The 56,294-nt window shown below is 67.2% G+C and carries 54 protein-coding genes (1 of these 54 running past the window's edge); 26 read left to right on the forward strand and 28 right to left on the reverse strand.

Annotation, left to right across the window (positions count from 1 at the left end; translation table 11 throughout):
- Positions 1 to 599: 599 nt before the first annotated feature.
- The 7 genes from rodA to Q0053_RS00750 form a co-directional block, all read right to left on the reverse strand.
- Entirely contained in the window at positions 600 to 1,757 is a 1,158-nt protein-coding gene (gene rodA / locus Q0053_RS00720) for a rod shape-determining protein RodA (protein ID WP_298094637.1), read from the reverse strand.
- Positions 1,754 to 3,835, reverse strand: a complete 2,082-nt coding sequence (gene mrdA / locus Q0053_RS00725) for a penicillin-binding protein 2 (RefSeq protein ID WP_298094640.1) — start codon at positions 3,833 to 3,835, stop codon at positions 1,754 to 1,756. The genes rodA and mrdA overlap by 4 nt, the downstream gene beginning before the upstream one ends.
- 67 nt (positions 3,836 to 3,902) lie before the next feature.
- Positions 3,903 to 4,421 carry a hypothetical protein gene (locus tag Q0053_RS00730; protein ID WP_298094642.1) on the reverse strand — a complete coding sequence of 173 codons (519 nt, stop codon included), beginning with the start codon at positions 4,419 to 4,421 and terminating at the stop codon, positions 3,903 to 3,905.
- Positions 4,418 to 5,512 (reverse strand): rod shape-determining protein MreC, encoded by a 1,095-nt coding sequence (mreC, locus tag Q0053_RS00735; protein WP_298094645.1) that lies wholly within the window; start codon positions 5,510 to 5,512, stop codon positions 4,418 to 4,420. The genes Q0053_RS00730 and mreC overlap by 4 nt, the downstream gene beginning before the upstream one ends.
- 139 nt (positions 5,513 to 5,651) lie before the next feature.
- A complete protein-coding gene (locus Q0053_RS00740; protein ID WP_284222611.1) occupies positions 5,652 to 6,692 on the reverse strand; it encodes a rod shape-determining protein in 1,041 nt (346 codons plus the stop codon).
- Positions 6,693 to 6,950: 258 nt separating this feature from the next.
- A complete protein-coding gene (locus Q0053_RS00745; protein WP_298094648.1) occupies positions 6,951 to 7,568 on the reverse strand; it encodes a glutathione S-transferase C-terminal domain-containing protein in 618 nt (205 codons plus the stop codon).
- A 74-nt stretch (positions 7,569 to 7,642) separates the two neighbouring features.
- Positions 7,643 to 8,359 (reverse strand): VTT domain-containing protein, encoded by a 717-nt coding sequence (locus tag Q0053_RS00750; protein ID WP_298094651.1) that lies wholly within the window; start codon positions 8,357 to 8,359, stop codon positions 7,643 to 7,645.
- A 98-nt stretch (positions 8,360 to 8,457) separates the two neighbouring features.
- On the opposite strand from Q0053_RS00750, the gene Q0053_RS00755 reads away from it, so the two are divergent.
- On the forward strand, positions 8,458 to 9,663 hold the full coding sequence (locus tag Q0053_RS00755; RefSeq protein ID WP_298094654.1) for a pyridoxal phosphate-dependent aminotransferase: 1,206 nt from the start codon (positions 8,458 to 8,460) through the stop codon (positions 9,661 to 9,663).
- Here the strand turns inward: Q0053_RS00755 and Q0053_RS00760 are convergent, their stop codons facing one another.
- On the reverse strand, positions 9,664 to 10,605 hold the full coding sequence (locus Q0053_RS00760) for a polyprenyl synthetase family protein (protein WP_298095063.1): 942 nt from the start codon (positions 10,603 to 10,605) through the stop codon (positions 9,664 to 9,666).
- Positions 10,606 to 10,797: 192 nt separating this feature from the next.
- On the opposite strand from Q0053_RS00760, the gene Q0053_RS00765 reads away from it, so the two are divergent.
- From Q0053_RS00765 to Q0053_RS00790, 6 genes are all read left to right on the forward strand, one after another.
- Entirely contained in the window at positions 10,798 to 11,556 is a 759-nt protein-coding gene (locus Q0053_RS00765) for a methyltransferase (RefSeq protein WP_298094657.1), read from the forward strand.
- A gap of 178 nt (positions 11,557 to 11,734) precedes the next feature.
- Entirely contained in the window at positions 11,735 to 12,346 is a 612-nt protein-coding gene (locus Q0053_RS00770) for a TIGR02466 family protein (RefSeq protein WP_298094660.1), read from the forward strand.
- 113 nt (positions 12,347 to 12,459) lie between these two features.
- Positions 12,460 to 14,127 carry an energy-dependent translational throttle protein EttA gene (gene ettA, locus Q0053_RS00775; protein ID WP_298094663.1) on the forward strand — a complete coding sequence of 556 codons (1,668 nt, stop codon included), beginning with the start codon at positions 12,460 to 12,462 and terminating at the stop codon, positions 14,125 to 14,127.
- Positions 14,128 to 14,151: 24 nt separating this feature from the next.
- A complete protein-coding gene (locus Q0053_RS00780; RefSeq protein WP_298094666.1) occupies positions 14,152 to 14,379 on the forward strand; it encodes a DUF433 domain-containing protein in 228 nt (75 codons plus the stop codon).
- The gene (locus tag Q0053_RS00785; protein ID WP_298094669.1) at positions 14,376 to 14,708 is read left to right on the forward strand and encodes a DUF5615 family PIN-like protein; all 333 of its coding nucleotides are present in this window, start codon (positions 14,376 to 14,378) and stop codon (positions 14,706 to 14,708) included. Before Q0053_RS00780 ends, Q0053_RS00785 begins: the two co-directional genes overlap by 4 nt.
- Positions 14,705 to 15,631: a 2-hydroxyacid dehydrogenase gene (locus Q0053_RS00790; RefSeq protein WP_298094672.1), complete on the forward strand. Its 927-nt coding sequence runs from the start codon at positions 14,705 to 14,707 to the stop codon at positions 15,629 to 15,631. Before Q0053_RS00785 ends, Q0053_RS00790 begins: the two co-directional genes overlap by 4 nt.
- Before the next feature lie 14 nt (positions 15,632 to 15,645).
- Here the strand turns inward: Q0053_RS00790 and Q0053_RS00795 are convergent, their stop codons facing one another.
- Complete coding sequence (locus Q0053_RS00795; protein ID WP_298094675.1) at positions 15,646 to 16,491, reverse strand: hypothetical protein; 846 nt, start codon at positions 16,489 to 16,491, stop codon at positions 15,646 to 15,648.
- A 110-nt stretch (positions 16,492 to 16,601) separates the two neighbouring features.
- Here Q0053_RS00795 and Q0053_RS00800 point away from each other — a divergent pair, with 110 nt between their 5' ends.
- From Q0053_RS00800 to metH, 4 genes are all read left to right on the forward strand, one after another.
- On the forward strand, positions 16,602 to 17,564 hold the full coding sequence (locus Q0053_RS00800; protein WP_298094677.1) for a metalloregulator ArsR/SmtB family transcription factor: 963 nt from the start codon (positions 16,602 to 16,604) through the stop codon (positions 17,562 to 17,564).
- The gene (gene metF, locus Q0053_RS00805; protein ID WP_298094680.1) at positions 17,561 to 18,607 is read left to right on the forward strand and encodes a methylenetetrahydrofolate reductase [NAD(P)H]; all 1,047 of its coding nucleotides are present in this window, start codon (positions 17,561 to 17,563) and stop codon (positions 18,605 to 18,607) included. Before Q0053_RS00800 ends, metF begins: the two co-directional genes overlap by 4 nt.
- Positions 18,604 to 19,671, forward strand: a complete 1,068-nt coding sequence (locus Q0053_RS00810; RefSeq protein ID WP_298094683.1) for a homocysteine S-methyltransferase family protein — start codon at positions 18,604 to 18,606, stop codon at positions 19,669 to 19,671. Before metF ends, Q0053_RS00810 begins: the two co-directional genes overlap by 4 nt.
- Before the next feature lie 211 nt (positions 19,672 to 19,882).
- The gene (metH, locus tag Q0053_RS00815; RefSeq protein ID WP_298094684.1) at positions 19,883 to 22,549 is read left to right on the forward strand and encodes a methionine synthase; all 2,667 of its coding nucleotides are present in this window, start codon (positions 19,883 to 19,885) and stop codon (positions 22,547 to 22,549) included.
- 34 nt (positions 22,550 to 22,583) lie between these two features.
- On the opposite strand, the gene Q0053_RS00820 is transcribed toward metH, so the two are convergent.
- Positions 22,584 to 23,117: a hypothetical protein gene (locus Q0053_RS00820; protein ID WP_298094689.1), complete on the reverse strand. Its 534-nt coding sequence runs from the start codon at positions 23,115 to 23,117 to the stop codon at positions 22,584 to 22,586.
- 144 nt (positions 23,118 to 23,261) lie between these two features.
- Positions 23,262 to 26,228, reverse strand: coding sequence for a TonB-dependent siderophore receptor (locus Q0053_RS00825; protein ID WP_298094691.1), 2,967 nt, complete (start codon positions 26,226 to 26,228; stop codon positions 23,262 to 23,264).
- Positions 26,229 to 26,520: 292 nt separating this feature from the next.
- Between Q0053_RS00825 and Q0053_RS00830 the strand changes: the two genes are divergently transcribed.
- Positions 26,521 to 27,036, forward strand: coding sequence for a hypothetical protein (locus Q0053_RS00830; RefSeq protein ID WP_298094695.1), 516 nt, complete (start codon positions 26,521 to 26,523; stop codon positions 27,034 to 27,036).
- 2 nt (positions 27,037 to 27,038) lie between these two features.
- Entirely contained in the window at positions 27,039 to 27,437 is a 399-nt protein-coding gene (locus Q0053_RS00835) for a TIGR01244 family sulfur transferase (protein ID WP_298094698.1), read from the forward strand.
- A 21-nt stretch (positions 27,438 to 27,458) separates the two neighbouring features.
- On the opposite strand, the gene Q0053_RS00840 is transcribed toward Q0053_RS00835, so the two are convergent.
- Complete coding sequence (locus tag Q0053_RS00840) at positions 27,459 to 27,605, reverse strand: hypothetical protein (RefSeq protein ID WP_298094701.1); 147 nt, start codon at positions 27,603 to 27,605, stop codon at positions 27,459 to 27,461.
- A 57-nt stretch (positions 27,606 to 27,662) separates the two neighbouring features.
- On the opposite strand from Q0053_RS00840, the gene Q0053_RS00845 reads away from it, so the two are divergent.
- Entirely contained in the window at positions 27,663 to 28,562 is a 900-nt protein-coding gene (locus tag Q0053_RS00845; RefSeq protein ID WP_298094704.1) for an MBL fold metallo-hydrolase, read from the forward strand.
- A gap of 3 nt (positions 28,563 to 28,565) precedes the next feature.
- On the opposite strand, the gene Q0053_RS00850 is transcribed toward Q0053_RS00845, so the two are convergent.
- Both Q0053_RS00850 and Q0053_RS00855 read right to left on the reverse strand, forming a co-directional pair.
- Entirely contained in the window at positions 28,566 to 29,255 is a 690-nt protein-coding gene (locus tag Q0053_RS00850; RefSeq protein WP_298094707.1) for a DUF1499 domain-containing protein, read from the reverse strand.
- Positions 29,256 to 29,259: 4 nt separating this feature from the next.
- Positions 29,260 to 30,894, reverse strand: a complete 1,635-nt coding sequence (locus Q0053_RS00855) for a long-chain-fatty-acid--CoA ligase (RefSeq protein ID WP_298094710.1) — start codon at positions 30,892 to 30,894, stop codon at positions 29,260 to 29,262.
- Between the two features lie 145 nt (positions 30,895 to 31,039).
- On the opposite strand from Q0053_RS00855, the gene udk reads away from it, so the two are divergent.
- A complete protein-coding gene (gene udk / locus Q0053_RS00860; RefSeq protein WP_298094713.1) occupies positions 31,040 to 31,687 on the forward strand; it encodes a uridine kinase in 648 nt (215 codons plus the stop codon).
- Between the two features lie 84 nt (positions 31,688 to 31,771).
- Positions 31,772 to 32,398 carry a TetR/AcrR family transcriptional regulator gene (locus Q0053_RS00865; protein ID WP_298094716.1) on the forward strand — a complete coding sequence of 209 codons (627 nt, stop codon included), beginning with the start codon at positions 31,772 to 31,774 and terminating at the stop codon, positions 32,396 to 32,398.
- A gap of 16 nt (positions 32,399 to 32,414) precedes the next feature.
- Here Q0053_RS00865 and pdxH read toward each other — a convergent pair whose 3' ends face one another.
- Positions 32,415 to 33,089, reverse strand: a complete 675-nt coding sequence (gene pdxH / locus Q0053_RS00870) for a pyridoxamine 5'-phosphate oxidase (RefSeq protein ID WP_298094719.1) — start codon at positions 33,087 to 33,089, stop codon at positions 32,415 to 32,417.
- 87 nt (positions 33,090 to 33,176) lie between these two features.
- Here pdxH and Q0053_RS00875 point away from each other — a divergent pair, with 87 nt between their 5' ends.
- From Q0053_RS00875 to Q0053_RS00895, 5 genes are all read left to right on the forward strand, one after another.
- Positions 33,177 to 33,902 (forward strand): DnaJ C-terminal domain-containing protein, encoded by a 726-nt coding sequence (locus tag Q0053_RS00875; RefSeq protein WP_298094721.1) that lies wholly within the window; start codon positions 33,177 to 33,179, stop codon positions 33,900 to 33,902.
- 8 nt (positions 33,903 to 33,910) lie between these two features.
- Positions 33,911 to 34,996 carry a chorismate synthase gene (aroC, locus tag Q0053_RS00880; protein ID WP_298094723.1) on the forward strand — a complete coding sequence of 362 codons (1,086 nt, stop codon included), beginning with the start codon at positions 33,911 to 33,913 and terminating at the stop codon, positions 34,994 to 34,996.
- 25 nt (positions 34,997 to 35,021) lie between these two features.
- Positions 35,022 to 35,279 carry a BrnT family toxin gene (locus Q0053_RS00885; RefSeq protein ID WP_298094726.1) on the forward strand — a complete coding sequence of 86 codons (258 nt, stop codon included), beginning with the start codon at positions 35,022 to 35,024 and terminating at the stop codon, positions 35,277 to 35,279.
- Positions 35,269 to 35,529 (forward strand): BrnA antitoxin family protein, encoded by a 261-nt coding sequence (locus Q0053_RS00890; protein ID WP_298094728.1) that lies wholly within the window; start codon positions 35,269 to 35,271, stop codon positions 35,527 to 35,529. Before Q0053_RS00885 ends, Q0053_RS00890 begins: the two co-directional genes overlap by 11 nt.
- Before the next feature lie 78 nt (positions 35,530 to 35,607).
- On the forward strand, positions 35,608 to 36,303 hold the full coding sequence (locus Q0053_RS00895) for a pirin family protein (protein WP_298094731.1): 696 nt from the start codon (positions 35,608 to 35,610) through the stop codon (positions 36,301 to 36,303).
- Between the two features lie 203 nt (positions 36,304 to 36,506).
- Here the strand turns inward: Q0053_RS00895 and lon are convergent, their stop codons facing one another.
- Both lon and clpX read right to left on the reverse strand, forming a co-directional pair.
- The gene (gene lon, locus Q0053_RS00900) at positions 36,507 to 38,915 is read right to left on the reverse strand and encodes an endopeptidase La (protein ID WP_298094734.1); all 2,409 of its coding nucleotides are present in this window, start codon (positions 38,913 to 38,915) and stop codon (positions 36,507 to 36,509) included.
- A gap of 252 nt (positions 38,916 to 39,167) precedes the next feature.
- Positions 39,168 to 40,442 carry an ATP-dependent Clp protease ATP-binding subunit ClpX gene (gene clpX, locus Q0053_RS00905; protein ID WP_298094737.1) on the reverse strand — a complete coding sequence of 425 codons (1,275 nt, stop codon included), beginning with the start codon at positions 40,440 to 40,442 and terminating at the stop codon, positions 39,168 to 39,170.
- Between the two features lie 189 nt (positions 40,443 to 40,631).
- Between clpX and Q0053_RS00910 the strand changes: the two genes are divergently transcribed.
- Positions 40,632 to 41,273, forward strand: coding sequence for an HAD-IB family hydrolase (locus tag Q0053_RS00910; protein WP_298094740.1), 642 nt, complete (start codon positions 40,632 to 40,634; stop codon positions 41,271 to 41,273).
- A gap of 9 nt (positions 41,274 to 41,282) precedes the next feature.
- Here Q0053_RS00910 and Q0053_RS00915 read toward each other — a convergent pair whose 3' ends face one another.
- The 6 genes from Q0053_RS00915 to tig form a co-directional block, all read right to left on the reverse strand.
- Complete coding sequence (locus Q0053_RS00915) at positions 41,283 to 41,600, reverse strand: hypothetical protein (RefSeq protein WP_298094743.1); 318 nt, start codon at positions 41,598 to 41,600, stop codon at positions 41,283 to 41,285.
- A 524-nt stretch (positions 41,601 to 42,124) separates the two neighbouring features.
- Positions 42,125 to 42,766: an ATP-dependent Clp protease proteolytic subunit gene (locus tag Q0053_RS00920; RefSeq protein ID WP_298095067.1), complete on the reverse strand. Its 642-nt coding sequence runs from the start codon at positions 42,764 to 42,766 to the stop codon at positions 42,125 to 42,127.
- A 114-nt stretch (positions 42,767 to 42,880) separates the two neighbouring features.
- Positions 42,881 to 43,870 carry a hypothetical protein gene (locus Q0053_RS00925; protein ID WP_298094746.1) on the reverse strand — a complete coding sequence of 330 codons (990 nt, stop codon included), beginning with the start codon at positions 43,868 to 43,870 and terminating at the stop codon, positions 42,881 to 42,883.
- Between the two features lie 134 nt (positions 43,871 to 44,004).
- On the reverse strand, positions 44,005 to 44,898 hold the full coding sequence (locus tag Q0053_RS00930; RefSeq protein WP_298094749.1) for a hypothetical protein: 894 nt from the start codon (positions 44,896 to 44,898) through the stop codon (positions 44,005 to 44,007).
- Between the two features lie 109 nt (positions 44,899 to 45,007).
- Positions 45,008 to 45,976 (reverse strand): hypothetical protein, encoded by a 969-nt coding sequence (locus Q0053_RS00935; RefSeq protein ID WP_298094751.1) that lies wholly within the window; start codon positions 45,974 to 45,976, stop codon positions 45,008 to 45,010.
- A 139-nt stretch (positions 45,977 to 46,115) separates the two neighbouring features.
- On the reverse strand, positions 46,116 to 47,459 hold the full coding sequence (gene tig, locus Q0053_RS00940; protein ID WP_298094754.1) for a trigger factor: 1,344 nt from the start codon (positions 47,457 to 47,459) through the stop codon (positions 46,116 to 46,118).
- 206 nt (positions 47,460 to 47,665) lie between these two features.
- Here tig and Q0053_RS00945 point away from each other — a divergent pair, with 206 nt between their 5' ends.
- Positions 47,666 to 48,367 carry an MBL fold metallo-hydrolase gene (locus tag Q0053_RS00945; RefSeq protein ID WP_298094757.1) on the forward strand — a complete coding sequence of 234 codons (702 nt, stop codon included), beginning with the start codon at positions 47,666 to 47,668 and terminating at the stop codon, positions 48,365 to 48,367.
- 217 nt (positions 48,368 to 48,584) lie between these two features.
- On the forward strand, positions 48,585 to 48,809 hold the full coding sequence (locus Q0053_RS00950) for a general stress protein (RefSeq protein ID WP_298094760.1): 225 nt from the start codon (positions 48,585 to 48,587) through the stop codon (positions 48,807 to 48,809).
- 56 nt (positions 48,810 to 48,865) lie between these two features.
- On the opposite strand, the gene egtB is transcribed toward Q0053_RS00950, so the two are convergent.
- The 3 genes from egtB to Q0053_RS00965 form a co-directional block, all read right to left on the reverse strand.
- A complete protein-coding gene (egtB, locus tag Q0053_RS00955) occupies positions 48,866 to 51,025 on the reverse strand; it encodes an ergothioneine biosynthesis protein EgtB (RefSeq protein ID WP_298094764.1) in 2,160 nt (719 codons plus the stop codon).
- A gap of 99 nt (positions 51,026 to 51,124) precedes the next feature.
- Positions 51,125 to 52,138: a low specificity L-threonine aldolase gene (locus Q0053_RS00960; RefSeq protein WP_298094769.1), complete on the reverse strand. Its 1,014-nt coding sequence runs from the start codon at positions 52,136 to 52,138 to the stop codon at positions 51,125 to 51,127.
- A gap of 3 nt (positions 52,139 to 52,141) precedes the next feature.
- Entirely contained in the window at positions 52,142 to 53,119 is a 978-nt protein-coding gene (locus Q0053_RS00965) for a mechanosensitive ion channel domain-containing protein (RefSeq protein ID WP_298094772.1), read from the reverse strand.
- A 104-nt stretch (positions 53,120 to 53,223) separates the two neighbouring features.
- On the opposite strand from Q0053_RS00965, the gene Q0053_RS00970 reads away from it, so the two are divergent.
- Positions 53,224 to 53,829, forward strand: coding sequence for a hypothetical protein (locus Q0053_RS00970; RefSeq protein WP_298094774.1), 606 nt, complete (start codon positions 53,224 to 53,226; stop codon positions 53,827 to 53,829).
- Positions 53,830 to 53,915: 86 nt separating this feature from the next.
- Here Q0053_RS00970 and Q0053_RS00975 read toward each other — a convergent pair whose 3' ends face one another.
- A complete protein-coding gene (locus tag Q0053_RS00975; protein WP_298094778.1) occupies positions 53,916 to 55,748 on the reverse strand; it encodes a response regulator in 1,833 nt (610 codons plus the stop codon).
- 98 nt (positions 55,749 to 55,846) lie between these two features.
- Positions 55,847 to 56,155 carry a BolA family transcriptional regulator gene (locus tag Q0053_RS00980; RefSeq protein ID WP_298094781.1) on the reverse strand — a complete coding sequence of 103 codons (309 nt, stop codon included), beginning with the start codon at positions 56,153 to 56,155 and terminating at the stop codon, positions 55,847 to 55,849.
- Positions 56,156 to 56,200: 45 nt separating this feature from the next.
- On the opposite strand from Q0053_RS00980, the gene Q0053_RS00985 reads away from it, so the two are divergent.
- Positions 56,201 to 56,294, forward strand: the 5' end (the start) of a protein-coding gene (locus Q0053_RS00985; RefSeq protein ID WP_298094784.1) for a J domain-containing protein. 578 nt of this gene lie beyond the right edge of the window; 94 of the gene's 672 nt are visible here — the first part of the coding sequence; it begins with the start codon at positions 56,201 to 56,203; the stop codon falls past the right edge of the window.

A 56,294-nucleotide genomic window follows, 5' to 3' on the forward strand; every position in this document is an offset into this window, starting at 1 on the left:
CAGCGGTCCGCGCGGGAAGCGCGCGGCGAGCAAACAGGAGCCATCCATCGACCCCTGCGAGGACCCCCGGAGTATCCGTCCCCCGGGCTTCATCGCTCGACCACAGCCCGCCGACATCGGGGCGCTGGATCCGACGCCCTCCCCACCGACGGGATGGCCAGGAGTCTGACACGGGGTCCAGCGCGGATGGTTCGTGACGCTGTTTATTCTGAAAGGCGAGCGGAGTCAGGGGGTTGGCGGCGGGGGATATGCTGACAATCGGCGGATTGTGAGCATCCCGTCTCCTCCCTGTTCGCGCAGCGAATGGGGAGGGGGACCATCCGAAGGATGGTGGAGGGGTAGAAAGGACCGTGCGGTCGGCGCCCCTCCACCACGCTACGCGTGGTCCCCCTCCCCGCGAAGCGGGGAGGAGACGTGCGGTCGGCGCCCCTCCACCACGCTACGCGTGGTCCCCCTCCCCGCGAAGCGGGGAGGAGACGGGGGGCGCGCCCCTCCACCCTCCTTCGCCTCTACGAGGCTTCGGACGGTCCCCCTCCCCATCGCAGATGGGGAGGGGACGGGGGGTACCGGCTGGAAAATGCAGCCGGTCCGGCCAGCCCCTAGAACAACCCCTGCCCTTTCGGCAGTTCGGCATAGCGATGCACCCGCGTCGACAGGATCAGGCCGAAGCCGATCATCACGGTCATCATGGACGATCCGCCGTAGGACAGGAGCGGCATCGGGACCCCGACCACCGGCGCCAGGCCCATGACCATGGCCCCGTTGATGAGCACGAACAGGGCGAAGAATGCCGTCATGCCGGCGGCGGCGACCCGGCCGAAATGGCTGTGGGCCAGGGAGGCGATGCGCAAGGAAATCAATATGATCGCTATGTAGCAGGCGATCAGTCCGAACGAGCCGACGAAGCCGAATTCCTCAGCCACCGTCGAGAAGATGAAGTCGGTGTGGCGCTCCGGCAGGAACTCCAGCTGGCTCTGGCTGCCGAGCCCGTAGCCCTTGCCCAGGACGCCGCCCGAGCCGAGCGCGATCTTGGACTGGATGATGTTGTAGCCCGTGCCCGAGGGGTCGGACTCGGGGCTGAGGAAGGTCAGGACGCGATTGCGCTGATATTCCTTCATCCCGAACATGACGAACGGCGGAATGATGGCTGCGGCGGCGACCGCGCCGGCGGCAATGACCCGCCAGCTGAGGCCGGCCACGACCATGATCGCACCGCCGGTCAGGCCGATGATCATGGCCGATCCGAGGTCCGGCTGTTTGGCGACGAGGATGAAGGGCACACCGATCATGCCCGCCGGGATCAGCAGCTTCCAGGACCAGCGGGCCTCCTGGGCGGTATGGCTGTGGTACCAGCGGGCCAGGGCCAGAACGAGGCCGAGCTTCATGAACTCCGCCGGCTGGATCCGGATAAAGCCGAGATTGAGCCAGTTCCGGGCCCCGCCCGCGACATAGCCGAGGGGCGTGAACTCGATCATCAGGACCAGCAGCAGCAGCACCCCGTAGAGCGGATAGGCGGCACGGAACCACCATTTCGGGTGCAGCATGGCCAGGCCCAGCATCACCACCAGCAGCAGGCCGAAGCGGATCGCATGTTTGATCGCCCAAGGCTGCCAATCGCCACCTGCGATCGAATAGAGCATGGCGGTGCCGACGAAGGCGACCAGGCACAGCAGGGCAACCAGACGCCAGTCCAGTTCGGTGATCTTGGTCGAGAGGCGGTCGCGTTCGCCGGGACGGGTCAGGGCCGAGGCGGTCATTGCGGCGGCTCCGGGACATAGGGGCGCGGTCCGGCGCTCGCGGCCGGCGCAGCAGGCTGGGGCGCTGGGTCTACCGGGTCAGCGGCCACACCCGTGACCTCGCCACCCGGCCCGGCGCCGAGTTCGCCCTCGTCGGCACCGGCGGGCGAGAGCGCTTCGGGCGGCAGGGGGCGCTCGATGCGGGCGCGCATGTCGGGATCCTTGAGCAGGACGGTCTTCATGATCTCGCGCGCCCGGGGCGCGGCATCGGCCGAACCGCCGACCGGCGCATGCTGGATGATCAGGGCGATGGCGTAACGCGGCGCATCGTGCGGGGCGAAGGCGACGAACAGGGCGTGGTCGCGGCGGGTCCAGACGGCGTCACGCGGTCCGCGCGAGCCCGAACCATAGTCGCGTGACTGGGCCGTGCCGGTCTTACCGGCCATCTGGATGTCGCCGAGGCCGAGCTGGGACGCCCGGTAGGCCGTGCCGGTCACGTCATTGGCCACGGCCGCCATGCCGTCCCGGACGATGTTGAGGTGTTCCTGGCTGAACGGCAGGTCGGGCACGGCCGCGCCCGACGGCCGCTCGACGCCCCCCACGGAGCGGACCAGGCGTGGCGTGATGGCCTTGCGACCATTGGCGAGGCGGGCGGTCATGACGGCCAGTTGCAGCGCCGTCGTCTTGATGGCCCCCTGGCCGATGGCGACGGACAGGGTCTCGCCGGGATACCAGATGCGGGCGTCCGGGTTCGGATTGCGGGTCCGGCGGGCATAGTCGGCCTTCCAAGCCCGGCTGGGCATGGTGCCCTTGCTCTGACCGCCGATGCCGATCTCATAGACCTGGTTGAAGCCCAGATCCTCGGCGACCCGGGCGATCCGGTCGACGCCGGCGCGGTTGCAGAGGTGATAGAAATAGGTGTCGCACGAGTTCTTGATGGCATTGTGCATGTCCATCGAGCCGTGTCCGCCGCGCTTCCAGCAGCGGAAGGTCCGGTTGCCGTAACGATAGCCGCCGGTGCAGGTCACGCGCTCGGCCGGATTGATGCCCGCGTCCAGCAGGGCCAGGGCGGTGGTCATCTTGAAGGTCGAGCCCGGCGGGAAGCTGCCGTAGATCGCCTTGTCCAGCAGGGGCTTGCGCTCATAGTCGCGCAGGGCACCGTAGACCCGCGAGGGCACGCCGCCGACGAACATATTGGGGTCGAACGACGGGGCCGAGACCATGCACAGGATGTCGCCGTTGCGGATGTCCATGACCACGCAGCCGCCGGACTCCTCGCCAAAGACCTCGAGCGCGCGGTTCTGGACGTCGGCGTCGAGGGTCAGGACGACGTCGCTGCCCGGCACGGCGGGTTTGGAGCCGCCGATGTCCTCGGCCACCACCCTGCCCCGGGCATCGACCTCGACCCGGTTGCCGCCGGCCTCGCCGCGCAGTTCGGTATCGAACGATTTCTCAACGCCCTGGCGACCGATCCGGAAGCCGGGATTGTAGAGAATTTCCGGGACCTTCTCGCCGCGATCCTCGATAGCCTTGATGTCGCGGTCGTTGGGCTTGGCGACATAGCCGATGACATGGGCGAAGGCCCCGCCGAACGGGTAGTAGCGGGCCTCGTTCATGTCGGCCATGACGCCCGGCAGCTCGTTGGCATACAGGTTGACCCGGGCGAACTCCTCCCAGGTCAGGTCGCTCTTGACCGGAACCGGCGAGAAGCGCGGGGCGGCGTTGACGTCGCGGATGATGGACCGGCGCCGGTCCAGGGTATCCGGCAACAGCCGGCCCAGCAGGTCGAGCGTCTGGTCCAGGTCCTTGGTCTCGTCGCGCACCACCAGCACCCGGAAACTGGGGCGGTTGCCGGCGATGACCACGCCGTCGCGGTCGAGGATGCGGCCGCGCGGCGGAGGCACCAGGCGGAAGTTGAACTGGTTGTTCGACGCCATGGTGGCGTACTGGCCGGCCTGGATGACCTGAAGCTGGGCCAGTCGGCCGGTCAGGGCCAGTCCGCCCAGGGTGGTCAGGCCGCCGAGCACGAAGGTGCGGCGCAGGAAGGAGCCCTGGCGCTCATTGACGTCCGAAAAGAAGATCGAGGGTTCCGAGCTCATCCTCCTTCGCTCCCTGCGGGAGCTTCGGAGGACAGGTCCGATCCTGCGAAGCCTTGGCGGAGAAGGATCACCGGAACCTCACGTCGCCGTCCTCGAACCGTTCGATCATCCAGTTGGCGAACGGGAAGAGGAGCAGGGTCGGGACGACCTGGCCGATCAGGGACAGGATGCTCGGCGCGTTACGGGCGAACAGGGACGCGACCACATAGGCCATCAGAAAGGCCAGGCTGCAGCAGGCGGCATACCAGGCGAACAGGACCGCCGTATCCTGACCGATCAGGAAGCTGCGCGAGGCCAGAACCACCGCAAAGATGGCCAGCAGGACCAGACCCCAAAGGCCGAGCGGACCATAGGTCAGGATATCCAGAAGCAGGCCGAGCACGACCAGCACCAGCGGGGCCGTGATCGAGGGGCGGATCAGCGGCCAGGCAAAGGCCAGCACCATCGGAATGACCGGCTCGGGCAGGTGGAGGCCGAACAGCTCAACCGGTGTCGCGAGCAGGATGGTGACCGCAAGGGTGACGCCGGCCGGTATGAAAATCCACTGCACCGGCCCGACCACACGAACCGCGACCGGGCGTCTCATTCGGTCCCTCCCGCCGGTGCGGGCGCGGGCGCGGGGGAGATCGGGGCCGGGCTTGCCGCTGCCGGAGGCCGCGGGCGGGCGGCCTCGGCGGCCGTGGCTGCGGCGGTGTCGGCCCGCCTCTGCTCGGCCTGCACGCGCGCCGCATCACGACGGGCGGCAGAGTCGGTGATGGCGGAGGCCTGTTCGGGGGTCGCCTCGGGCAGGGTGCCGAGCGCCGCCAGGGGCGGAGCGTTCAGCTGTTCCGGGGCGATCAACTGGCCGAAATCCTCGAACAGCATGACGCGGACATAGTCGATGGCCCCCCGGTCGCTGAACAGCTTGACCCGCCAGCTGCCGTCGATGCCGCGGGCGGCGACGCCGATGGGAACGCCGCGCGGGAAGCCGCCGCCGTCGCCGGACGACAGGATGCGGTCGCCGACCTGGATCGAGGCGGTGCCGCGCATGAATTCGAGCCGGGGATTGGCGCTGCCGTCGCCCTTGAGGATGGCGCGGGCGTCGGTGCGATCGACCAGCACCGGGATCTGGCTGGCTACGTCGGTGACCCGCAACATGCGGCTGACGCCCGGCGAGACACCGACGATACGACCGACCAGTCCGTGCTCATTGATGACGGGATTGCCGACCTTGATGCCCTTTGCCGACCCCGCATCGAGCAGCCGGGCCCTGGAGAAGGGGCCGCGCGTGTCGAGAATGGAGCGTGCCGTCTGCATGGCCACGGGCGGCTCGGGCCGGATGCCCAGCATGGTCTCATAGCGGGCGTTGACGTTCTTGAGCGCAATGGCCTGGTCGCGCCACGGCTGCAGTTCCGCCAGTTCGCGCTTGAGCCGGCGGTTCTCGGAGACGGCGAAGAAATAGCCGCCGACATAGTCGCTGGCATGGCCGAACCAGCGCACCGGGGCGGCGAAGATGCCACCGACCGGACCGGCGACCGCTTCCACGCCGGCGCGCACCGGCTGATAGGGCGAGGTCTGGGCGCGGGCGTCGCTGATCAGCAGCAGGACGCAGCCGATGGCCGCGACAGCGACGGTCACGGCCGCGGTCCAGACCAGCGGCACCTTGATGTTCTCGAACGGTCCGTCGCGAAACGCCACGGCGCGCCTTCCTCAGAAAAAGGGAATCGGCGGGACGCCCCCGGCCGATCTGAGCAGCCTATCGCAAAATCCGTGCCGGTTGGGAACCGGCCAGGACACAACGATAGAGGGGATTTGAAGCCTTTGTTCGACCGGGCCCCTAGAGGGCCGAGTCGAGGACGCCCTTCATCCAGCGCGGATGCTCGAGCACCCGGCCGCAGCCGATGGCGACGCAGGACAGCGGATCATCGGCGACCGATACGGGCAGGCCCGTATGGTCGCGGATTTCGGCGTCAAGACCGCGCAGCAGCGCACCGCCGCCGGTGAGCATGATGCCCTTGTCGGCGATGTCGGCGGCCAGTTCGGGCGGGGTGGCTTCCAGGGCGACCTTCACGGCCTCGACGATCTGCGAGACCGGCTCGGCCAGGGCTTCGGCGGCCTGGCGTTCGGAGATGCGGACCTCGCGGGGGACGCCCTGCATCAGGTCGCGGCCCTTGACGTCGATCGACAGGCCCTCGCCGTCGGCCGGGATGCGGGCGGTGCCGATGTCCTTCTTGATTCGCTCGGCGGTGGTCTCGCCGATCAGAAGGTTATGGTTGCGGCGCATGTAGGAGATGATCGCCTCGTCCATCTTGTCGCCGCCGACGCGAACCGAGCGCGAATAGACGATGCCCGACAGGGACAGGACGGCCACCTCGGTGGTGCCGCCGCCGATGTCGACGACCATGGAGCCGGTCGGCTCGTGGATCGGCAGGCCGGCGCCGATCGCGGCGGCCATGGGCTCGTCGATCAGGCCGACGCGGCGGGCCGAGGCGTTGAGGCAGGAATCGTTGATCGCGCGCCGCTCGACGGCGGTGGCGCCCGACGGCACGCAGACGATGACCTTGGGGTTCACGAAGCCCTTGCGGTTATGAACCTTGCGGATGAAGTGTTTGATCATCTCCTCGGCGACTTCGAAGTCGGCGATGACCCCGTCGCGCATGGGACGGATGGCTTCCATGTGACCGGGGGTGCGGCCCAGCATCTGCTTGGCCTCGATGCCGACGGCGTGCACAATCTTGCGACCGCCGACGTTGCGCAGGGCAACCACGGACGGTTCATTCAGCACAATGCCCTTGCCCTTCATATAAATCAGGGTGTTGGCGGTGCCGAGATCGATGGCGATGTCGTTGGAAATCGCGCCGAAAATGCTGGAGAACATGGGTCCGGGATACCGTTCGTTCGGGCCTTGGAGGGGCGGGCGTCAGTCTCGATCCGCTTCGGCGACGCCCCGGCGTCACGCATCCCCACGCGCCGCCTCCTGATCGTTATCGCCTGACCGACCTTGGCGCTCGTTTGCCCTTGTGCGAGGGCGATTACAAGTCTTTTGGGGTGATGTCGGCGCGGTGGACGTATCGGGAAGCGTCGCGGCCGCCCCCCGATACAATCACGTTTCCGGCACCTTTCCGGGATCGAGGACCTAGACGGCGCTCAGGCCCTCTGCGGCCAGCACGCGCGACACCGCCGGGCGGGCCTGGACGCGGTCGAGGTGGGCGTTCAGGCCGGGGAAGCGCGCGCTGTCCAGAAGGTGCGCCGATCGCGCCCAGCGCGTGAAGACCGCGAGGTAGCCGTCGGCCAGGGTGAAGCCGTCTCCGAAGACCCACGGCCCCTTCAGCCAGTGATCCTCGACCAGCTGATATTTGGCGAGCGCCAGTTCGACGGCTTCTGCCCGGGCCCCGGCCTCCAGCGGCGGACGGCTGAACAGCACCTTGCCGATGGCCGGGTGCAGGGAGGACGACAGGAAGCCGTTGAAGGCGTTGAAGGCGGCGAAGGCATGGGGATCGTCGATCGGCGCCAGGTTCCGGTCCGGATGGGTCTGGGCGATGAAGGCGAGGATGGCGGGGTTCTGGGTGATCACCCCCCGATCGGTCTGCAGCGCCGGGGTGGAGCCGGCGGGATTGACGGCCAGATATTCGGGCGTCCGCTGCTGGCCGGACCTGAGGTCGATCACCTGGGTCTCGAAGTCTGCACCCGCCTCTTCCAGGGCGATGTGCGATGCGAGGGCGCAGGCCCCCGGCGAGATGAAGAGTTTCAGCATGAGAAGGCTCCTGAATGGACGAACGCGGCGCTGCAGATAGGCGGCGCCCCTAACCGTAACAAGGACTGTGCCGATCAATCCGGAGTGAGCCGGTTTTCCCGCCGTTTCACCAGTTCGCGAACCCCCAGCATCAGCCCCAGCCAGACGACGGCGACACCCGCCAGGATCAGCGAGGTCCACACGCCGTCACCGCTGACCGCCGAAACCACCGCCCCGCCGAAGAAGGCGACGAGGGCGGTCTTGGGCAGGACGCCGAGGGCACAGCCGGCGAGGAAGGCGGGAAAGGACGCCCGGGTCGCGCCGAAGGCCATGTTGACGACGATGAAGGGGGCCGAGGGGACGTTGCGGATCATAAAGCTGGCGTAGAAGGCGTTCTTGCCGACAAAGCCCTTGAGCCGGCCCATGGTCCGCCCACTGACCCGGTCGACCAGCCGCGCCGTCGGTCCCCGCCCCAGCCAGTAGGTCACCCCCGCCGAGGCCACGGTCGCGGCCCAGCTGTAGAAGAAGCCCAGCGACGGCCCGAAGGCGACGACACAGGCGGCGATCAGGATGAACTGTGGCGCCCCGATGAAGGCGGCGGCGATGAACAGCACCACGGTCGCGACAAACGCCCAGGGGCTTCCGCGATAGCCCTGCAGCCAGGCCTCGAGGTTCTCCTCGGCCGCCAGCCCCAGCTGGCTCTTGCCGAGCAACAGCAGGCCCAGCGTCGCGCCGAGCAGCAGCGCCGTCGCCAGCACCGCCCGCCAGCGGCGGCCTTCCATATTGAGGATGAAGTCGAGGAGGCGGCGCATCAGGGCCGATTTAGCACCGCTGTTCGCCCCGGGCGAGCGCGCACGGTTTGATCCCGCTTTCGCATCTGCGTAATGAAGCGATCCGCCCGGGAGTCGCCATGTCCAGCCTGCAGTCCGCCGCCCTCGCCCGCGTCAAGCCGTCAGCCACCCTCGCCGTGACCGCGCGGGCGCGGGAGCTGAAGCGTGAGGGGCGTGATGTGATCGGCCTGGGGGCTGGAGAGCCGGACTTCGATACGCCGGAGAATATCAAGGAAGCCGCCATTGCGGCCATCCGGCGGGGTGAGACCAAATACACCGATGTCGACGGCCTGCCCGAGCTGAAGGCGGCCGTGGCGGCGAAATTCGCCCGCGAGAACGGCCTGACCTATGGGGTGAACCAGATCCATGTCGCGCCGGGTGGCAAGACGGTGATCTACAACGCCCTGCTGGCCACCCTGTCGCCGGGCGACGAGGTGATCGTGCCGGCCCCCTACTGGGTGTCCTATCCTGACATGGTGCTGCTGGCCGGGGGCGAGCCGGTCACCGTCGTTGGGCACGAGGCCGACGGGTTCAAGCTGAAGCCCGAGGTGCTGGAGGCGGCGATCACGCCGCGGACGAAGTGGCTGATCCTGAATTCGCCGTCGAACCCCAGCGGCGCGGCCTATACGGGCGACGAACTTGAGGCGCTGGCCGCGGTTCTGCGCCGCCATCCGCAGGTCTGGATCCTGACGGACGATATGTATGAGCACCTGATCTACGGCGACTTTGACTACAGGACGATCGCCCAGGTGGCCCCGGACCTCTACGACCGGACCCTGACGGTCAACGGCGTGTCCAAGGCCTATGCCATGACCGGCTGGCGCATCGGCTATGCGGGTGGGCCCAAGGCTCTGATCGATCTGATGCGCAAGGTGGCGGGGCAGACGACCTCCAACCCGTCCTCGATCAGCCAGTGGGCGGCGGTCGAGGCGCTGAACGGGCCGCAGGACTTCATCGCCGAACGGGCGAAGCATTTCGAGGCGCGGCGCGATCTGGTGGTGTCGATGCTCAACCAGGCGCCGGGCATTCGCTGCGCCGTGCCGGAGGGTGCCTTCTATGTCTATCCGTCGATCGAGGGACTGATCGGCAAGACGACCGGGGGCGGGGTGACGATCGACAGCGACGACACCTTTGCCGCCGAGCTGCTGGACGCCGAGGGGGTGGCCGTGGTGCAGGGCTCGGCCTTCGGCCTGAGCCCCTATTTCCGCATCAGCTATGCGACGTCGGAGACGGTGCTGGAGGCGGCCTGCGAGCGGATCCAGCGGTTCTGCGCGGGGTTGCGCTGATCAGGCGGCCCGGCTGACCGCGAAATCGGCCAGCTGTTCCAGGGCCTCGCGCCAGTCGCTGGCCGGAAGCACCCGCAGGGCCGCCTTGGCGAGGTCGGCGTATTCGCCGGCCGTGTCGAGGGTGGCGTTGAGGGCCCCGGTGCCGACCACCAGTTCGCGGGCGCGGCGGAAATCGTCCTCGGTGCGCTGGCCCTTGTTGATGGTGCGGTCCCAGAAGGCGTCTTCGCGACCGCGGGTGCGGGCGGCGGCCAGCAGCAGGGGCATGGTCACCTTGCCCTCACGGAAGTCGTCGCCGGTGTTCTTGCCCAGGGCCTCGGCGGTACCGCCATAGTCCAGCGCATCGTCGGCCAGTTGAAAGGCCAGGCCGAGGTTCAGGCCATAGGCGCGCAGGGCCTCGACAGACGCTTCCTCGGCCCCTGCCCCGACCGCGCCGGCCTCGGCGGCGGCGGCGAACAGTTCGGCGGTCTTGGCCGAAATGATCTGCAGATAGGTGTCCTGATCCAGATTCAGGTCGTGGGCGCGGGTCAGCTGCAGCACCTCGCCCTCGGAGATGACGCTGGAGGCGCGGGCGAGGATGCCAAGGGCCCGCATCTGGCCGGTCTCCACCATCAGCTCGAAGGCCCGGGCAAAGAGGAAGTCACCGACCAGCACGCTGGACGGCGCGCCCCAGATCAGATGGGCTGCGACCTTGCCGCGCCGCAGGTCCGACGCATCGACGACGTCGTCATGCAGCAGGGTGGCGGTGTGGATGAATTCGACCGCCGCCGCCAGTTTGACCGGAGCGGTGATGTCGCCGCTCGCACCGGACGCGCGGGCGGCGGCGAGGGTTAGCAGGGGCCGCAACCGCTTGCCGCCGGCGGAGATCAGATGCTCGGCCAGCAGGGGGATGACCGGCACCTGGGACTGCATCCGGTCGAGGATCAGGGCGTCGACGGTCGCCATGTCGCGCGCCGCCAGCCGCACGAGCGGCTCGACATGCCCCTTCGAGCGGGGCTCGGCGACGGTGACAGCGTCCAACGGGAAACTCATCGAAACGGCGGCGTGGGGGAGAATCACGCCCGAAAACACAGCTGCCGCCTTGCCGGGCGGCGATGCGGCGCACAATGGTGATCGCTCCATGAAGGGTCAAGCCGCGTGACCGTCGCACCGTTCCAGCCCGCCGACGACAGTATCGTCGAGAACGCCCTGCTGGGCGGTCGCGTCCGGCTGCGCCAGCCGGCCCGGGGCTATCGGGCGGGCATGGATGCGGCGCTGCTGGCAGCGGCTGTGGCGGCGGAACCGGGCGAGCGGGTGATCGAGGCCGGCTGTGGTGCCGGGGCCGTGCTGATGCAGATCGCGGCGCGTTGTCCGGGTCTTGTCCTGACCGGCCTGGAGCGCGATCCGGCCATGGCGGCGCTGGCGCGTGAGAATGCGGTGCTGAACGGGGCGGACGCGCAGATCGTCGAGGGCGACGTCGCGGCGGGGTTCCGGGCGCTGGACCTGCCGCTGTTTGACCGGGCGATCAGCAATCCGCCCTTCTTCGACGACCCGGGGGCCTTACGGGCGCCGGCGGACGGCAAGCGCGGGGCCTGGATGGCGGATGACGGGCTGAAGGCCTGGACGCGGTTTTTGCTGAAGTCCGTGCGCGAGGGGGGCCGGATCGTGGTCATTCACCGCGCCGACCGGCTGGCTGATCTGCTGGCCCTGCTGGGTGAGACGGCGGGCTCGTTCGCAGTGCGCGGCATTCATCCCCATGCCGATGAACCGGCGAAACGGGTGCTGGTGCAGGCGATCAAGACCGGCAAGGCGCCGCTGAGACTGTTGCCGCCGCTGGTTCTGCATGATCGGTCGGACGCCAAGCACACGGCGGAGGCGGAGGCGATCCTGAGGGGCGAGGCGGGGTTGGGGTGGTGAGGGGGTGGCTGGTGGCTGCGGTGGTGGTTAGTGGTTAGTGGTTAGTGGCTGGCCGCCGCCTGCGCGACGGCACGGTCCGCGCCGCCCTTCCGCCATCAGTACGTCGACAATCGCTCGCCACGCGCCACTGGCCAGCCGCTGGCTTTCCCGGTCCCGCCCGACGGGCTATGCCACCCCCATGTCCCTGCGCCCCCTCTTCGTCACCCAGGTCTATGAGGCCTCGCTGGCCGGCTCGCCCGGTTTCGACGCCTTCAACGCCAGCCTGCTCGAAGCCTGTCGCATGCTGGCGGTCGAGGATCAGGCCGGCCGCGCCTGGTGCCGCGAGCACGGCTATCGCGGCTATACCTCCTATGGCTCGCTCAATGACCTGCCGAACCGGATGCCGGAGTTCGCAGAGCTGAAACGGCATCTGGACCGCCATGCCGTCGCCTATGCCAAGGCGCTGAATTTCGACCTCGCGCGCAAGCCGAGGCTGGACAATCTGTGGGTCAATGTCCTGAAGCCCGGCGGCAGCCACAGCGGCCACATCCACCCGCACGCCTTCCTCAGCGGCACCGTCTATGTCGAGGTGCCCGACGGTGCCTCGGCCCTCAAGCTGGAAGACCCACGCCTGACCATGATGATGGCCCGGCCCGGTGTCCACGCCGATGCCCCCGAAGCCGAGCGGCCGTTCGTCTATCTGGCCCCGCAGGCCGGGACGGTGCTGATGTGGGAAAGCTGGCTGCGCCATGAGGTGCCGCCCAATGCGGCGAAGAGCGAGCGGGTTTCGATCAGCTTCAACTACGCCTGAGCCGCCATCAAACCGCCCTCCCCTGCGCCTAGACATTTGCCCAACGGCGGCGCGGCGGCTACATCCCGCGCCAACCTCCCACCATCCCCGAACGACAGGGCGCGACGCACCTCATGGCGCAGCAATACATTTTCCAGATGCAGGGTCTGACCAAGACCTTTCCCGGCGGCAAGAAGATCTTCGAAAACATCTGGTTGAGCTTCTACAACGACGCCAAGATCGGCGTTGTCGGGGTCAACGGCTCGGGTAAATCGACCCTGCTGAAGATCATGGCCGGGCTGGACAGCGAGTTCAACGGCGAGGCCCGCGCGGCCGACGGCATCAAGCGCGGCTATCTGGAGCAGGAGCCCCAGCTCGACGACAGCCTGAACGTCCGCGAGAACGTCGAGGCCTGGTGCGAGGAGAAGCAGTGGGTCACCCGCTTCAACGCCATCGCCATGGAAATGGCCGAGGAATACACCGACGAGCTGATGGCCGAGATGACGGCCCTGCAGGAAAAGATCGACGCCGGCGACGTCTGGGACATCGACAGCCGTATCGAAATGGCCATGGACGCCCTGCGCTGTCCGCCCGACGACTGGGAGGTCACCAATCTGTCCGGCGGTGAGAAGCGCCGCGTGGCGTTGGCGCGGCTGCTGCTGAGCAAGCCCGACATGCTGCTGCTCGACGAACCGACCAACCACCTGGACGCAGAGTCGGTGGCCTGGCTGCAGCACCACCTGGAAGCCTTCCCGGGCTGCGTCATCCTGGTGACCCACGACCGCTATTTCCTCGATCTGGTGACCAAATGGACGCTGGAGCTGGACCGCGGCAAGGGCCATCCGCACGAGGGCAACTACTCCTCCTGGCTGGAGGCCAAGACCAAGCGCGTCGTGCAGGAGCAGTCGGAATCCGAAGCCCGCCAGCGCGCCCTCACCCGCGAACTGGAATGGGTCCGTTCGGGCGCCAAGGCCCGTCAGGCCAAGTCCAAGGCCCGTCTGGCAGCCTATGAGCGGATGGTCGACGAGCAGGAGTCCATGCGCGGTGCCCAGACCCACGCCGTCATCCAGATCCCGCCCGGCCCGCGCCTCGGCAATGTCGTGCTGGAGGTCGAGGGGCTCAACAAGTCCTATGGCGACAAACTGCTGTTCAAGGACCTGTCGTTCAAACTGCCGCCCAACGGCATCGTCGGCATCATCGGCCCGAACGGCGCCGGCAAATCCACCCTGTTCCGGCTGATCACGGGTCAGGAACAGCCCGATGGCGGCAGCATCCGCGTCGGCGAGACGGTCAAGCTGGCCTATGTCGACCAGAGCCGCGACGACCTGAAGCCGGAAGAGACGATCTGGCAGGCGATCAGCGGTGGCACCGATGTGATGATGGTCGGCAAGCGCGAGATCAACACCCGCGCCTATGTCGGCAGCTTCAACTTCAAGGGCGGCGACCAGCAGAAGAAGGTCGGGCAGCTGTCGGGCGGTGAGCGCAACCGCGTCCACCTGGCCAAGACCCTGGCCACGGGCGGCAATCTGCTGCTGCTCGACGAACCGACCAACGACCTGGACATCGAGACGCTGCAGAACCTCGAGGAGGCCCTGGAAGGCTTCGCCGGCTGCGCCGTGGTCATCTCCCACGACCGCTGGTTCCTCGACCGTCTGGCGACCCACATCCTGGCCTTCGAGGGCGACAGCCACGTGGAATGGTTTGAGGGCAACTTTGAAGCCTATGAGGAAGACAAGAAGCGTCGCCTGGGCGTCGAGAGCCTGATCCCGCACCGGATCAAATTCCAGAAGTTCGGGCGCTGATCCATTTGTGATAGGATGCGTGACATGAGCGATCTGCTGTCACGCATCACCATCAGCCCGGACCAGTGTGGCGGTCGCCCCTGCATTCGCGGCTTGCGTATCCGTGTCCAGGACGTGCTGGACATGCTGGCCGGCGGGGCCAGCCACGAACAGATCCTGGCTGACTTTCCGTATCTCGAGCCTGACGATATTCGCGCCAGTCTTGCCTATGCAGCCGCAAGCATCGGCGACACGGCCGTTATCGCTGCATGAGATTCATCGTCGACGCCCAGTTGCCGCCATCACTGGCCGACTGGTTGGCGTTGAAGGGCCATGATGCGGTCCATGTTGCGAACCTGATGTCCTTGAACGCTTCGGATCAGGATATCTGGTCGGCAGCCGCGCATCAGGAGCGGATCATCATCACCAAGGACCGTGACTTTGCGATCTGGGCCTCGGAGCGGCGGGCCGGGGCGCAGGTCGTCTGGCTACGATTGGGGAACGCCACAACCCCGTCGTTGATCGGTTGGCTCGAACCTCGCTTGCCGGAGATCGAAGCCCGGTTATCAGATGGCGTCCACCTGATAGAGGTTCGAGCATGACCGACCGCCCCGCCCTTCTCATCATGCAGCGCCATCTGGCGCCCCTGACGGCCTTTCTCGAGAGCGCGTACACTGTCTACCGCTTCTGGGAGGGCCCGCCGGCGGAGGTGCAGGGGCAGATCCGGGCGCTGGTGGTGGCGGGGGAGTTCCCGCTGGACAAGGCGCTGATCGAAAGCCTGCCGGCCCTGTCGCTGATCGCCTGTTTCACCTCGGGCTATGACGGGATCGATGTCGACTGGTGCCGGTCGCGGGGGCTTCCCGTGACCCATGCGCCGGGCGTCAATCACGAGGATGTGGCGGACCATGCGATCGGGCTGATCCTGGCGGCGCGGCGGCAGATCGCGGCCGGGGACCGGTCGTTGAGGGCCGGTGGCTGGACGGCGGACTCCAAACTGATCACCCCCTCGCTGAAAGGCCAGCGACTGGGGATCGTCGGCCTGGGCTCCATTGGCGTGGCCGTGGCGCGGCGCGCCGGGGCGATGCGGATGGCGGTGCGCTGGTGGGGTCCGCGCGAGAAGACGAGCCCGTGGACGCGTGCGGATTCACTGCTGGACCTGGCGCGGGACAGCGACATTCTGGTGGTCGCGTGCAAGGCCGATGAGAGCAATCGCGGCCTGATCTCGCCCGCCGTGATCGAGGCGCTGGGGTCGCAGGGGCTGCTGGTCAATGTGGCGCGCGGCCAGCTGGTCGATGAGACGGCCCTGATCGCGGCGCTCAAGGACGGGCGGCTGGGTCAGGCGGCGCTGGACGTGTTCGAGGATGAGCCGACCGATCCGGCGCGCTGGGCCGATGTGCCGAACACCGTCCTGACACCCCACACGGGCGGGGCGACCACGGAGGCGGTGCAGGGCATGCTGATGCTGCTGATCCAGAACCTGCGCGCGGCCTTCGCCGGCGAGCCTTTGGTGACGCCGGTGACCTGAGGGCCCTCGGCGGCTCAGCCGCCGTTGGGCATGTCCGGGAAGGGATTGGAATCGGCCGGCGGGATGTTGACTGACGCGGGCGCTGCCGGGGCCGCAGGGCGGGGCAGCTCGGTGTCGCTGAGGCGGCCGTCGCCGTTGGTATCCATGCGGTTGAACATCCGCTGCGCCCCGGCTGTCATTTCCTCGAGGCTGATACGGGAATCGCGGCTGGAGTCCGACTGGGCGATCATGGCCCGCAGACGGGACCCGCCCATGGAGGCGACCATCGGATTGGCCAGGATCGCCATTTCATTACCGGTGATACTGGCGTCCTGATTGGCGTCCAGCCGGGTGAACAACCGCCCGGCCCAGGGCGCGACATCGTCGGCGACACGCGGCGGGCTGAACATCTCCGCACCTCCGCCGCCGCCGCCCATGCCACCGGCTCCGGGGGGACCCGCGGGTCGGCCGGCCCCGGGAGGCGCACCGGGAGGGCCACCAGCAGGTCGGCCGGCACCGGCCCCACTCATCCGCTCGAACATCTGCAGCGCCGCCGCGGTCCACTCCGCCGAGGAGACGCGGGCATCGCTGTTGGCATCCGCCGCAAGGATCATGGTCCGGAAGCGTGACCCGCCCATGGCGGCCGCGTTCGGACTGTCGAGAACGGCGAGTTCGTCCTCGGTGATGGCACCGTCCTGGTTTGCATCAAACCGGCCGAACAGACGTTCCGCCCAGGGCTGAACCTCTTCGGTGCTGCGCGGAAAGCCGCCCATGCCGCCACCGGGTGCACCGCCGGGTGGTGGTGTCTGGGCGGCCGCGGCTCCGGCGAGCGCCGAGAACAGAATGAAGGGGGCGAGGAGGTTGATCGGGCGAAGGGTCATGGCTGGCCTCACGACAACTGTTTGTCGTTGAACACAGATTGGCCCCGGATCCGGCGTCTGGCCAGCAATTTTCCTTGCCAAAACATATAAGGATATCTTTATATAACGACATGTCGCTGAACGCTGACCAGACCGTCGAGGCCCTGCGCGCCGCAGGCGAGCCGACCCGCCTGCGGGTGCTGTCGCTTCTGGCGGGTGAGGAGCTGTCGGTGATGGAGCTGTCGCGCATCCTCGACCAGAGCCAGCCGAGAGTGTCACGGCACCTGAAACTGATGGCCGACGCCGGCCTGATCGAACGCTTTCCGGACGGGGCACGGGTCTTCTATCGCCTGTCCTCGGACGTGCCGGCCCGACGGCTGATCGATACGGTGCTGGACCTGCTGGACGTCTCCGCCGGCGCGGCCGACGACCAGAGGCTGGAAGCCGTGCGCCGCGAGCGGGAAGCCGCCGCCGGCGCCTATTTCGAGCGGATCGCCCCCCAGTGGGACCGAATCCGCTCCCTCTATGTCAGCGAGAGCGCCGTCGAGGCCGCCATCATCCGGGCAGCCGGCGACGGGCCCTTTGAGCGGATCGTCGACCTGGGGACCGGTTCGGGGCGGATGCTGACCCTGCTGGGCCGGAAGGCGAAGATGTCGGTCGGGCTGGATCTCAGCCAGAACATGCTGAACATCGCCCGCGCCAATGTGATGAAGGCCGGGCTGGACAAGGTCGAACTGCGCCACGGCGACATCTTCGCCACCCGCCTGCCGGAACAGAGCGCCGATCTGGTGATGGTGCATCAGGTGCTCCATTACCTTGTCGATCCGGCTGCGGCCGTGGCCGAAGCGGCGCGGCTGGTCATGCCCGGCGGGCGGCTTCTGATCGTCGACTTCGCCCCGCACCAGCTGGAATACCTCCGCGACGACCATCAGCACCGTCGGCTGGGCTTCTCCGATGACGAGATCCGTCGCTGGCTGACCGGGGCCGGGCTGACCTCCAGCGCGTCGATCGCCCTGCCCCCTGACACCGATGGTTTGACGGTCTCCATCTGGACCGCCGCACGGCCGGCTGTCGCGGCCGGGAAGGTCGCATGAGCCTCGCGCCCCGCAGCCTGGCCGAGGCCCGGGCCCTGTTGCTGTCGCCGCTGGGCCCCGTGGCCCGCGCCGGCCAGGACCTGTCGCGTCCCCGCGTCTCGTTCGAGTTCTTTCCGCCCAAGTCAGATGAGGCCGAGGCCAATCTTTGGAAGGCGGTCACCCGTCTGGCGCCGCTGGCCCCCGAGTTCGTCTCCGTGACCTATGGCGCGGGCGGCTCGACCCGCGAGCGGACGCACCGCACGGTACAGCGTATCCTTGCAGAGACTACCCTGACCCCGGCCGCTCACCTGACCTGTGTCGAGGCCAGCCGGGATGAGGTGGATGCGGTCATCGAAGGCTATCGCGACGCGGGGGTGCGCCACATCGTGGCCCTGCGCGGCGATCCGCCGGGCGGCAACGGTATCGGCGGTGCCTATGTTCCGCGTACGGATGGTTACGCCAATGCGACCGAGCTGACCGCGGCGATCACGGCGAAAGGCGGCTTTGACGTCATCGTCGGCTGCTATCCCGAAGGCCATCCGGAGAGCCCGTCGATCGCCCATGACCTCGACGTCCTGAAGGCCAAGGTCGACGCGGGCGCGACCCGGGCGATCAGCCAGTTCTTCTTCGACATCGACGCCTTCCTGCGCTTCCGCGACCGTGTCCGCTCCGCCGGGATCACCATTCCCCTGTCGCCCGGGATCATGCCGGTGACCAATTTCAATGGCCTGAAGCGGATGTCGGCAGCCTGCGGTGCGGCTGTGCCCGGCTGGCTGGCGGCGCATTTCGAGGGGCTCGACGACGATCCCGAGACGCGCAAGCTGATCGCCGCCTCGGTGGCGGCCGAGACCTGTGCCCGGCTTCAGGAAGAGGGGTTCGCCGACTTCCACTTCTACACATTGAACCGCGCGGATCTGGTCTATGCGATCTGTCGGGTGCTGGGTGTGCGTGAAGGACAGTCCTCCCCCACCGGGGGAGGTGTCGGCAAAGCCGACGGAGGGGGCAGCCCCCTCCACCACCCTTCGGGTGGTCCCCCTCCCCCGGCGGGGGAGGATTACGCTTGACCCGCGCCGAACGCATCGCGGCCCTCCACGCCGCCGCCAAGGCGCGTATCCTCGTCCTCGACGGATCGTGGGGCGTGATGATCCAGCGCAGCGAACTGTCCGAAGAGGATTTCCGTGGCGACCGTTTCGCCGGCCACAACGGCCAGATGAAGGGCAATAACGACATCCTGTGCCTGACCCGGCCCGACATCATCGCCGACCTTCACGACCGGTATTTCGCGGCGGGCGCGGATATCTCCGAGACCAACACCTTCTCGGCCACGACCATTGCCCAGGACGACTACCACCTCGACGCACAGGCCGTATGGGACATCAATCTGGAGGGCGCGAAACTGGCCCGCGCCGCCGCCGATCGCTGGACGGAGAAGGAGCCGCACAAGCCGCGCTTCGCCGCCGGTTCGATCGGGCCGCTGAACAAGATGCTGTCGATGTCGTCGGACGTGAACGATCCCGGCGCGCGGCTGGTGACCTTCGACCAGGTCTATGAGGCCTATCGCCATCAGGTGAAGGCGCTGAACGAGGGCGGGGTCGACCTCTATCTGATCGAGACCATCACCGACACGCTGAACTGCAAGGCCGCGATCAAGGCCATCAAGGACCTCGAGGACGAGGGGATGGAGGCCCTGCCGATCTGGATTTCGGGGACGATCACCGACCGTTCGGGCCGGACGTTGAGCGGCCAGACGGCCGAGGCGTTCTGGAACAGCGTGCGCCACGCCAAACCGTTTGCCGTCGGCTTCAACTGCGCGCTCGGGGCCGATCTGATGCGGCCGTTCATCGCCGAGCTGAGCCGGGTGGCCGACACCCTCGTGGCCGCCTATCCCAACGCCGGCCTGCCCAACGCCATGGGCCAGTATGACGAGGAACCGCACCAGACCGCCCACTTCCTTGAGGAATGGGCGGCGTCAGGGCTGGTGAATATCGTCGGCGGCTGCTGCGGCACGACGCCGGAGCACATCCGGCACACGGCGGAGGCGGTGTCGAAACTGCCGACGCGCGAGATCCCGGAACGGCCGGTGGCGATGCGGTTGTCGGGGCTGGAACCGTTTGAGCTGGTGGCGTGATGGACGCCCGATCAAGTTTCCTTCTCCCATTGGGAGAAGGTGGCCCGAAGGGCCGGATGTGGGTCCGCTGGAACCATCGGCGTAAGCCGTCGCACCGATCCGAAAGCGGCTTGCGCCGAGCGACACATCCGCCCCTCACCCTTTCGCGCAAGAACGGCGGCTTCGCCGCCGTGCGCTCAAGCCCTCTCCCAAGGGGAGAGGGAGAAAAATCATGAGACCCACCTTCATCAATGTCGGTGAGCGGACCAACGTCACCGGCTCGGCCAGATTCAAGAAGCTGATCATCGACGGCGACTACACCGCCGCCCTCGCCGTCGCGCGACAGCAGGTCGAGGCCGGGGCCTCGATCATCGACATCAATATGGACGAGGGCCTGCTGGATTCGCAGTCGGCCATGGTGACCTTCCTGAACCTGATCGCGGCCGAGCCGGACATCGCCCGGGTGCCGGTGATGATCGACAGCTCCAAATGGGAGGTGATCGAGGCGGGCCTGAAATGCGTCCAGGGCAAGCCGATCGTCAATTCGATCTCGATGAAGGCGGGCGAGGCCGAGTTCCGCGAACAGGCGGTCAAATGCCTGCGCTACGGGGCCGCTGTCGTCGTCATGGCGTTCGACGAGGTGGGCCAGGCCGATACGGCCGCGCGCAAGATCGAGATCTGCACCCGCGCCTATCGCATCCTGGTGGACGAGGTCGGTTTTCCGCCTGAGGACATCATCTTCGACCCGAACATCTTCGCCGTGGCGACGGGGATCGAGGAACACGACAACTATGCCGTCGACTTCATCGGGGCGACGCGGGCGATCAAGGCGACCCTGCCGTATGCGCGGGTCTCGGGCGGGGTGTCGAACGTCTCGTTCAGCTTTCGCGGCAACGAGCCGGTGCGCCGGGCGATCCACAGCGTCTTCCTGTACCACGCCATCCAGGCGGGCATGGACATGGGCATCGTCAATGCCGGTGACCTGCCTGTCTATGACACCCTCGATCCGGTCCTGCGGGAGGCCGTCGAGGATGCGATCCTGAACCGGCCGCAGCGGACGAACGTCTCGAACACCGAGCGGCTGGTCGACATCGCCCCCAACTACAAGGGCGACAAGGGGGTGGCCCGGGTCGTCGATCTGACATGGCGCGAGGCCCCGGTCGGCAAGCGGATCGAGCATGCCCTGGTCAACGGCATCACCGAGTTCATCGACGCTGATACCGAGGAAGCCCGCCTGTCGTTCGAGCGGCCGCTGCACGTCATCGAGGGTCCGCTGATGGACGGGATGAATGTGGTCGGCGACCTGTTCGGCTCGGGCAGGATGTTCCTGCCGCAGGTGGTGAAGTCGGCCCGGGTGATGAAACAGGCCGTGGCCTGGCTGGAGCCCTTCATGGAGGCCGAAAAGGCCGGAAAGCCGCGCGAGCAGGCCGGACGCATCCTGATGGCCACGGTCAAGGGCGACGTCCACGACATCGGCAAGAACATCGTCGGCGTGGTCCTGCAGTGTAACAACTATGAGGTCATCGACCTGGGCGTCATGGTCCCGGCGGACCGGATCCTGGACGCAGCTGTCGAGCACAAGGTCGACATCATCGGCCTGTCGGGCCTGATCACACCCTCACTGGACGAGATGGTGTTCGTGGCGCGTGAGATGGAGCGGCGCGGCTTTGACATACCCCTGCTGATCGGCGGGGCGACGACCAGCCGGACGCATACGGCGGTCAAGATCGAGCCAGGCTATCGCAGCGGTTCGACCACCTATGTCGTCGACGCCAGCCGCGCCGTGGGCGTGGTCGCCGGTCTGCTGTCGAAGACCGAACGGGCGAAGAACGAGGCCGAAACGCGCGATGAATACATCCGCATCCGCGAACAGTATGCGCGCGGGCAGGAGGTCAAGGCGCGGGCGTCCCTGCCGGCCGCGCGGCAGAACCGTTTCCGGCCCGAGCCGGCGACGCCCCTGCCCTGCAAGCCGTCCTTCCTCGGCGTGCGCGCCTTCGACAGCTGGGATCTGCAGGACCTCGCCGACCACATCGACTGGACGCCCTTCTTCGCCAGCTGGGAGCTGATCGGCCGCTATCCGCTGATCCTGGAGGACGAGATCGTCGGCGAGGCGGCGCGGGATCTGTTCAAGGACGCGCAGGCGATGCTGAAACGGATCGTCGAGGAGAAATGGTTCACGGCGAAGGGGGTCGTCGGCTTCTGGCCCGCCAATGCCGACGGCGACGACATCGTGGTGTTTGCCGACGAGACCCGTACCGAGGAGATCGCCCGCTTCCATACCCTGCGTCAGCAGATCAAAAAGGCGAACGGCAAGCCCAATCTGGCGCTGTCGGACTTCGTCGCGGACACGGGGCAGGACTATATCGGGGCCTTCGCCGTGACCGCCGGCCATGGCGAACTGGAGATCGCCCGACGGTTCAAGAACGCCGGGGACGACTATTCCGCCATCATGGCCACGGCCCTGGCGGACCGTCTGGCGGAGGCCTTTGCGGAGGCGCTGCACAAGCGGGTCCGGACGGAACTCTGGGGGCATGCGGCGGACGAGGCGACGACGGTCGAGGACCTGATCGCCGAGCGGTATCAGGGCATCCGCCCGGCGCCCGGCTATCCCGCCCAGCCGGATCATACGGAAAAGGCAACTCTTTTCCGACTGCTGGAGGCCGAGGCCAATGCCGGTATGGCCCTGACCGAGAGTTTCGCCATGACGCCGCCTGCATCGGTGTCAGGCCTGTATTTCGGCCATCCGGAAAGCCACTATTTCGGGGTCGGCAAGATCGATCCGGATCAGGCCGAGGACTATGCCCGGCGCAAGGGCTGGGACCTGGCCACGGCCGAGCGCTGGCTCGCGCCGATCCTCAACTATGATCCGGCGGCCCCGGCCAGAAGCGACGCGGCGTAACTTTCCTCGCCGTCATCCTCGGGCTTGGAGGTTGCTATTCCAGCCCCACGTCCGCCGGAGTGGCCGGCGGGGTGGTGATGTTCTGGCGGATACGACGGGCGGCGTGTTCGCAACGGCCCGGCAGGCCGAAGAACAGGCCGAAGGCCTGGCTGCGCACGACCTCATCCTGATCCACCAGCGGCGTCCATCGGGCGGTGGCCTCGGCGGCGGCGGCGGCGGCGGCGGCGCGGCTGGCCGGGGTCTGGCGCGACTCGGCGGCACTGAGGGCCGCACGGAAATCCGCCGCCTCCAGCCGACCCAGACGGATGATGTCCAGATCCAGCGGATCGCGGTTGGTCAGGGTCTCGCCGAGCGCGACATGGCCGTTCACCAGCGCCTCGCACCAGGCCACCAGCGGATAGTCGCTCTCCGGCGCGCCTCGCGGCATCGGGTTGGCATAGGCCACGGCCTCGCGGAACCGTTGGGATTCAACAAGTTCGTCGCGGGGGGCCGTCGCAATCACGCCGGCGTCCTGGGGCGACGGTGTCTGGGTGGCGATGACGAGGGCGGAGACGAGGCTGAGGAACATGAAGGGATCCGGGGTCGCGCAACAGGAAGGTCAGGCCGCAAGGCTTGGACAGGGCCGATGGTTTTTCTGCGGCAGCCTGCCCGGCAACAAAAAGGGCGGCGGATCCGAAGATCCGCCGCCCCAGATGGTCTCTGGTATCAGGCCTTAGAAGTTGGCGGTGACACCGACGAAGAAGTAACGGCCCAGCGAGTCATAGACCTGCGGGTAGGTGTTACCGTTGCCGGTCGTGCCCACGCTGTAGGACAGCTGCGGGTCGTTATCCAGCACGTTGTTGACACCGGCGCGGAGGGTGACGGTATCCATCACCTGCCAGGTTGCCGCCAGGTCGAGGTAGTTTTCCGCATCGAAGTAGCGATCGAGGCGGGTGCCACCGTTGTTCAGCGAGCCATTGGTGGCGCTCAGGACGGCGAGTTCAACTTCGCCGTAGTGACGCCAGGTCGCCGACACGTCCATGTCCCACGGGGTGAGCCAGGTGGCACGGGCGCGGTGACGGTACTCGGGGTTCGGCGTGCCGCACTGGTTCGCGAAGAAGCCGGCGCAGTCATAGACCGAAGACACGGTGCCCAGGCCCGTATCCGTGATGAGCTCGTTCAGCAGGGTGCCCACGAAGGACAGCTGCATCGAGCCCAGGTTGGCAACGCCCAGGTCTTCCCAATCGAAGGCATAGTTGGCGTTGAAGTCGAGGCCCGAGGTCGCGAGACCACCGATGTTGTTGTTCAGGTCCTGAACCACACCGGTGCCGACCCAGAGCTGGCCACCCGCGTTACGGGTGATCCGGCCGCAGGCCGCGGCGTCGTTCTGGCCGTAGCAGAGGTCCAGGGTGTTCAGCGCACCGACCGACGAGACCAGGCCGTCGACCTGGATATCGAAATAGTCGACCGACAGGTTGAAGCCCGGAACGAAGCTGGGCGTCCAGACCACACCATAGGTGTAGGTGTCGGCTTCTTCGGGGTTCAGGTTCGGGTTACCGCCGGTCAGCTGGTTGTACTGGCCGGCCGGGCTGTCGAGGGCACCGCTGGTCGACTGGGCCGAGGTGACCTGGTGACGGGCCGTACCGACGCAGTTCGCCGCAACGGCACCGGTGGTGGCGTCGCAGGGGTCGCGATCGGCGTCGAACAGACCGAAGCCCTGGGCTGCGAACAGCTCGATGACGTTCGGAGCCCGCACAGCGCGCGAGTAGCTGGCGCGGAAGCGGATGTCCTCGATCGGGGCGTAGTCAGCGCCGATCTTGTAGGTGTCGGTGCCGAGGTTTTCGTACTCCGAACGACGGTAGGCGGCGTCGATCGAGGCCGAATAGGCCCAGGCTTGACCATCGGCCAGCGGGATCTGGATTTCACCGAACACTTCGGAGACGTCCGCATCACCGGTCACACCGATCGTCGGGCCACCCTGACCGGCGCCGTCGCCGGTGGCGAAGGCGGTGTCGGTCGTGGAGCCGAGGTAGTCACGGCGATATTCGGCACCGAACGCCACCTGAATGGTGTTCGAGGAGGTCGGCAGGGACCAGCCCGTGTCACCCGTGACGGCAGCGGTGACAACCTGTTGGGTCGTTTCACCGGTCTGGATCAGCGGGATCTGCAGGTAGTTCAGCGCGGCCTGGGTCACGCCACCCGAGATGAAGATGTCGTAGGGCACGCATGCCGGGTCCGTGCCGTTGACAACCGAACGGCAGGTCGGGACGCCGCCGACGCTGACGACGTCAAGGGCGCGGCCAAGGCGGGTGGTCGAGAAGTCGTTCAGATAGACCCGCGACATGTTCACCCGCGAGAACTGGGCGGCCACGTCGTAGTTCCAGCCCTCGGTGAGCTCGCCACGGATGCCGACAACACCGCGGTAGGATTCATAGCCGAGCGTGTCCTGACGACCGCCGCCTTCGACGTTCCGGCGACCGACATACAGGGTCCGGCGGTTGCCGGCCGTCACGTCAGCTGCCGTACAGCCGATGGTCGTGCGCTGCTGGGCGCCGAGCAGGGGGTTGTCGCAGTTGATGTCGGGGGTGCTGAAGAAGTTGCCCGACGGGGCGATCTGGGCGACCGACTTGTAGTCCGAGAACATCAGCTGGGCGAAGACTTCCGCCTTGTCGCTGACCTCATAGCGACCGAAGGCGCCCATGGTGTAGCGCTCGTCCGGACGCTGATAGTAGTTCAGCGGGCCGAAGTTGTAGTTGCCGGTGTTGGAGTCGAACGGAACGAAGGTCCGGCCGGTGCCCAGGGTCGAGTTGAAGGTCGAGAAGTTGGTGAAACGGCCGGGGAAGGAGGTGCCCGAACCGCCGCAGGAGTAGGTCGCCGGGCCCGTAGCCGCGTTCGGCGCGCCGATGGAGCAGGTCGAATAGTCGCGGTCGCCCTGCAGGATCGGGTTGTTGTTGCGATAGCCGGCATAGGCCATCAGGTTGCCCTTGCCGTCGGGGGCCGTGACACCGAGGGTCACGTTCAGCGAGCGGCTCTCACCGTCGGAGACGTTGTCGGCCGGCAGGCGGAACTGGGCGGCGTTCGTCAGGCCACGACGCGTGATTTCAGCGCGCAGGTTGCCGACGCCGTCATAGTCGTTGTTGTGCTGGTAGAAGCCGTACTGGGCGTCGACCTGCAGGCCTTCGAAGTCCTTCTTCATGATGAAGTTGACGACGCCGGCGACAGCGTCCGAACCGTAGACGGCGGAGGCGCCGCCGGTCAGGACTTCAACGCGCTCGACCAGCTGTTCCGGAATCTGGTTCAGGTCGGCCGCGTCGTCGTTCGGCGAGCCGTAGCCCATACGACGACCGTCGATCAGCACCAGGGTGCGCGACGAGCCGAGGTTACGCAGCGACACCGTGGCCGTGCCCGACGAACCGTTCGAAACGGTCGAGTTCTGGGCGGCGAAGGCTTGCGGCAGTTGCGAGATCAGGTCCTCGACCCGGGTCACGCCCGCCACGTCGATGTCCTCGCCCGTGACCTGGGTCACCGGGCTGGTCGTGACCAGGTTGGCCTGCGGGATGCGCGAACCGGTGACGACGACGTCGTCGAGGTCCTGCGCCGGCGCTTCCTGGGCCATGGCGGGAGCCGCGAAGGCGAGAGCGGCGAAACCGCCGATCATGGTCGTCGTCAGCAGCCTGTTGCGGGTTTTTTGGGTTCTCAAGGTCGTCTCCTGATGTTCGACGCGGTCTGAAGAGCGACGCGTCGCGGACTTAGAAATGGAATATTCCCTTCCCCCCGCGGACGGAATCCGACCGCAGTTGCGGAATGGTATGCTCCGCCAGCCGTTAATCGCCAGCCAAATTACCTCAGTGTAACGATGTCGCAGCGGGACTGTCGTATTTAAGCCACGATACGGACACCGGGGCGGTTGCGGGTTCGGGAGGTTGACCGTCGGGGCGTCTTGTCCGACTGAAGTCCCTCAAGCCCAGGCGGTCTTTTTCGAGGTTGATCCGATGTCACTGATTTCCGGTCTGGCTGCGCTTGCAGCCGCTTCAACCCTCTCGGCCCAGGCGACACCGCCGCAGGAGCGCCCGGAAACCCTCGCGCGACTGATGGCCTGCCGCGGAATCACCGAGAATGCCGCGCGGCTGGCCTGTTTCGACACCGCGGCCGGAGCGTTGGACTCGGCCGAACGCCAGGGCGACCTGGTGGTGATCGACCGCGCCGGGGTCGCCGAGACCCGCCGACAGCTGTTCGGGTTTGAAATGCCGTCCCTGCCCCGGCTGTTCGGCCCCGAGGGTGCGGTCGAACTGGAGTCGATCGACTCGACCCTGCAGAGCGCCTCCTCCGTCGGGGAAGGCCGCTGGGTCTTCCGCCTCGCGGACGGCAGCGAATGGCGGCAGATCGACTCAGAACGCGTCCGCTTCCGCAACAGCCCCGGACAGCCCGTCCGCGTCCGCAAGGGCGCGCTCAGCAGCTTCCTGTTGACGGTCGACGGCAGCCGGGCGGTCCGGGTGCGGCGGCAGTAGCCATGACCCTTCACCCCCTGTCTCCGACTGTCTCGGTCGCGCCCCAGCTTGCTCCGGATGCCATGCCGGCGCTGGCCGCGGCCGGATTCGGCCGGATCATCAGCAATCGCCCGGACGGTGAGGACCCCGGCCAGCCCGCGGCTGCGGTGATGGCGGCGGCGGCCCGGGACGCCGGTCTGGACTTCGCCTCGATCCCGGTTTCCGGCCTGCCCGGACCCGATCAGGTCGCGGCGGTGGCCGCCTTGCTGGCCGACGACGTGCCGACGGTGATGTTCTGCCGGTCCGGCATGCGTTCGGCTTCGGCCTGGGCGATGTCAGAGCGCCTCAAGGGGGGGGCTGCAGACGAATTGCGTTCGGCGGCCGCAGCCGCGGGCTACGACCTCAGCCGGGTTCCGCTCTAGAGACCGGGCAACAGGGCTGGGCTAGCGCAGGACGGCCACGCGCGCCGCATACGGAACCGGTTCCGGCGTGCAGGACGCCACAGCGAGTTGCATCGCCATGAGACACAGGAGGGTGGCCGCGATGGTCTGGAGCCGATTTGAGACAGCCAGGGCGATGGAAACAGCCACTTTGGGCACTCCGCAGAAGGTTTGCAGGGTCCGGACGCAAGGGACGGGCCGCCCCCGATGATCCCGTTCGTGCCCATGCCGGCCTTCGAATACGGGCAGACGGAGGTCGTCTCACCGCTGATCCGCCGGGTGATCGCCAACAATCCCGGACCCTTCACCTTCACGGGCACGGGGACCTATATCGTGGGTCGTGCCGGGGCCGGGGCGGGCGTGGCGGTGATCGACCCGGGTCCGCTGGATGAGGCCCATCTGGCGGCCCTGCTCCACGCGGTCGAAGGCCAGTCAGTCAGCCATGTGCTGGTGACCCACACCCATCGGGACCACGCCCCCCTCGCCCGTCCCTTTGCCGCCGCCGTCGGCGCGCCGATCCTGGCCGCGCCCCCCGCGCGGACCGTCCATGTCGCGGCGTCGCTGGACGAGGAGGATGACGAGACCTTTCAGCCCGACATCTTTCTGACCGGCGGCGAACGTCTGGTGGGCGACGGCTGGACGATCGAGGCCATGGCCACGCCCGGCCACGCCTCCAATCACCTGGCCTTCATCCTGGCCGAGGAAAATGCCCTGTTCAGCGGCGACCATGTGATGGGCTGGTCCACGACCGTCGTGGCCCCGCCCGACGGCGACATGGCCGCCTATATGGCCAGCCTGGAGGCGGTCATCGCCCGCGACTTCGAGACCCTCTGGCCGACGCACGGCGCGCCGATCACGGAACCCGGGCCGTTTCTCGCCGCCTACCGGGCACACCGTCTGGGCCGCGAGGCGCAGGTCCTGGCCCGGCTGGCGGCCGGGGACCGGCGGATCGCCGACATGGTTCCGGTCCTCTATGCGGCGGTGGATTCACGGCTGTGGCCGGCGGCCAGCCTGTCGGTCTGGGCGCATCTGATCGCGCTGGAACGAGCCGGGATCGCCCGGGCAACGCCGAAGCCGAGCCTGGATGCCGACTGGGCCCTGGCCTGAGCCTCAGCCTGCCGCGCGCAGGGTTTCGCTGATCGCCGTCGCCATTCGGCAGGCCTCGCCGCCGTGGGGCCGGTGGTCGCGGGCGGCCACGCGAATGTCGGTGCGTCCGGGGCGGATGCGGATCACGGCGTCGTGGTCGAAGCCGAACCAGAAGCCTTCCCGGCTGCCGTCAGCCCGACCCACACCGGCGCCGCGCAGGGTGAAGCCGGCCTGTTCAAGCGCATAGATGGCCGCCGTCGGCGCGATCTGGCGCATCACCGGCAGGGCACCGGGGCATGCCTCCGGGCCCACAGCCGGACCGGGCCCCTGCCCGCCCCGCTCCTCGCCGAGGTCGCCAAAGCCCGGAACCTCGGCCAGGTCGGTGCTGATATTCTCGACCGGGCCGGCCGCCAGACGGGCCTTCTGCCAGACGAAGCCGCCGACGGTCGCGCCGGCGACGAGGACGGCGGCGAGCGCCGTCAGGCCCGATCTGCGGATATTCCCGAGCGCCAGGACCAGGGCACCGAGGGCTGCGGCGGCCCCCGCCAGGGACAGATACCAGGCCGCCTTCAGCGTCAGCAGGTCATAGCCGATCCCGACCGGCCAGGCCCCGAGCCGCGTCCCGAGGGCTGCGACCAGCACGAGAACCGGCGCAGCGACGGTCAGCGCCGCCAGCGCCTGGACCCGACCGGCTCCGGGCGTGCGGCGTGCCATCGCCTCAGGCCGCCGCCGTCGGCAGGCGGTAGTCCTTCAGCCGCTCGCGAAGCAGCTTCTTGTCGATCTTGCCCGTGGCACCGAGCGGGATGTCATCCACGAACACCACATCGTCGGGCATCCACCATTTGGCGATCTTGCCCTGGAGGAAGTCGAGATGCTCCTGCTTGTTCTGGGCCTCGCCGGGCTTCAGCTTGACGATCAGGACGGGCCGTTCATCCCATTTCGGATGGGCGGCACCAATTACGGCCGCCAGTTCGACGCGGGGGTGGCCGACGGCGATGTTCTCGATCTCGATCGAGCTGATCCACTCACCACCGGACTTGATCACATCCTTGGCGCGGTCGGTGATCTGCATGAAGCCATGCTCGTCGATGGTCGAGACGTCCCCGGTGTCGAAGAAGCCCTCGTGGTCGAGGATGTCACCACCCTCGCCCTTGAAATAGGCCCCCGAAATGGTGGGGCCCTTGATCATCAGCCGACCATAGGTCGTGCCGTCGTGGGGCATCTCCTGCCCGGCATAGTTCTTCAGTTTCAGCTCGACGCCGAGCGGCGGCATGCCCTGTTTGACCCGCCACTTCATGCTCTCGTCATAAGGCAGGGCGGCCAGTTCGGGCGGCAGGATCGAGATGGTGCCGATCGGCGAGGTCTCGGTCATGCCCCACCCCTGGATCACCTCGATACCGAACTCGTCGTGGAAGGCCCGGATCAGGCTTTCGGGGACGGCCGAGCCGCCGATCATGACGCGCTTGACCGTCGGAATGGTCAGATTGTTCTCGCGCAGATGGGTCAGCAGCATCTGCCAGACGGTCGGCACGGCCGCGGAGAAGGTCACGCCCTCGGACACGATCAGCTCATAGATGGCGGCACCGTCCATGCGCGCGCCCGGCATGACCAGCTTGGCACCCGACGCCGGGCCGGCGAAGGCGATACCCCAGGCGTTGGCGTGGAACATCGGCACCACCGGCAGGATCACCTCCTTCGGCGACGGCCCGAGCACGGTCGACTGCATACCCAGCAGGGTATGGATGAAGTTCGACCGGTGCGAATACAGCACCCCCTTGGGGTTGCCGGTCGTGCCGGACGTGTAGCAGAGGCCGCAGGCCGTCTGCTCGTCGAAATCGCCCCAGACCACGTCTTCCGACGCCGACCCCAGCAGGGCCTCATAGCATTCAGCGCCCGGCAGTTTGGTCGCCGGCATGCTCAGTTCGTCCGTCATCACCACCACCCGCTTCACCGTGGGGCAGTGCGGCAGGATGGCCTCCAGCAGCGGGATGAAGGTCTGGTCGACGAAGATGATCTTATCTTCGGCGTGGTTGATGATGTAGATCAGCTGTTCCGGGAACAGGCGCGGGTTCAGGGTGTGGCAGACCGCACCCATCCCCATGATGCCGTACCAGACCTCCATATGGCGGCTGGTATTCCAGGCCAGGGTGGCGACGCGGTCGCCGACCTTGATGTCCCAGCCTTTCAGGACACTGGTGACCCGTTTGGCCCGGGCGAAAATCTCGGCATAGGTCGTGCGGACGATCGGTCCCTCGACGGACCGGGTCACGACCTCCCGATGACCATGCCAATTCTTCGCGTGGTCGAGGATCTTGTCGACCGTCAACGGCCAGTCCTGCATCAGTCCAAGCATCGCTATCCCTCAAGCCTGCACCTGCTTTGCGAGGCGCTTGGTGCTTACGGTATCGGCGGGATGGACGATAAGCAACGTGACGTCAGGTCACCCCCCGCGTCCGAAGGACTTGGCGAAACCCGGCCCGCAGCCCTAGAAGCGGCGGATGCCCATCCTTATCGCGATCACCGGCGGCTCGGGCTCCGGCAAGAGCACGCTCGCCGAAGCGCTCGTCTCGGCCCTCCCCGCCGGAACGGCGGTCCTGCTGCGTGAGGATTCCTACTATCGCGATGCGGCCAGCCTGCCTGACTTTGATGCTGCGACCTTCGACTTCGACGATGTGACCGCGCGCGACCACGCATTGATGATCCGCGACCTGACCGAGCTGAAGGCCGGGCGGGACATTGTGGCCCCGATCTATTCCTTCATCCACCACGGACGGGAGCCGGGCGGAGAAGCGGTGCGGGCCGCTGGGGTGGTCATCATCGAAGGCACCCATTTGCTGTGCAACCCGGAACTGGTCGCCCTGTTCGACATCCGGGTGTTTGTGGACACGCCGGCCGATATCCGCTTCATCCGCCGCCTGCTGCGCGACCAGACCGAGCGCGGCCGCACGCCGGAGTCCGTGATCGCGCAATACCTGACGACCGTGCGCCCGGGCCACGAGCGGCTGACCGAGCCGTCCCGGGTGAACGCCGACTTCATCGTCGCCGATGCAACGGCTGCCGTGCGGCTGGAGGACCCGCAGGCCGTGGTCCGGCTGGCCGCCCCCGTGCTGGCCCACCCCCTGCTCTCGCCGCTCATCAGGGCTTGAGTTCGCGGACCGGAGTCCGGCCCGCCCTTGACCCGCGGCGGGCTTACCCCCCAAGCTGTGGCGGTCTCGCGAGCGATCCATTCCATGCAAGCACACGGCGTCTTACCCGCGCTTCCTCTCGACCCCAAACGCAAGGCGATCCTGCGACATGCCCGCAAGACCTTCGTCCGCGAGGGCTATGCGGCGACCCGGATCGAGCCGATCGCACGCGAAGCCGGGGTTTCCACGGCGACCCTCTATGCCCTGTTCGAGGGCAAGGCCCAGCTGTTCGCGGCGGTCATCCGCGACGCGGCCGAGGATTTTGCGCTGCAGATGGCCCGGCTCGGGGCCATCGAGGGCGATGCCCGCCAGCAGCTGACCAGCTTCGCCGCAGCCTATGCCGAGTTCATGAGCGACCCCTTCGTCCGCTCTGTCTTCCGTCTCGTGATGGCCGAGCGCCCCCGCTTCCAGGATGTCGCCATCCGGTTCTTCGAGGACGGCCGGAAGGCATTCGGCGCGACCCTGATCACCATCCTGATCGCCCAATCGAAGGCGGGAGCCCTGAAACCGATTGACCACCCATCATGGGCCGCAGGCAATCTGATGGGGATGATCGAGCACCCGGTCTTCTTCGTGCCCCTGGTCACCGGTGACGAGGTCAAGGTCCGGCGCACGATTACGGAGATTGTGGAGGACGCCGTCGCCACCTTCCTCGCGCGCTACGGCACTTGACGGCCCGGGGGCCGGATCAGGGCCAGAGACGCGTTTTCGTCCAGTCCGCGCCCGCGCGGTCGAACCTGAGCCGGTCGTGCAGGCGGAACGGCCGGTCGCGCCAGAATTCCACGCTGTCAGGCACGACGCGCCAGCCGGTCCAGTGCTCCGGCCGGGGCACGTCCTGACCGTCGAACCGGGCGGACTCGCGCGCCACGGCGGCTTCCAGTGCCGCCCTGCTGTCCAGCGGCCGCGACTGGTCCGAGGCCCAGGCCCCGAGCCGGCTCTCGCGGGCGCGGCTGGAGAAATAGGCGTCGGCCTCGGCGACAGTGACCGGTTCGACGGAGCCGCGCACCCGCACCTGACGCCTCAGCGACTTCCAGTGGAACAGCAGGGCCGCGCGGGGATGCACCGCCAGTTCCAGCCCCTTGGCGCTCTCGCGGTTGGAATAGAAGGTGAAACCGCCGGCATCGACGTCCTTGAGCAGCACCATCCGGCTGTCGGGCGTGCCCGCCGCATCCACGGTCGACAGGGCCATGGCGTTGGGGTCGTTGGGCTCGGTACTTTTCGCGTCGCCCAGCCATTCTATAAACAGGCCGATCGGCTCGGCCCGGTCGAAGATGGTCTCGTCGCCATTGGCGGCCAGGGCGGCGGCATAGTGCTCCGCATATTCCTCGCGGGTCGGGCTGGGTGGGATCACGGATGCGGTCATGGATTGCAGATAGACCCTCGCGGCCCCGCTGGGGAGAGGCTTCGCAGTTAACCCGGCCTTGACCATCCCGGGAGTCTTAGTGCGCGGATGCGCGCACGATCGCACCCCGAAGTCGTCTCGACCCGCGAGGCCTATGCCCTGCTTGGCCTGACCGGCCCGGTGGAGGGCGAGGCGCTGACCGCCGCGTTCCGCATCGCCATCAAGGCGGCGCGGCCAGAGGCCGCAGGCGGAAGCGAGGCGCGGTTTCGCAAGACCATCGCCGCCTGGCGGCTGATCCAGCGGCAGGCCACGCCCCTGGCGCTGGCGGCTCCCGCGACGCCACCGCCGGCCGCGCCGGTGCTGGCCATCAGCCCGCTCGATGCATTGAACGGTGGCACCGCCGAGGTCCGGCTGGGCGGGCGGACCCTGCGCGTCCGGGTCCCCGCAGGTCTGCGCACCGCCGAGCATCTCCGGCTGAGGGCGGCGGGCGAGGATGGCACCGACCTGTATCTGCCGGTCCTGGTGCGCGGCGCCGATGGATTGAGCGCCATGGGCGATGACCTCTACATGACCTGCCCCGTTCCCCATCGCCTGCTGGCGGATGGCGGGCGGCTGGAGATCGAGACCCATGCCGGACTGCGCTCGGCCTGGCTGGTCGCCGGGCATCAGCCGCTGCGGCTCCGGCTCAAGGGGCTGGGCCTGCCGGCGCGTGGATCGCGTCCACAGGGCCATCTGTTCGTGACGCTGGAGCCGTCCGAGGACGCGCCCTCGGCGGCAGAGGATCTGCTGATCCGCTTCACACGCCTGTGGACGCCGGACCGGCTGGCGGCTTAGGTCGTCGCATGTCCCACAACACCTTCGGCCATCTGTTTCGCGTGACCACCTGGGGCGAGAGCCACGGGCCGGCGATCGGCTGTGTCGTCGACGGCTGCCCGCCGCTGATCCCCCTGACCGAGGCCGACCTGCAGCCGTGGCTGGATCGGCGCAAGCCGGGCGGCAGCCGCTTCGTCACCCAGCGGCAGGAGAGCGACACGGCGCGCATCCTGTCGGGCGTCTTCGACGACGGCCACGGCCCGGTGACTACCGGCGCGCCGATCGCCATCCAGATCGGGAATGAGGACGCCCGGTCCAGGGACTATGGCGAGATCGCCCGCGCCTTCCGACCCGGCCACGCGGATTACACCTACCAAGCCAAATACGGTGTGCGCGATCATCGCGGCGGCGGCCGCTCCTCGGCGCGCGAGACGGCGATGCGGGTGGCGGCGGGGGCTGTGGCGCGCAAGGTGCTGGGCGACGGCGTCTCTATCCGCGCCGGGGTGGTCCAGCTGGGACCGCACCGGATCGCGCCCGAGGCGGTCGATTTCGACGCGGTGTACGACAACCCCCTGTTCGCGGCCTCGGCGGCGGTCGTCCCGGCCTGGGAGACCTATCTCGACGGTATCCGCAAGGCCGGTTCGTCGATCGGCGCCGTGGTCGCGCTGGAGGTGACAGGCCTGCCCGCCGGCTGGGGCGCGCCGCTGTATGGCAAGCTGGATGCCGAACTGGCGGCGGCGATGATGTCGATCAATGCGGTCAAGGGCGTCGAGATCGGCGCGGGCTTCGGGTCGGCCGAACTGACCGGCGAAGAGAATGCCGACGCCATGCGGCTGGGCGAGGACGGGCGGCCGGTCTTCCTGTCCAACCACGCGGGCGGGGTGCTGGGCGGCATATCGACCGGCCAGCCGCTGACGGCGCGGGTGGCCTTCAAGCCCACCTCCTCCATCCTGACGCCGGGCCAGACCATCACCCGCGACGGGACCGAGACCGAGGTGCGGACCAAGGGGCGGCACGACCCCTGCGTGGCCCTGCGCGGCGTGCCGGTGGTGGAAGCCATGGCGGCCTGTGTGCTGGCGGATGCGATGCTGAGGCATCGAGCGCAGGTGGGTTGAGCTTCAACATCAAATCGTATATACAATGGACGTTCTCTTCGATCCGGCCAAGGACACGATGAACATTGAGAAGCACGGGATATCCTTGTCTCGCGCCAATGATTTCGAACTGATCGCCGTCTTCGATGATGACCGCCGGGACTATGGAGAACGTCGGCGTCGTGCCTATGGGCTGATCGACGGCAAGACCTACTATCTGGCCTATGCGGTCCGGGATGGCCGCATCCGAGCCATCAGCCTTCGCCGCGCCCATGCCAAGGAGTTCAGACGCCATGTCAGATGAAGCTCGCCTCGACGACAACCCGGATTGGACCGAGGCCGATTTCGCGAGAGCCAAGGGGCCCGATACACTTTCGACCGAAGAGTTGGCCGCGTTTCCGCGCACCCGCGTTCGCAGCGTTCAGAAAGCCCCGACCAAACGCCCCATCTCGCTGCGCGTTGATGCTGATATTCTGGATTCCTACCGCGCCACAGGTCCAGGCTGGCAGGTCAGGATGAACGACGCCTTGCGCAAGGCCATGCCGCGCAACTGATCTCTTTCCGCCACCGACACTGTTGCCTATATGGCCGCCAGCGAGGTTCCTAACCCTCGGAATCCCGGGAGCTTCCCCATGATCGACGTTCGACCCTTCAACACCCTTGGCGGCGCCAACCACGGCTGGCTGAACGCAAAGCACCATTTCTCCTTTGCCAACTACTATGACCCCGCCCGCATGAGCTGGGGCCGGCTGCGTGTCTGGAATGACGATGAGATCGCCGCCAAGTCAGGCTTTCCGCCCCACCCCCATGCCGACATGGAGATCATCACCTATGTCCGCACCGGGGCCATCACCCATGAGGATTCCATGGGCAACAAGGGCCGCACCGGCGCGGGCGACGTGCAGGTGATGAGCGCGGGCACAGGCGTGCGGCACTCGGAGTTCAATCTCGAGAACGAGATGACGACGCTGTTCCAGATCTGGATCGAGGCCGACAAGCGCGGCGCGACGCCCAGCTGGGGTGCCCGGGAGTTTCCGAAGAGCGACCGGAGCGGCAAATTCTCGGTGCTGGCCTCGGGCGATCCGGGCGATGACGCCCTGACCATCAACGCCGACGCCAGGGTGCTGGGCGCCACGCTGAAGGCGGGCGAGCGTCTGACCTATGCGCTGGCCGAGGGGCGTCGGGCCTATCTGGTGCCGGCGGTCGGCGCGGTGGACGTCAATGGTACGGCCCTGAACGCCCGCGACGGCGCGGCGATCAAGGACGAGGCGGAGATCACGATCACGGCGAAGGACGATGCGGAACTGGTGATGGTGGATTCGCTCTGACCTTGACGGTCGTCACCCTCGGGCTTGACCCGAGGGCCGGATTGTACGGTGCGCGGTGGATGGGCCGGCCCGGCGACCTCAGGGCCGATGGACGCCGCCCAGACCGCCTCGGCCTCCGATCCTCGGGTCAAGCCCGAGGATGACGGGGAAGGGAGATCGAAAATGAAAAACCCCGCCCGGATCGCTCCGGGCGGGGTTTTTTGTCAGTGCGTGGCGACCGCCGCGCCCGGGTCCTGGGGCGGCTGGGCGGCCGGCAGAGGGTCGGCGGCCTCGTCCCATTCGACCGGGGTCAGTTCGCCGGTCAGGGCCCATTTCAGGGCCTCGTCGGCGGTCTTGATCGGGATGATCTCCAGCCCGCCCTTCACATTGTCGGGCACGTCGGCGAGGTCCTTTTCGTTCTCCTCGGGGATCAGCACCGTCTTGATGCCCGAGCGGAGGGCCGCCAGCAGCTTCTCCTTCAGGCCGCCGATGGCGGTGACCCGGCCGCGCAGGGTGATCTCGCCGGTCATGGCGATGTCCTTGCGGATCGGAATACCGGTCAGGACCGAGACCATGGCGACCGTCATGGCCACACCGGCAGAGGGGCCGTCTTTCGGTGTCGCACCGTCCGGCACGTGAACGTGGATGTCGGTCTTCTCGAACATCGGCGGCTTGACGCCGATGCTGAGCGAGCGGGCCCGGACATAGGAGGCGGCCGCGGAGATGGACTCCTTCATCACCTCCTTGAGGTTTCCGGTCACGGTCATGCGGCCGCGGCCCGGCATCCTGATCGCCTCGATGGTGAGTATCTCGCCGCCGAACTCGGTCCAGGCCAGGCCGGTGACGATGCCGACCTGATCCTCCTCGTCGGTCTCGCCGTAGCGGTATTTCCGGACGCCCGCGTATTTGGCCAGCTTCTCGGCATCGATGGTGATCGACAGCGTCTTCTCGCGCGCCATTTCCCGCACAGCCTTGCGGGCCAGGCCGCCCAGGGCGCGTTCCAGCGAACGCACGCCGGCTTCTCGGGTGTAGTAGCGGATCAGGTCGCGGACCATGTCCTCAGGCACGACGAATTCCGCCGGCTTGAGGCCGTTCTCGGCCGTCACCTTGGGCAGGACGTGGCGCAGGGCGATCTGGACCTTCTCGTCCTCGGTGTAGCCGCTGACCCGGATGATCTCCATGCGATCCAGCAGGGGCTGGGGCATGTTCAGCGTATTGGCCGTGGTCACGAACATGACGTTCGACAGGTCGTAATCGACCTCCAGATAGTGGTCGCCGAAGGCATTGTTCTGCGCCGGATCCAGCACCTCGAGCAGGGCCGAGGACGGGTCCCCGCGCCAGTCGGCGCCCAGTTTGTCGATCTCGTCCAGCAGGATGAAGGCGTTGGTGGTCTTCACCTTCTTCATCGACTGGATGATCTTGCCCGGCATGGAGCCGATATAGGTCCGGCGGTGGCCACGGATCTCGGCCTCATCGCGCACACCGCCCAGCGACATGCGGATGTATTCCCGGCCGGTGGCCTTGGCGATCGACTTGGCCAGCGAGGTCTTGCCGACGCCCGGAGGGCCGACGAGGCACAGGATCGGCCCCTTGAGGGTATTGGTGCGGGCCTGGACCGCCAGATATTCGATGATCCGTTCCTTGACCTTCTCGAGACCGTAGTGGTCCTCCTCGAGGATCGCCTCGGCCTTGCTGAGGTCGATGGCCTTCGTCTTGGCCTTGCCCCAGGGGATCGACAGCAGCCAGTCGAGGTAGTTGCGCACCACCGTCGATTCCGCGGACATCGGGCTCATGTTGCGCAGCTTCCTGACCTCGGCCTCGGCCTTGGTCCGGGCTTCCTTTGACAGGCGCGTCTTCCGGATGCGCTTCTCCAGCTCCATGATCTCGTCACGGCTGTCGTCGGTCTCGCCCAGCTCGCGCTGGATCGCCTTCATCTGCTCGTTCAGATAATATTCGCGCTGGGTCTTCTCCATCTGGCGCTTCACGCGCGAGCGGATCTTCTTCTCGACCTGGAGCACGGAGATCTCACCCTCCATCAGGCCGTAGACCTTCTCCAGCCGTTCCGGGACGGCGATGGTTTCCAGCAGCCCCTGTTTGTCGCCGATCTTGACGGACAGATGGGCGGCCACGCTGTCGGCCAGCTTGGACGGATCGGTGATCTGGGGGATGGAGCTGAGGGCCTCGGGCGGGACCTTCTTGTTCAGCTTCACATAGTTTTCGAACTGCTCGATGACGGCGCGCAACAGGGCTTCCGACTGGTCGGGTTCGCCCGGCTCATCGGCGATCTCGACGGCTTCCGCCTCGAAATAGTCGGTGCGATCGGTGAATTTCGTCAGGCGCGCGCGGCTCTTGCCCTCGACCAGCACCTTGACGGTGCCGTCCGGCAGTTTGAGCAGCTGCAGCACGGTGGCCAGCACCCCGATCGGATAGATGGCGTCGGCCGCAGGATCGTCATCGACGCTGTTCCGCTGGGTGGCCAGCAGGATCTGCTTCTCGCCCTTCATGATCTCGTCGAGCGCCTTGACCGACTTTTCGCGGCCGACGAACAGCGGAACGACCATGTGCGGAAAGACGACGATGTCTCTCAGCGGCAGGACGGGCAGAATTCTGGTCAAACCAGGGGTCTCGGACATGATGCAACTCTCACAGGGTCCTCGTTGATCTCGGACCCGCCGCGGCGGCGTGCGGAGCGCCTGTGCCCCGCCGTTTCGACTCGGCCCGCCATTCGGCGGCCTTCGGAGGAGTATGTGGTTCAGGAACGGCCCGGTTCAAGCGTGACGGACAGTGAAGGCCGTCTTCCGTCCACAGGCGGCCGGCACAGGCCGCCAAAAAGAAGGGCGGATCCGTCGCCGGACCCGCCCTTCCCGTCTCATTAGCCGTCTGGATCAGGCCGCGCTGTCGGGAGCCGACTTCTTGGACTTGGTCTCGGAATAGATCAGCAGCGGCTGGGCCTTGCCCTCGATGACCTCGGCATTGACCACCACTTCCTCGACGCCTTCGAAGGTCGGCAGTTCGAACATCGTCTCCAGCAGGATGCCTTCCAGGATGGAACGCAGGCCGCGGGCGCCGGTCTTGCGGGTGATGGCCTTCTTGGCGACGGCGGTCAGGGCGTCGTCGGTGAAGGTCAGATCGACATTCTCCATCTCGAACAGACGCTTGTACTGTTTGACCAGGGCGTTTTTGGGCTCGGTCAGGATGGTGACCAGGGCCGGTTCGTCGAGGTCTTCCAGCGTCGCCAGCACCGGCAGACGGCCGATGAACTCGGGGATCAGGCCGAACCGCATCAGATCGTCGGGTTCGACCCCCTTGAGGATGTCGCCGGTGCGGCGCTCGTCGACTTCCTTGACCTTGGCGCCGAAACCGATCGAGGCCCCATCACCCCGCGCCGTGATCACCTTTTCCAGACCGGCGAAGGCGCCGCCGACGATGAACAGGATGTTGGCGGTGTCGACCTGCAGGAACTCCTGCTGCGGATGCTTGCGGCCGCCCTGCGGGGGCACCGAGGCGACGGTGCCTTCCATGATCTTGAGCAGGGCCTGCTGCACGCCCTCGCCCGAGACGTCGCGGGTGATCGAGGGATTGTCCGACTTGCGTGAAATCTTGTCGATCTCGTCGATATAGACGATGCCCCGCTGGGCCCGCTCGACATTGTAGTCCGAGGCCTGGAGCAGTTTGAGAATGATGTTCTCGACGTCCTCACCGACATAGCCGGCTTCGGTCAGGGTCGTGGCGTCGGCCATGGTGAAGGGCACGTCGATGATGCGGGCCAGGGTCTGGGCCAGCAGCGTCTTGCCCGAGCCGGTGGGCCCGATCAGCATGATGTTGGACTTGGCCAGTTCGACGTCGTTGTTCTTGGTCGCGTGGTTCAGCCGCTTGTAGTGGTTGTGGACCGCGACGCTCAGCACCTTCTTGGCGTGGCTCTGGCCGATCACATAGTCGTCAAGTACCTCGCGGATCTCCTTGGGCGACGGCACGCCGTCCTTGGCCTTGGAGAAGGAAATCTTGTGCTCTTCACGGATGATATCCATGCACAGTTCGACGCATTCATCGCAGATGAACACGGTCGGCCCGGCGATGAGCTTGCGCACCTCGTGCTGGCTCTTCCCGCAGAATGAGCAGTAAAGCGTGCTCTTGGCGTCGGTGCCGGCGGCTTTGGTCATCGAGGTCTTCTCACTCCCGCGGTTCACCCCGATATGGGGCTGACGCGCATCCTTCGCGTTGATTCCCTGACGATGGGCGCAAAGGTCTTCAAAAATTGACAATCACCCATACCGGGGTCCGCCACAACCCCGACCAGGCTACACGGAAGTCCGAAACCGAACGGGCAGTGTTGAGAGAGATCGCGGCGAATGTCTGACATGGGAAGCCCGGCCCTGATTCACCAGCCGCCGGGTAAGGAACAGGCCATCGTCGCCTTCGATTTCGACGGTACGCTGACGGTTCGCGACAGTTTCACCGGCTTCCTGCGGTGGCGGGCGGGCGGGCGCGGCTGGCTGAAGGGCCTGGCGAGGCTGACGCCGGATGTCGCCGCCTATGTGGCGGACCGTGACCGCGGACGTCTCAAGGCCGCGTCTGTGCGGGAATTCCTGAAGGGCGTGCCCCGGGACCGGCTGGAGGCCGACGCCGAGGCCTTCGCCGGCCAGGTCTGGCCGCGTTTCATGCGCCATGACGCCCTTGCCTGCTGGCATGACTGGGGCCGCCGCGGGGCCTTCCGGGTGATCGTCACCGCCAGTCCCGACATCACCGTGGCACCGTTCGCCCGACGCCTCGGCGCGGAGGCCCTGCTGGGCACACCGCTGGTCTTCGACAGCGGGGACCGGGTGACGGGCGCGTTCGCCGGCCCGAACTGCCGAGGCGAGGAAAAGGTGCGACGCCTGCGGGCCGCCTTCGGGGACGATATGCTGCTGACGGCGGCCTATGGCGACACCACCGGCGACACCGAGATGCTGGCCATGGCGGACGAGGCCGGATTCCGGCGGTTCAAGGGCTGACGCGGCGCGTCAGTGCCCTTCGGCATCCACATCGAAGACCATGGGCTTGCCGCGCGACGTCGGGTTCCAGCCGGCCTCGATCACCGCCGTCACCGCGTTGCGAATGTGGTCCGGATTCACGAACTGCTTTTCCGTGTCCGGGCGTCCATTGGGGCGCAGGGGCGGCGGGAATTGCACAATGGCCTCGCGCTTGAAACCGTCCAGGCGCAGGGTCACGGCGATCCCCTCCCACTTGCCGCCGCTCAGCGGCCGGGGCTGTCGCCGCAGCTCCCAATGGTAGATGTCGCCGTCGATCCCGACGGTCCCGGTGTTGTCTCGCGTCTGCATGGCGTCCTGATAGCACAAAGAAAATGTTCAGGGCCCAGCGGTTGCGCCGCCAAAGGCCGGTGCTTCAGTGAGCTGGCCAGGTTTGCGAAGGCAAGACGACGGGTGCGCCGCACTCCGTGAACGCTTCGCCCGGGAAGAGCGACTGAATCAGCGAAGGCAGGATGCCGGCAGCCAGCTCGAGCGCCTGAAGACTGCTGGCCCCGTGCACATTCCGGACGCAGGCGGTGTCCGATTCCAGCCGTATCTCGCAGGTCCAGCAACTCATCGCGCTGTTCAGAACCGGCTTTGAAATGAAGGCCGAAAGGCGCGGCCCGCCTACCCGACTTGATTCATATACGAACCCGATCCCCGGTCCTGCTGACATTGGGCCAAAAATCCTCTGCGGCGGCCCCTGCCGGGGTGGCAGGCCGAAACCAGGATCGAAACCGGTTTGGTGCGCCGACCACCCGCCTCATCAGGGAGATGCAACCAAAACGCCACTCACATACACGTCAGACCTGCGCCCGGCCATCCGGCCGGAAGGATCAGACCGTCTTGATCCCGTCGCCCTCGGCCTGTTCGCGGCGGTCGTAGACGTGGTCGACGACGCCCCAGGCCTTGGCGTCCTCGGCACTCATGAAGTGGTCGCGGTCGAGGGTCTTTTCGACTTCCTCATAGGTCCGGCCGGTGTGGTGGACGTAGATCTCGTTGAGGCGGCGCTTGGTGTAGCGGATGTCGGCGGCGTGCAGTTCGATGTCCGAGGCCTGGCCACGGAAGCCGCCCGAGGGCTGGTGCACCATGATGCGGGCGTTCGGCAGGGCCACACGCTGGCCGGCGGCACCGGCGGCGAGGATCAGCGAACCGGCCGAGGCCGCCATGCCCATGCAGACGGTCGAAACCGGCGAGCGGATGTATTGCATGGTGTCGTAGATCGCGAGCGCCGACGAAACCTGCCCGCCGGGGCTGTTGATATACATGGAGATTTCCTTCTTCGGATTTTCCGATTCCAGGAACAGCAGCTGGGCGCAGATCAGCGAGGCCATGCCGTCCTCGAAGGGACCGGTCAGGAAGATGATCCGCTCGCGCAGCAGGCGCGAGAAGATGTCGAAGGCGCGCTCGCCCCGGCTGGACTGCTCCACCACCATGGGGACGAGGTTCATGTTCATCAGTTCGATGGGATCGCGCATGTGGGCCTTCTCGGGATGCATTCGGGTACGACTCACCGGTCGCTCCCCCTCTTGGACAGGATATCGCGTTGCCGAACCGTTGACGCAAGGCGCGAAGGCGTCAGGAAAGCCCGATCACTCCGCTGCAGCCCCGGCCGCCTCGCGCCGGTCGCGGGTCACGGCCTCGGCCACGGCGCGGACCTGGCTGTTGCGGTTGATGCGCAGCTGGTCGTGCTCATACAGGGCCGTCAGATAGGACCGGTCCCATTCCGTCAGCCCTGCCGAGGCCGAGGCCGGATCGGCGAACAGGTTCAGGATGGTCGGATAGGGGGCCGTGTCCGCCTCCGCATCGATCTGGGCCAGGGCAACCAGCGCCAGATAGTCGGCCAGCTGGACCAGACTGGCCCCGGCCAACCGGTCGACATCGACGATGATGACGGAGCGCACCATGTCGTCGCGGATCTGGGTCCTCAGGCGCGAGGCGGCGAAGACATTGATGCTCGGCGCGGCGGGAGCGCCGGTTGATGGACTGATGTCTCCCGGCAGGCGCACAGCCCGGGTGCCGGTCTCTGAATCGATCGGCATGCTGATCTGCCACCAGCGCACCGGCTGGTCGCCTGTCCTGAAGTTCCGGAAAGCCCGGGTCCCTGCGTCGGTGCCGTTGTGGCGCAGGTCGAAATTGCGCGGCCGGTCCTCGACGAGGGCCGAGGCCAGGCCCGCACCGTCGACGGCGGCCACGATCAGAACGTTTGGCCGACAGCCGGGCTCGCCCGCCTCCACCTCCAGCTCACGCGCGACGTCCGAGATGCGGTCGATGACGTACTGGCCGACCTCGGACCGCAGATTGACCGCCCCGACGCAGACCGGCCGGTTCCAGCGGGCCAGACCGCGGTTGTTCGCCGGTTGGGAGACGTCGATAACGAAATTGCGGATCAGGGCCTCAAGCTGTCGACCCTCGACAACGACCTCACCAAGTTGGGTGGATCCCTGGGTAGTGGGGGTCTGGGCAGCGGGGGTCTGGGCAGCGGAGGTCCGGGCAGCGGGGGTCTGGGGGACCGCCTGCGCCGGGACCGCGCCGGACCAGAGCGCAAGGGTCAGGACCAGACTGGCGGACAAGGACGACATGGCAGCCTCCGCAGACAATGCGAGACTACCGTGACTCCGCCATGCTGGCGTGTCAATCAGGACAACTCAACCTTGGGTCACAGCTTTCGACCGATTTGAGGCCCGTCACACCCGTCGCCGGGGTCTTCGGAAACCTAGTCCTCGACCGGGTCCGCGCGCACGCCGCGCATCATCAGATCGACGATCTCGCCACCACGGGCGGACCCCAGACGGTTCTGCTCGATCCCGTAGAGGGCCGCCAGATAGTCCCGGTCCCAGCTCGTCAGACCGGTAATGGTCGGGTCGATGAAGACGTTCAGGATCGTCTCGAACGACGCCACCTCGGCCTTTGGATCGACCTGGGCCAGGGCGATCAGGGTGCAGTAGTCCGCCAGCTGCGGGAGGGAGATCGAGTCCACCTTGCTGATGTCGACGACGATGATGGCCTTGAACAGGTCGTCGCGGATGTCCGTCCGGATGCGTGAGGCACGGGATACGGCGATCTGCGGGGCATCCCGGCCCGGCAGGCGCGTGGCCAGTTCGCCGCTTTCGGAATCGACGGGCGCGCTGACATGCCACCACCGCACGGGCGCATCGGATGTCCGGAAATCCTCCAAGGCACTCAGGGTGCGCGTCATGCCGGAGCCGCCGGGCACAAAGGCCCGCCGGCGCTCCTCGACGATACCGTCGGCAACCGCCTGGCCGTCGGCGGCGGCGATGATCAGGACATTGGCGGCACAACCCGGCTCACCGGCTTCCAGCCCCAGCTCACGCGCGACGTCAGACGCCCGGTCGACGATATACTGGGCGACCTCCGCGCGAAGATTGACCACACCGATACAGACCGGACCGTTCCAGCGTGCCGGCCCGCGGTCGCTGGTCGCCGGGGCTGTCACCTCACCGACAAAGCTCTGGACGACGGACCTCAGCCGACGGCCCTCGACGACGACATCGCCCAACTCCGCCACCGGGCCGCTGGCAGGGTCCTGAGCCTGACCGGGGGTCTGCGAAAGCAGTCCAGCCGCCAGCGCCAAGGCAAGAAATGACATAATGGACCCCCTCAAACAGCCGTTGCTGGACCTAGATCGACATCATGGCCGGACCGGGGCGCTGATCCCGCGCGGACGAGCGTGTCCGGACAGGGTCCCCGGCGCGGCCTCAGGGATCAAGATCGTCAGACCCGGCCGAGCTACCCCGATAGGCGCTGGCGATGGCGGAGGCGACGGCCTGGACCTGGGCCCGCTGGTTGATGCGGTGGGTTTCCGACTGGGGGTCGTAAAGGCCGTCCAGATAGGCCCGGTCCCAGCCGGTCAGGCCGGTGGGCGCTGTGGCCGGGTCATCGAACAGGTTCAGGATGGTGTCGAAACGACCGGTGTCTGCGTCGGGATTGACCTGGGCCATGGCGACCATGGCGACATAGTCGCCCAGCTGCTGGAGGCTGGCACCGTTCAGCTCATCCACATCGACGATAATGAACACCCGCTTGAGGACGTCCTCGGTCTGGTCGTTGAGGCGGGACGGAATCTGGACCCGGGTCTGCGGCGCATATTGCTGGGCAGACGTCCCGCCGGTCTCGGCCCCGGAACCGCTGATGGAGCCGGGCAAGCGGACCACAGCCTCGCCGGTCTCGCTGTCCTCCGGCAAACTGACATGCCACCAGCGAACCGGCCGCTCCTCGCGGATGAAGTCGCGCAGTTCCGCCCCGCCGCGATCCATGCCCGCCCCGCCGACGCGGAACAGCCGCGGGCGCATGGCCACGAACTCCCGGGTGAAGCCCGGACCGTCACTGGTGGCGATGATCAGGACGCTGGGATGGCAGTCGGGCTCATGGGCACGCAGGCCGAGGCTGCGGGCGACGTCGGAAACCCGGTCGGCCAGATACTGGGCGGTCTCATTCTCGAGATTGGCGACGCCGACGCACAGGCCATCCTTCCATCGGGCCAGACCGCGGCGACGCGCGGGCGCGGCGACCTCGTCGACATAGTCTTCCGTAGTGTCTTCCAGCCGCCGGGCGTCGACCACCACGTCTTCAAGACGGACCGGTGCCTGCGCAACGGGCGGCGTCTGGGCGGCCGGCGCGGACTGGGGCGACGCCAGAAGGGCCGCGGCCAGAAGGGCATACAACATGGGCGGGTTCCGGGCTGACTGGACACGGAGCCTATCAGTGTTCCGGCCGGCCGGAAACACGCGCACGGCCATACCGGAAACGAAATCCCCGCCGCGACGGGGTCGCGACGGGGCAATTTCGTCAGGCTGGATGCCGACCCTAGAGGTCGTCGTCTTCCTTGAGCAGCTCTTCCTTGGTGATCGGCGTGTCGGTGACCTTGGCCGTATCGAAGATCAGGTCGCAGACCTTTTCCTCATATATCGGGGCGCGCATCTGGGCGGCGGCATTGGGATTCTGGCGATAGAAGTCCAACACCTGACGCTCCTGGCCCGGATAGTTGCGGGCCTCGTTCATGATGGCGTTGTTCAGTTCCTGATCGGTGATCTGGACGTTGTTGGCGCGGCCGATCTCGGCCAGCACCAGACCCAGGCGCACGCGGCGCTCGGCGATCTTGCGATACTCGTCCTTGAGCTTCTTCTCGGACTTCTTGGCGTCCTCTTCCGGCAGGCGACCGGCGTCCTTGTCGGCCTGGACCTGCTGCCAGATGCCGTCGAACTCGGCCTCGACCATCTTGGGCGGCAGGGGGAAGTCGTGCGCCTTGTCCAGGGCGTCGAGCAGGGCGCGCTTCAGCTTGAAGCGGGCCGCGCCCGTGTACTGCTGGTTCAGGTTGGTGCGCAGAAGCTCTTTGAGCTTGTCCAGCGACTCGATGCCGATGCGCTGGGCGAAGGCCTCGTCGATGACGGCGGGGGCCTCGGCCTTGATGGCCTTGACCTTGACGTCGAAGGTCACGGCCTTGCCGGCCAGATGGGCGGCCTGGTAGTCCGCCGGGAAGGTCACGTTCAGGACCTTTTCCTCGCCGACCTTGGTGCCCTTGAGCTGCTCTTCGAAGCCCGGGATGAAGCGGTTGGAGCCGATCACCAGCTGGGTGTCCTCGGCGGCACCGCCCTCGAAGGGCTCGCCGTCCAGCTTGCCGAGGAAGTCGATGGTGACTTCGTCACCTTCGGCGGCCTTCACGGTCTTGCCCTTCTTGTCCTCATAGGATTTGGCCTGGCCGGCCAGTTCGGTGAGGGCCTCGTCCAGATCGGCGTCGGTCGCCTCATAGGTCGGGCGTTCCAGCTTCAGCTTCTTGATGTCGGTCGGGGTGAAGTCGGGCATGACTTCCAGCGACATTTCGTAGGCGAGGTCTTCCGTGCCGGCGATGACCTTTTCCATGTCGGAGGTCAGCTTCATTTCGGCGGGCGCGGCCGGACGCACCTTGGCGTCGTCGAGGGCCTTCTGGCTCGAGGTGTTCAGCGCATCATTGACGATCTCGCCCATCAGGTCGCGGCCGAAGGTCTTCTTGACGTGCGACATCGGGACCTTGCCGGGACGGAAGCCCTTGAGCTTCATCTGCGGCGCGACTTCCTTGAGCTTGGCGTCCAGCTTCTGGTTCAGCTCGGCGACAGGAATGGTCACCGCGATCACGCGGCTGAGACCTTCGTTGGACTTTTCGACGACTTGCATGGTCGGGATTCTGACGCTCTGGGGCGGCACCCTTGGGGCGGGCGCAGCGCTGTGTGGGTAAAACAAAAAGGGCCGCCCCAAATCCGTTTCCGGGGAGGCGGCACCTTTGAAGCCCGCCCTTATGTCGAGGACCGCCCGAAAGGTCAACGTGAGACGCCGGCAACGGGACGGTTTCGGGAAGGACGCCGGCGCGCTATCTGGAACGCATGAGTCCCTCACCCTCCCCGATCGGTGTCGCCGTCTTCCCGGTCACGCCCCTGCAGCAGAACTGCACCCTCGTCTGGTGCCGCAAGACCCTGAAGGCCGCGATCATTGATCCGGGGGCGTCGGTGGACAGCCTGCTGGGGGCTGTCGCCAAGCAGGGGCTGACCCTGGACGCCATCTGGATCACCCATGGCCACCTCGATCATGCGGGGGGCGCGGCGGAGATGCAGGAGAAGACCGGGCTGGACATCATCGGTCCGCATCCTGACGACCAGTTCTGGATCGACGGCATCCCGACCCAGGGCAGGATGTACGGCCTGCCCGAGGCGCGCAGCTTCACGCCGACCCGCTGGCTGGCCGACGGCGACGTTCTGACGCTGGGGGATACGACGTGGGAGGTCCGGCACTGTCCCGGTCACACGCCGGGCCACGTCATCTTCTTCAACCGTGAGGCCCGCTTCGCCCAGGTCGGGGACGTCCTGTTCCAGGGCTCGATCGGACGCACCGACTTCCCGCGCAGCGACCACGCCAGCCTGCTGCACGCCATCACCACCAAGCTGTGGCCGCTGGGCGACGACGTGACCTTCGTGCCGGGCCACGGACCGACCTCGACCTTCGGGGCCGAGCGGCGCAGCAATCCCTTTGTTTCGGACGCCGCCATGCGCGGGACGCCGATCGCCCGGCCCGCGTCCGGACCTTCCTGACCCGACACCCGGACCAATCATGGGTCCGGCCGGCGCGGTTGAAGAAATACCCGGAAAGCAGCGGCGCAGGCGCGCTCCGGCCGTGAGGGGCCGAATGCGCGCGGCCCCTCCAAACCCCGCGATTCATTGACGATTGCAGAGCCACCGACCCGGAACCGGAAACGATGCCGAGGGTTCATCCCCGGAACCGCCATCGCCGCCATGAAAGGGCCCTCCCATGGCTCAAGGTCCGTCCCCCCAAGCCTCCGGCGTCTCCAGACGGGGCTTCGCCTCCATGGACCCGGAACGTCAGCGCGAGATCGCCCGCAAGGGTGGTGCCAGCGTCCCGGGCGAAAAGCGCAGCTTCTCGCAGGATCGCCGTCTGGCGGCCGAGGCCGGCCGCAAGGGCGGTGAAGCCTCGCACGGTGCCCGTCCCCGCGTGACACCCACCGTCACCGACTAGAGGACCGGTCGGAGGCACTGAAACAGGCGGTCGCCGCCCGGGTCGCCGCTCCCGGATCAGACCTCGAGCAGCACCAGCGCCACCGAGGGGTCCGGGCTGGCCTCGAATCCGGCCACCCGCCAACCGGACGCCGCGGCCAGTTCGCGGACCGAATCCCCGGTGTATTTCCGCGAGCTCTCGGTATGGATGGTTTCGCCGCGCAGGAAGGCGATCCGGCGTCCGTCTAGCAGAACCGTCATGTCCCGGGTCGCTTCGAGGTGCATTTCCATCCGGGCCCCGGACGGATTCCAGGCGGCGCGGTGGGTGAAGGCATCGACGTCGAACCCTGCGCCGAGCTCGCGGTTGGCACGGACGAGCAGATTACGATTGAAGGCGGCGGTAACGCCCGCCGTATCGTCATAGGCGGCGATCAGCGTTTCCGGGGCCTTGACCAGATCGACCCCCAGAATGAACAGGGCGTCCGGGCCCAGCAGGCCGCGCGCCGCCGCAAGGAAGGCGATCGCCTCGTCCCGCTCGAGATTGCCGATGGTCGAGCCCGGGAAGAAGCCCACGCGCCGCCCCTGCCCTACGCCGGCAGGCAAGGCGCCCAGATGCAGGAAGTCGCCGACCAGCGGGTGAACGGTCAGCGCCGGATAGGTCCCCGCAATCCGGAGGGCCGCAGCGTCAAGGGCATCGGCGCTGATGTCGATCGGCACATAGACCCCGAGGTCGGGGGCGGCATCGAGGACGATCCGGGTCTTCTCGCTGGCCCCCGAGCCGAACTCGACCAGGACCGCGCCCGGGCCGAACCGCGCCGCCCATTCCGGTGCCACGCGCCGCAGCAGCGCCGCCTCCTGCCGGGTGGGATAGTATTCGGGCAGACGGGTAATGGCCTCGAACAGGCGGGAGCCTTCGGCGTCATAGAACCATTTTGGCGATGCCACCTTGGGTGATCGGGTAAGTCCCGCGACCAGATCGCGACGGAAGCCGGCCGTCTCGCCCTGATCGGTGGACCGGACCCGCGGCGCCGGCGCATCCTCGGCCAGCCGCAGGCCCGCGAAGGCCCACCGCTGATGCGGATAGAAGAAATTGCGGTAGCTGACCCGGGCATGTCCGTCGGGCGTGGCGAAGCTGGAGCCGCGCAACACCATCTGGTTGGCCATGAATTTCCCGTTGTATTCGGACGCCGTGCCCTCTGTCGGCCGGAAGCCCGGATAGGGGGCATAGGCACTGGCCGTCCACTGCCAGACTTCGCCGAAGGCATTGGCAAAGGCCTCGGGACGACAAAGGACCGCATGCTCCCATTCCGCCTCGCCCGGCAGCCGCTTGCCCGCCCAGCGGGCGAAGGCGTCGGCCTCATAGAAGCTGATGTGGCGGACCGGAGAGGCCGGCTCGACGGGCGTGCGCCCCGACAGACCCATCGTCGTCCAGTGACCATCCTCGCATTGCCAGTAGAGGGGGGCCTGCCAGCCCTGGGCCTGGACCGTCGCCCAGCCGTCGGAGAGCCAAAGCTCGGGACGGCCGTAGCCGTCATCGTCCATGAAGGCGATCCAGTCTGCATTGGTCGTCAGATCATTGGCGAGGGCATAGGGTTCGAGCCAGACCCGATGCGCCGGCCCCTCATTGTCGAAGGCGAAACCGGTGCCGGCATGGCCGATCTCCACCAGGCCGCCATCGAAGCGGCTGGTCCCGCCCCTCGCCGGCTGCGCCGGGCAGGCCCGGGGCTCTGTCGCGAAGGCCGCCGGATCCAGCGGGGAGAGCGCCATCAGGTTCAATATGTCCATCAGGAACAGCTCCTGATGCTGCTGGTCGTGATGCAGGCCGAGGGTGAACAGATAGAGCCGGCGCGCATCGTTCGGCGCCTCGCCCAGCCAGGCCGCCATCCGGCGGTCGATTTCGCGCCGATAGGCGAGCACCTCGTCGAGTGACGGCCGGGTCATCAGGCCGCGACGGGGCCGGTCTACCCGCGGTCCGAGCGTCTCATAATAGCTGTTGAACAGGGTCTGGAAGCGCGGATCGACCGGCCGGTAGCCCGGCTCGTCTGCCAGAATCATGGCCTCGAAGAACCAGCTGGTGTGGGCCAGATGCCATTTGCCGGGACTGCAGTCCGCCATGGACTGGGCAGCGAGGTCTTCAGGGCTCAATCCTTGCGCAAGGCCCGGCATCGCAGCCCGTACGGCCCGGTAGGCCTTCAGATCTTCAGAGGTACGGTCGGCGCTGCGAGACGGTGCGTTCATTTCAGTCCCTCAGGCGCCCGATCCATCGCCAGGAGGCGAGAAGGGTCATGCTTTGGTCTCTCCACGCAAGCCGTGGCGACCGCTCAATGACCGTCGCGCTCAAAGCGTTGCGATCGCCTGCAGCAGTTCATCCACGGCCTCGACCCGCGTCGCCCAGGAGCAGACGAACCGGACCGAGCCGTCGTCGAAGCGATAGCAGGCCCAGCCGGCCTCGTTGAGACGTTGATGCGCCTCGGGCGGCATTCGCACGAACACCGCATTGGCCTCGACCGGATGGGCCAGCACAAACGGCGAGCCGCCGGCGATACCGGCGGCAAGCCGCTGCGCCATCAGATTGGCGTGGGCGGCCCCGGCCTCCCAGTCACCGCTCTCCAGAAGGCCCAGGATCGGAGCGGAGAGGAAACGGGTCTTGGACGCGGTCTGACCCGCCTGTTTCAGCCGGTTGTCGATGCGGCGCGCCAGCGATTTGTCGAACATGACGATGGCTTCGGCGCAATTGGCCCCGGCCTTGGCCCCGCCGAACACCAGCACATCGACGCCCAGCCGCGCGATCTGCGTCAGGTCGAAGCCCGCCGCCGCGGCATTGGCCAGCCGCGCCCCGTCCATATGGACGCCATGGCCGCGCAGTTTCACCGGCTCGATCAGGTGGCGCAGCTCTTCCTCGGTATAGACGGTGCCGTATTCGGTGGACTGGGTCAGGCTGAGAGCCGCCGGCGGTTGCCGGTGACCGACCTCGGGCTCCGCGAGGACGGCATGAAGCCCGGCAGGCTCGATCTTCCCGGAAAGGCCGGGCAGACCCAGCAGGCCGACCCCTGAGCCGAAAAAGCCGGGAGCGCCCGTCTCGTCGGTGCAGACATGGGCGGCATGGTGCGCCAGCACCGCCTCATGCGGCCAGGCCAGCATCGACAGGGCAATGGCGTTGGCGGCGGTACCCGAGAAGACGAACCGGACCTCGGCGTCGGCGTCCAGACGGGCGCGGATCAGGTCCGCGGCGCGGGCGGTGACGTCATCGGCCCCATAGGCCCTTGCATGGCCCGCATTGGCCGAGATCAGGGCCTCGAGCGCGGCCGGTGCCATGCCGGCGGTGTTGTCCGAGCCGAAGTCGTAACGCATGGATCAGGCCTTCCGGCCCAGGCGGCGACGGCGCGGGGCCGGCGGCGGTGTCTGGGGCTCAGGTTCGGGTTTCGTCTGCTCGACCGGGTCCGGGCCCGGTGCAGGGGGGTCATAGGCTACGGCGACCTGATGCGGGAAGGGGATTTCCACCCCCGCAGCATCCAGCGCCTCCTTGCCCTGCTGGATCAGGTCGGCCCTGACCTGCCACCAGTCGTCCACCTCGACCCAGGCCTGCAGGGTCACCTCGACGGCGCTGTCGCGCAGGTCAGTGACCCCGACCCAGGGCTCCGGGTCCGTCAGCACCCTTTCGTGGGCCCGGGCCACGCCCGAGAGGACGGCACAGGCCTGTTTGAGATTGGCGGTGTAGCCGACCGCGAACAGAACCTCGATTCTCCGGGTCTTCTGGCCGGTCAGATTGATGATCACATCGCCCAGAACCCTGGAGTTCGGGACCACGATCTTGTGATTGTTGGCGTTCGACATCTGGGTCACGAACAGATCGAGACGCTGGACCGTCCCCGTCGCCCCGCCCACCTCGATCACATCGCCCACCCTGTAGGGGCGCAGGACCAGCAACAGGACGCCTGCAGCGACGTTGGACAGCGTGCCCTGAAGGGCGAGGCCGACCGCCAGCGAGGCGGCTCCAAGAACCGCGATGATCGACGTGGTCTGGACACCCAGCCGTTGCAGAACGGCGATGAAGCCGACGACATAGACGACGACCCTCACCACCTGGACGACGAAGCTGATCACCGTCCGGTCGTTGCGGAAGCCGGCGACCCTCGACAGCATCCGTCGCGTGATCCCGGAGATCCATCGGGCCGCCAGAACGGTGGCGATCAGAATGATCAGGGCGACCGACAGATTGACGGCCAGATCGCCGGCCAGATCCGTCATCCGCGCGATCATGGGCGCGTCGATGGTCATGGCCCCTTCACCGGCCGGGATGACCTCGCTCAGGATCGGAATGCGTGTCGCCATATGCGCGGTCTAGCGCCTCCGGTTCGATTTGGAAGCCCATGACGGTTGCAATCGCCGTTCGGGGGGAGCGAGGTGGCCGGGTACCATCGCCCCGGGGAGGGTCCGTGAATCTGTCATCACTGAAGGTCGGGGTCGATGTGCCCTGGGTGACCAGCTGGACGGGTGAACCCTCGCTCGGGGCCGGTCCCTGCCCTTCCGTCGGCAGGGCTCTGGCTATCCGGCAGGTCGAGAACCCCGGTCTGGGCAAGCCCCTCTATTCGCAGAACCATGCCGTGCGGCAGCGGCTGTCGGTGCGCGACATGCGGTGCCCGATGTGCGGGCAGCCGACCCCGGCGACCGACCGCTGGACCCAGGTGGCGCATCCGGTGCCGGCGGGCCGGCTGCGGGCGGACGGGCGGGGTGGCGGTTTGCCCGGGGATATTGCGGACGACCGGATCCTGGTCGACGCGGGCGCGATCGCGCCGCTGCACAGGGCCTGTGTCGACCGCTCGTTGCGATATTGTCCGCACCTCAAGGCTGACCCGCACATCGACGTGCGGCGATTTCCAGACCGGTGGGTTGTCCTGCCGCTGATGGCCCGCGCCGAGGCCGCGCCACAGCTGTTCCTGGCGCGTCCCGTGCCGGCCCGGACCGCGGCTGTGATCGGCTTCCTTCAGCTGTGTGGACTGACCGGAGAGCACGACCCGGCCTGGCGGGACAGACGGCGCTGAGGCAGGAACCCTCGCGGGTTTTGCTTCACGGGCCTGCTGAGGCAATCCAACCGGCCCGGGTCTGAAGAGATCCCGCAGGCCGTGGGTCAGGCGGCAGCGGCGGTTTCGCCGGCGTCGACCAGTGCCCGGACCCCGGCTCGGCCCCCGCTGACGCGGTTGATGACCTTGGCGAGGGCACTGAAATCAATGGGCTTGTTGAGATAGGCGTCAGCCCCGGCGTCCAGTCCCGCCACATGGTCCTCGCGGCGGGCCGAAGCCGACAGGACGACAATGGGCGTATCCTGGTTCGGACCCTGCCCGTCGCGGATCGCCCGCGTCGCGGTCAAGCCGTCCATCACGGGCATGTTCACATCCATGATGATCAGGTCAAAGCGTTGCTCGCCCGCGGCTTCAACGCCGGTCTGACCGTTCTCTGCCGTCGCCGGGATATGGCCGGCAGAGTCCAGCCAGGCCTGCAGGATCATGCGGTTGACGGGGTGATCCTCGACCAGAAGCACGCTGAGCGGCCGGCCGTCCTTGATGTCGGCGTGTATGGGTTCGGCCGCAGTCTGACGGGTCCATTCGACCACATCGGCCTCGACCGAGAAGGTGAAGGTCGAGCCCTCGCCGAGGGTCGACTCAACACTGATCTCACCCCCCATGATATTGGCCATGCGACGGGCAATGGTCAGGCCGAGACCGGTGCCGCCAAAGCGGCGCGTCGAGGAGACGTCGACCTGGGTGAAGGGCTGGAACATCCGCGCCAGATCGTCCGCGGCGATACCGGCACCGGAATCGGTCACGGCGAAGTCCAGCCGCGCCCGGCCGTCCTCCAGCCGCTCGCCCCGCGCCAGCAGGGACACCTCGCCCTTGTCGGTGAATTTCACCGCATTGGAGAGCAGATTGTGGATCACCTGGCAGATGCGCAGCGGGTCGCCGCGCACGACAGCGGGGATCTCGCCCTCGAACCGCGCGTTGAAGTCCAGCCCCTTGGCCTCGGCCTGGGCCTGGAACGGGCCTGTCACCCGTTTGTGCAGGTCCTCGGTCGAGACGTCGACGATCTCGAAGGTCATCTTGCCGGCCTCGATCTTGGTCATGTCGAGGATGTCGTTGAGCAGGCTCAGCAGATTGTCGCCCGAGTTGCGGATGATCGACAGATATTCCCTCTGGGTCGGCTCCAGCCGGGTAGAGCCGAGCAGCTGGGCGGCACCGAGGACGCCGTTCATCGGTGTGCGCAGCTCGTGGGAGACGACCCCGAGGAAGTTGGTCTTGGCGTCGCTGGCGGCATTGGCCTTGTCGCGCGCGGCCTCGAGTTCCTCGATCAGGTGGGCCTGATGCGCCTGAAAGGCCCGGATGCGCTCTTCCCGCAGCACGGTCATCAGGACCAGGACGACGAGTCCGGAGGCCGTCAGGGGCAGGATCGACAGGAAGGGCCAGAACAGGGGGCCGCCCCACATGTTGATCAGGATGATCCCCGCGGCCACGCCATAGGGTGATGAGATGACAAGGGCCTGCCAGGGCGAGGCACGAAGCTGGGAGAAGACCAGCACATAGCCACAGACCAGAAGGGTCGCAGCGAGTGCGGGGCCGAAGGGATGGCCGGAATACCAGGCCAGCAGCGGCGCGGCGGCCCAGGCGGCGGTGGTCGCTGTGGCGACGGCCGGAAACACGAGACCCCAGCCGGCGCCGACCCGGTCACTGATGTGCCTTTCCACCGCCCCGCGGAGGGTACCGGCGGCGACGGTGCCGACAAACCACAGTGCCGCGATGGTGAAGCCGACCGAGGCCAGCAGGCCAAGGGCCCAGGTGAAGATGATCAGGTAGCGAAGGTGCTGGGTCTGAAGAATGGCACGGAGGGCCTGCGCGGCTTCGCCACCACCGACCTCGCCGGCACCGGTCTCGCGGGTCGACGATTTGCCGAAGCCGTCAGATTCAACCATTGCGTTCAGCCACCGACAATCAAAGCCGAATCGATAAGCACAACCTCCTAAGGCGGGGTGAACGGGGCCACGTCGTCGATATCGTCGTTCGGCGAGCTTCAGCCGGACAAGGCCCCGGCCTCCGCCGGAGTCAGGGCCCGGATGGACAGGGCATGGACCGGGCCCGCCAGTTCGTCGCGCAGCAGGGCGTTGATCGCGCGCTGACGCTGGACCCGGCCCTGACCCTCGAAGGCCGCGGCCACGACCGTGAGGTTGAAGTGGCTCTCGCCGCCGGGGCGCGCATCCATGCCGCCCTCGTGGTGGTGTCCGGCGTGCCGGGCGCTGTCGTCCTCGATCTCCAGCCGCTCGGGCGAGAGGCCCGCCGTCAGCTTTTCCCGGATAATCGTCGCAATCGGGCCTTCCGGCATGGGTGTGTCCTTGTTGGTGACCAATTCGACCCTACACTGGGTCCGATGTCATCCGAATTTGAATACAAGCCGCGCTTCAAGGACATGCGCATCAAGCCACCGCGCCCCGAAGAGGTGGCGGCGGAGGCCGACGTCCTGC

This window comes from Brevundimonas sp. (genome assembly GCF_027487935.1).
Classification (GTDB): Bacteria; Pseudomonadota; Alphaproteobacteria; order Caulobacterales; family Caulobacteraceae; genus Brevundimonas.

Coding starts and splice junctions, on each gene's coding strand:
- rodA (WP_298094637.1), bottom strand. CDS start 1,757: ATGACCGCCTCGGCCCTGACCCGTCCCGGCGAACGCGACCGCCTCTCG.
- mrdA (WP_298094640.1), bottom strand. CDS start 3,835: ATGAGCTCGGAACCCTCGATCTTCTTTTCGGACGTCAATGAGCGCCAG.
- Q0053_RS00730 (WP_298094642.1), bottom strand. CDS start 4,421: ATGAGACGCCCGGTCGCGGTTCGTGTGGTCGGGCCGGTGCAGTGGATT.
- Q0053_RS00740 (WP_284222611.1), bottom strand. CDS start 6,692: ATGTTCTCCAGCATTTTCGGCGCGATTTCCAACGACATCGCCATCGAT.
- Q0053_RS00745 (WP_298094648.1), bottom strand. CDS start 7,568: ATGCTGAAACTCTTCATCTCGCCGGGGGCCTGCGCCCTCGCATCGCAC.
- Q0053_RS00750 (WP_298094651.1), bottom strand. CDS start 8,359: ATGCGCCGCCTCCTCGACTTCATCCTCAATATGGAAGGCCGCCGCTGG.
- Q0053_RS00755 (WP_298094654.1), top strand. CDS start 8,458: ATGTCCAGCCTGCAGTCCGCCGCCCTCGCCCGCGTCAAGCCGTCAGCC.
- Q0053_RS00760 (WP_298095063.1), bottom strand. CDS start 10,605: ATGGCGACCGTCGACGCCCTGATCCTCGACCGGATGCAGTCCCAGGTG.
- Q0053_RS00770 (WP_298094660.1), top strand. CDS start 11,735: ATGTCCCTGCGCCCCCTCTTCGTCACCCAGGTCTATGAGGCCTCGCTG.
- ettA (WP_298094663.1), top strand. CDS start 12,460: ATGGCGCAGCAATACATTTTCCAGATGCAGGGTCTGACCAAGACCTTT.
- Q0053_RS00780 (WP_298094666.1), top strand. CDS start 14,152: ATGAGCGATCTGCTGTCACGCATCACCATCAGCCCGGACCAGTGTGGC.
- Q0053_RS00785 (WP_298094669.1), top strand. CDS start 14,376: ATGAGATTCATCGTCGACGCCCAGTTGCCGCCATCACTGGCCGACTGG.
- Q0053_RS00790 (WP_298094672.1), top strand. CDS start 14,705: ATGACCGACCGCCCCGCCCTTCTCATCATGCAGCGCCATCTGGCGCCC.
- Q0053_RS00795 (WP_298094675.1), bottom strand. CDS start 16,491: ATGACCCTTCGCCCGATCAACCTCCTCGCCCCCTTCATTCTGTTCTCG.
- Q0053_RS00800 (WP_298094677.1), top strand. CDS start 16,602: ATGTCGCTGAACGCTGACCAGACCGTCGAGGCCCTGCGCGCCGCAGGC.
- metF (WP_298094680.1), top strand. CDS start 17,561: ATGAGCCTCGCGCCCCGCAGCCTGGCCGAGGCCCGGGCCCTGTTGCTG.
- metH (WP_298094684.1), top strand. CDS start 19,883: ATGAGACCCACCTTCATCAATGTCGGTGAGCGGACCAACGTCACCGGC.
- Q0053_RS00820 (WP_298094689.1), bottom strand. CDS start 23,117: ATGTTCCTCAGCCTCGTCTCCGCCCTCGTCATCGCCACCCAGACACCG.
- Q0053_RS00830 (WP_298094695.1), top strand. CDS start 26,521: ATGTCACTGATTTCCGGTCTGGCTGCGCTTGCAGCCGCTTCAACCCTC.
- Q0053_RS00835 (WP_298094698.1), top strand. CDS start 27,039: ATGACCCTTCACCCCCTGTCTCCGACTGTCTCGGTCGCGCCCCAGCTT.
- Q0053_RS00845 (WP_298094704.1), top strand. CDS start 27,663: ATGATCCCGTTCGTGCCCATGCCGGCCTTCGAATACGGGCAGACGGAG.
- Q0053_RS00850 (WP_298094707.1), bottom strand. CDS start 29,255: ATGGCACGCCGCACGCCCGGAGCCGGTCGGGTCCAGGCGCTGGCGGCG.
- Q0053_RS00855 (WP_298094710.1), bottom strand. CDS start 30,894: ATGCTTGGACTGATGCAGGACTGGCCGTTGACGGTCGACAAGATCCTC.
- udk (WP_298094713.1), top strand. CDS start 31,040: ATGCCCATCCTTATCGCGATCACCGGCGGCTCGGGCTCCGGCAAGAGC.
- Q0053_RS00865 (WP_298094716.1), top strand. CDS start 31,772: ATGCAAGCACACGGCGTCTTACCCGCGCTTCCTCTCGACCCCAAACGC.
- pdxH (WP_298094719.1), bottom strand. CDS start 33,089: ATGACCGCATCCGTGATCCCACCCAGCCCGACCCGCGAGGAATATGCG.
- Q0053_RS00875 (WP_298094721.1), top strand. CDS start 33,177: ATGCGCGCACGATCGCACCCCGAAGTCGTCTCGACCCGCGAGGCCTAT.
- aroC (WP_298094723.1), top strand. CDS start 33,911: ATGTCCCACAACACCTTCGGCCATCTGTTTCGCGTGACCACCTGGGGC.
- Q0053_RS00885 (WP_298094726.1), top strand. CDS start 35,022: ATGGACGTTCTCTTCGATCCGGCCAAGGACACGATGAACATTGAGAAG.
- Q0053_RS00890 (WP_298094728.1), top strand. CDS start 35,269: ATGTCAGATGAAGCTCGCCTCGACGACAACCCGGATTGGACCGAGGCC.
- Q0053_RS00895 (WP_298094731.1), top strand. CDS start 35,608: ATGATCGACGTTCGACCCTTCAACACCCTTGGCGGCGCCAACCACGGC.
- lon (WP_298094734.1), bottom strand. CDS start 38,915: ATGTCCGAGACCCCTGGTTTGACCAGAATTCTGCCCGTCCTGCCGCTG.
- clpX (WP_298094737.1), bottom strand. CDS start 40,442: ATGACCAAAGCCGCCGGCACCGACGCCAAGAGCACGCTTTACTGCTCA.
- Q0053_RS00910 (WP_298094740.1), top strand. CDS start 40,632: ATGTCTGACATGGGAAGCCCGGCCCTGATTCACCAGCCGCCGGGTAAG.
- Q0053_RS00915 (WP_298094743.1), bottom strand. CDS start 41,600: ATGCAGACGCGAGACAACACCGGGACCGTCGGGATCGACGGCGACATC.
- Q0053_RS00920 (WP_298095067.1), bottom strand. CDS start 42,766: ATGCGCGATCCCATCGAACTGATGAACATGAACCTCGTCCCCATGGTG.
- Q0053_RS00925 (WP_298094746.1), bottom strand. CDS start 43,870: ATGTCGTCCTTGTCCGCCAGTCTGGTCCTGACCCTTGCGCTCTGGTCC.
- Q0053_RS00930 (WP_298094749.1), bottom strand. CDS start 44,898: ATGTCATTTCTTGCCTTGGCGCTGGCGGCTGGACTGCTTTCGCAGACC.
- Q0053_RS00935 (WP_298094751.1), bottom strand. CDS start 45,976: ATGTTGTATGCCCTTCTGGCCGCGGCCCTTCTGGCGTCGCCCCAGTCC.
- tig (WP_298094754.1), bottom strand. CDS start 47,459: ATGCAAGTCGTCGAAAAGTCCAACGAAGGTCTCAGCCGCGTGATCGCG.
- Q0053_RS00945 (WP_298094757.1), top strand. CDS start 47,666: ATGAGTCCCTCACCCTCCCCGATCGGTGTCGCCGTCTTCCCGGTCACG.
- Q0053_RS00950 (WP_298094760.1), top strand. CDS start 48,585: ATGGCTCAAGGTCCGTCCCCCCAAGCCTCCGGCGTCTCCAGACGGGGC.
- egtB (WP_298094764.1), bottom strand. CDS start 51,025: ATGAACGCACCGTCTCGCAGCGCCGACCGTACCTCTGAAGATCTGAAG.
- Q0053_RS00960 (WP_298094769.1), bottom strand. CDS start 52,138: ATGCGTTACGACTTCGGCTCGGACAACACCGCCGGCATGGCACCGGCC.
- Q0053_RS00965 (WP_298094772.1), bottom strand. CDS start 53,119: ATGGCGACACGCATTCCGATCCTGAGCGAGGTCATCCCGGCCGGTGAA.
- Q0053_RS00975 (WP_298094778.1), bottom strand. CDS start 55,748: ATGGTTGAATCTGACGGCTTCGGCAAATCGTCGACCCGCGAGACCGGT.
- Q0053_RS00980 (WP_298094781.1), bottom strand. CDS start 56,155: ATGCCGGAAGGCCCGATTGCGACGATTATCCGGGAAAAGCTGACGGCG.